We start from the raw sequence: 57,671 nt of genomic DNA, 5'->3' as shown, positions 1-57,671 counted from the left end.
AAGTCTCGCCGGCGATCGGCTGGAGTATTTCCAGACCGCACTGGTACTTGGCGCCGCCGGGCTGATCGTGCAGATGGTCGTATGGATGCGTCGTCACGGTCGCCAGATGCAGCGGGATCTGGAGCGCGATCTCACCCGAGCCGCCGCCCGCGGCCGCTGGTGGATGGTCTTCGTGCTGGCGCTGATCGCCGTGGCCCGCGAGGGCAGCGAGACCGTCGTGTTCCTTTATGGCTTGCTGGGCGCCGGTCCCGGGATCGGCCGTGTCAGCGTGCTGGCCGCCGCCGTGACCGGGCTGCTGCTGGCGCTCGCCTCCTACGCTCTCCTGCAGATCGGTCATCGCGCGCTGTCGTGGCGGGTGTTCTTTCGCATCACTGAAGTCATGTTGTTGTTGCTCGCCTGCGCGCTGCTGGTCACCGGCATCGGCAACCTCGTCGCGCTCGGTTTCCTGCCCTACACCGCGCCTGTGTGGGATACGGGCTGGCTGCTCGATGACAGCGGCCGGGTCGGCGGCAGCATTGCCTTGCTCACCGGATATCGCGCGGCACCGGATCTGGCGACCGTGGCCACCTGGGGCGGCTTCGCTCTCTTGATGGCGGTCGTCGGCTGGTGGCAGAGCCACCGGGCGGTGGCGGTGCGGGAGGGGCGGTCATGAGCGCGAAACCCGCTCCCGGCGCCGTCTATGCCACCGATATCCATCCCGGCGGCCGGTTCGAGGCCGCGGGCCATTGGCTGCGCCGGCACCAGCGGCTGATCCGTTCGCTGCAATGGGGCGTCGTTGCGGTCTATGCCACCTTGCTGGTGGTACCCTCGGTGCTGCCGCTGCCAGGTCCAACGGCGCGGATCTGGAACGATGTCACGGTGTTTGCCCAGTTCGTCTTCTGGGGGATCTGGTGGCCCGGCGTGCTGATCTCGATGCTGGTGTTCGGGCGGCTGTGGTGCGGCGTTCTCTGCCCGGAAGGCGCCTTGTCGGAATTCGCCAGCCGCAACGGGCGCGGCGGCGCCATTCCCCGATGGGTGCGCTGGCCGGGCTGGCCCTTTCTGGCGTTCGTCCTGACCACGGTCTACGGCCAGATGGTCAGCGTCTACCAGTACCCCAAGCCGGCACTGTTGATTCTCGGCGGATCGACCCTCGCGGCAATGGCGATCGGCTATCTCTATGGACGCGAAAAGCGGGTGTGGTGCCGGTACCTGTGCCCGGTGAACGGCGTCTTCGGGCTTCTGGCAAAGCTTGCGCCCATGCACTATGCGGTCGACCGGACCGCCTGGGAGGGCAATGCAAGACGCGCCGATCTGCTGCAAGGCTATACCTGCGCCCCGCTGGTTCCGGTGAAGAACATGCAGAGCGTGTCGCCCTGCCACATGTGCGGGCGCTGCAGCGGCTTTCGCGCGGCGGTCCGGCTGGCGCCGCGTGCCCCCAATCACGAGGTGGTAGAGGTGTCCGGGCGCACGGCGACCCGTTGGGACAGCCTGCTGATCATCGTCGGGCTGATCGGGGTCGCCGGTGGTGCGTTCCAATGGGCATCGAGCCCGTGGTTCGTCGCCCTCAAGCAGGCGGCGGCCACCTGGCTGGTCGAGCTTGGCATCTTCTGGCCCCTCGATACGAGCCTTCCCTGGTGGATGCTCACCAATTATGCCGCCCAGAGCGACGTGATGACGCTGCTCGATGGGGCGATGCTGCTCGCCTATATCGGCGTGGTCACCGTCGTTCTGAGCGTGGCCGTCAGCCTGCCGCTGGCACTGGCGACACGCCTATGCGGTCCCTGGCACTGGCAGAGGTTCCATCACCTGGCCCATGCGCTGATCCCGGTCGCCGCCTGCGGCGTCATCCTCGGGCTGTCGGCGCAGACAGTGACCTTGCTGCATCAAAGCGGCATCGACCTTGCCTGGAGCCAGTCGGCTCGCGCGCTCGCTCTCGCTGGTGCGTCGCTTTGGTCCGTATGGCTTGCCGGCCGGATCATCATGCACACCTGTCGCGGTGGTCGGGCGATTGGGGCGACCGCCGGCTTCCTGCTGTCGCTGGGGACGCCGGTCTATAGCTGGGTGCTGCTGTTCTGGCTGTGGTAGGCAGGCCTCTTCCCGGCGGAGCGCCTGCCGCGCCGCCGGGAAAACGTCTCGACAATCAGCCGTCGAGTCCGCCGAGGCAGACGTATTTGATGTTGAGGTAATCCTCGACACCGTATTTCGAGCCCTCGTTGCCGACGCCCGAATCCTTGACCCCGCCGAAAGGGGCGACCTCGGTGGTGATCAGCCCTTCGTTGACGCCGACGAGGCCGTATTCCAGCGCGTCCATCACCCGGAACACCCGGCCAAGGTCCTGCGAGTAGAAGTAGCAGGCAAGGCCGTATTCGGTGTCATTGGCGCGGGCGATGGCCTCATCCTCGCTGTCGAAGCGGAACACCGGCGCCAGCGGGCCGAAGGTCTCCTCCCGCGCCACCTTCATGTCCGCCGTGACGTCGGCGACGAGCGTCGGCTCGAAGAAGCTGCCACCATTGGCGTGGCGGCGACCGCCCGTCACCAGCCGGGCGCCCTTGCCGATGGCGTCCTGAATGTGTTCCTCGACCTTTTCCACCGCCCGTGCATCGATCAGCGGTCCCTGGGTGGTGCCCGGCTCCAGGCCGTTGCCGACCTTGAGCCCTTTCACGGCGGCGGCGAGCTTCTCGGTGAAGGCGTCATAGATGCCGGCCTGGGCGTAGATCCGGTTGGCGCAAACGCAGGTCTGTCCGGAGTTGCGGAACTTGGAGATCATCGCTCCCTCGACGGCCGCGTCGAGATCGGCATCGTCGAAAACGATGAACGGCGCATTGCCGCCCAGTTCCATGGAGATCTTCTTCATGTTGGCGCTGGCCGCGCTGGCGAGTTTCTTGCCCACCTCGGTGGAGCCGGTAAAGGTGATCTTGCGCAGGTTGGGGTTCTCGCACATCTCCGCGGCAATCTCGGAGGCCGAGCCGGTCAGGACGTTGACGACCCCGCGCGGGAAGCCGACCTGTTCGGCCAGCGCACCGATGGCCAGCGCCGAATAAGGGGTCTGGCTTGCCGGTTTGATCACCATGGTGCAACCGGCGGCCAGCGCCGCGCCCAGCTTGCGCGAGATCATCGAGTGGGGAAAGTTCCATGGGGTGATCGCGCCGGTGACGCCGACCGGTTCCTTGGAGACGAGGATCTTCTTGCCGCGCCAGGGGGAGGGGATGATGTCGCCGTCGATCCGCTTGGCCTGCTCGGCGAAGAAGCGCACGTATTTGACGCCGAGCGCAATCTCGCCCTTGGCCTCGGCCAGCGGCTTGCCCATTTCCGTGGTCAGGATTTCCGCCAGCGCATCGTGGTTGTCCATGATCGCGTCGCACAGCGCATGCATCAAGGTGGCGCGCTCCTCGGCGGTGGTCTGCTTCCAGTCCTGAAACGCCAGATAGGCGGATTCGATCGCCCGGGTGGTTTCCGCTCGGCCGCATTTGGGTACGGTGCCGATGATCTCGCCGGTCGCCGGATTGGCGACCTCGATCACCGCGCCGTCATCGGCATGGCTCCACAGCCCGCCGATGTAACAGGCCTGCTTGAAAAAGGGGTGCTCGTTGATCATGGCTGCCTCCCGCGCTGTGGCCGCTTTGCCGCATCGGCTGAAAGCCCGACACGGGCAAAGCGTGCGATCCGCGCGGATCGCGCGAATCTCATGATGGGGAAAACAATAGGGCCGGCTGTCGCCGGGTGAAATAGGCCGTCGGCCCGCCGCTCACAAAAACGATTGGTCTTGCCGCCGGTCAGTCGCCGAATTCCCGCTCGTAGAAGATGCCGGCCTTGGATTCGCCGTCGGCTCCCATTTCGCCGCGAAGCTTCAGCGATTTGGTCACGTCGATGTCGACGGTCACCCGGCTGGAGTTGCTTTCCGTGCCTTGCTTGACGCCCAAGTATATGTTTTCATTCAGGTACTTGCCGACGGACACCGACGGTCCGCCTTCGCCGCCGGCATCAATGTCGATGGCGTCGAGGCCAAGCGAATTGCGCAGGGAGCCAAGCGGACCCTCGCCGCTGCCGCCGGTCAGGGTCAGCACCGAGGCGCCGAGCTGGGCGATCTGCAGCGGCGACAATTCGCTCATGCTGCGGCCGAACAGCAGCCGGGCGAGAATCTCGTCCTGCGGCAGGTCAGGCGCGGAGGTCAGGGCAATCACCGGCGCATCGGCTTCGCCCTTGACGGTGATGGTGATGCTGGTGCCGTCCGCCTGGGTGGTCGCCGCGAAATCGAGGCTCGGGGTCAGCGATCCGGTGAAGGAGACATTGCCCTTGTCGAAGGTCAGCCGGCGGCGCAACAGATCCATCCGCCCGCGCCGCATGGAAAAGCCGCCAACCGCATTGGGCTCCGCGACAGTTCCGGCAATGCGCAGGGTTCCGCCCATTTCCGCGTCGAGGCCGCGTCCGCGCACGAACATCTGGCCCGGCGAGGTAACGGTGAGATCGAGGGCAATCGGCGCGCTCCCGCCGCCACCGCCGGAGCCGCCACCCTCGTCGCGGCGCAGCGCGCTGTCCTGGGCCCGCACGGCGGCAGGTGGATGGCGATGCACGACTGCCACCGGATCGATGGCGCCGGGGAAGGTGCTGGGAATGGTGATTTCCGCGCGCGGGATGGTGACCGTGCCCGAAAGCCGGGCGGCGCGGCCGGCATCGGCGAGCGGGCCGTTCAGCGCCAGCGCGGCGTTGAGGGTGGCGGTGACGATCCGGCCGTCGGAATAGCGCCCGTTCTGCACGGCCACATCGATATCGGCCGGAATGCCGGCGTCGAAGCCGACCCGTCCGCCGACGGTGACCGTTCCGCCGCCGGCGATATTGGCGCGGATGCCGTTCAGCGTCGCACCGGCGTTGGAGACGTCCACCTGTCCGGCCAGCCCATTGAGGGTGAAGCCGCTGGAAAGCTGGGTGAGCGTGACGCCGCGCGGGCGGATCGTGGCGCTGTAGCGCGGCCCGGTGAGCGGACCGCTGACCTTGCCCGCGATGTCGAAGGTGCCAGCGCCGGAAAAGCCGGAAAGAATCAGCTTCTGCCGCGCCAGGGCCAGCGGTGCAGACCCGGAAATGTCGATGTCCATGCGCGTCGGGGCGGCCAGCGTGACCGGTCCCTTGACCGTGATGGCAAGGCCCTCCGGTCCGGTGATCCGGGTTGTCTGGGTGACCGTGTCATTGGCGAAGGCGCCTTCGGAGGCGATGGCCAGCGGCGGAAGACCGTTGCTGCGCAGCGGCTCGGCGGAGAGTGACGCCAGCGCAATAGACCAGTTGGCCAGGGGGGAGGCCGGCGTGCCGGTGACCTTGGCGGTGCCGCTTGCCGTGCCGGAGATGCCGAGCCCGGAGGTGAAGGCATTGGCCAGCGCCAGCGGAATGGAATTCAAGCTTGCATCAAGCGCCAGCGTTTCCCCGGCGCTGCCGGTGACGGCAAGGCTGCCACTGCCAAGGCCGAGGGTCAGCGCCTCGATCCGGGTCACGCCATCACTGCCGTGCAGGATGCGCGCTGGGGAGGCAAGGCGCGTGTCGATCCCCATGTAGCGGCCGTCGAGCCGGGCAAGGGAGAGGACCAGACCAGTGTCGTTCGGCTCCAACGCACCTTCCAGCGCCACCCCGTCGGCTGTCGGTGTGTCGCTCAGCCGCGCATCCACGGTGAAGGCGGTGCCGGCGCCCTCGGTCCGGGCGGTGGCCTCGATGCGGGCGACCGGCGTGCCGGAAAGGTCGAGGGCGGAAAGGCTCACCGTGCCTTGCGCCTGCGGAGTGCCAACCGGATCGCGCAAGGTGGCGTTCGCGTTCAAGCTGCCGATGCGCACAGGCCCGGCGGCGATGTCACTGCCGGTCAGGGCCACCACCGCCTGGGGCGCGCCGTTCTCGGGAGCAATGGAAATCTCGCCGGAAAGAGCGCCGGCCAGCTCGGTCAGGGCCAGGGTGGAGAAGGGGGCAAGGTCGGGCGCCTCGATCCGGGCCTTGCCGGCCAGCCCGTCGAGCGGGGCGGCAAGATCGGCCAGGGAGAACTCGCCGGTGATCGCATTGCGTCCAAGACGCAGCGACAGGGTCTCCGCCACAAGGCCGGCGCCTTGCGGTTTTGCCGCCAACTGCCCTTCAAGTCGGGCACCGTCGACCAGCGCGGAGACCTCGATATCGGCGGCAAGAGCGGTCTGGTCGGTGGAGATGTCGGCATCGAGTGCCAGGTCGCCGACCGGCTTTCCGGCAAGCGTCAAGGTCGGCGCGCGCAAGGTGGCAGTGACCTTCGGACCGGCAAGCGGGCCGGAGAGCTTGGCTTTCAGCGTGAGATCGCCCTCAACGCGCGGGTCGATCCGGTCGAGGCCGCTGGCGTCGATGCGCAGATCGGCGGTCACGGTCTGAAGGTCGCTCGTTCCGCTGGCGGTAGCCTTCACACCGCTCGCTTCAAGCGACAGGGCCGAAAGCGTGAGCTGCCCGTCGCTGTCGCCTTCTGCCGTCATGGTCAGGCGCAGCGGCTCGGAGAGGAACGCATCGGCCTGGGCAATGCCGGTGGACAGATCGCGCGCCGTCACTGCGGCGTTGAGTTCGCCGGCCAGCGTTTCCGGATCGAGACTTGCCGTCACCGTACCCTCGGCGGTGCCGGCAAGCTGCTGACCGGAGAGGGCGGCAAAGGCGGAAAGGTCCGGCAGGCGGAAGGTGAGGTCACCGGCAACCTCGGTCGGCGAGAGGCCCGCTTTGGTCAGCGCCAGAGCTGCGGCCGGATGGTCGAGGGTCAGGCGGTCGAGCGCGATGCGGCTTTCGGCGGAAAAGGCCCGGCCGGTGGCCCCCAGCTTGAGCGGACCGGCAAGGCTTTCCAGGCCAGCCAGGCGCGGTGTCAGGGAGCCAATGGTCGCATTGAGGGTGAACGGCAGCTCCGGCTCTTCGGCGGCAAGGTCGGCGGCGCTGCCGGCAAGGCGCAGGTCGAGCCCGTCGAGCCGGGCTTCCTGTGTGTCGAGGCTCTGGCTGGTCAGGGACGCCGACCAGTCGAGAGCCGACAGGGTGCCGGAGGCGCTGAGCGTGACGTCGCTCTCGCCAAGGGCGATCCGCCGATCGGGAAGCTCAAGCGCGATCATCGCGCCGGCGCCGGCCGACAGAGCCACCTGCGTGGTGAGGTCGATGCTGCCGGTGCCGGGCGCATAGCGCGCGGTGGAGGCCGCGCGCAGGGTTCCGGTCGAAAGATCCGCATCAAGGACAAGCGGGGTGAAATCCTCGCCAAGGCGTGCCTTGGCCGACAGCGCGGTCTGGCCGAGCAGGAAGGCTTCGGCCACCGGCGGGGCGAGCGGCGCAAGCGCGCCGCCAAGCGTGAGGGTAACGTCCCGCTCAGCGCCGTCGCGGGTCAGACGGGCAGTGCCGGCAACTTCCGTGGCGCCGTCCAGCTTGACCTGAAGGTCGGCGCGCCAGTCATCCAGCGGCCCGTCGCCCTCAAGCGACAGCGACAGGGCGGGCAGGCCCGGAACCTCCAGAAGCCGAGCCGCCAATCCGCCGCGCGGCTCGTCCACGGCAACGGAAAAGGTCAGGGTATCCTCTTCGGGCGCGAAGCGCGCCGAGGCAAGAACCGTCCCTTGGGTTCCGTCCGTGCGGGCGACCGACAGGGTGCCGGCCAGGGTGGTCGGGCCGGTTGCCAGCCAGGCGTCGCCGCTGGCGGTCAGGGTCATCGCCGCGCCGGCGACGTCTTGTCCCAGACGGATATCCTCGATGGCGAAATGCTTCAGCGCCAGCGGAATGCCGGGTAGGCCGCCGCCTTCGCTGGCATCGCTGGCCTCGGCGGCGCCTTCCGCCGGCTCGGGCAGGCGGGCAAGGTCGACTTGCGCGACGGTTGCCTGTTCGATGTCGAGTGCGCCGACCAGAAGGGCCGTGGGACGCCAGTTCACCGCAAGATCGGCGATCGTCAGATAGGGGCCACGGGCATCGGACAGTTCGATCCGCGAGATCGCCGCATCGAGCCCCCAGCTCAGCCGGATATCGGAAATGACGATTTCCGCACCCGGTGCCGAGGCGAGCGCACTCACCAGCCGCCCGGCCAGCGCCTGACCATTCCTGGTTTGCAGGGCGGCAAGGGTCAGCACCCCCAGCACGATGACCAGCGCCACCAGGGCAAGAAGGAGTTTCGGCAACAGAAACAGAAGGCGGGAGGTCCGCCGCCAGGAGAACGACAAGGCTATCTATCCCTTCAGGCGCCAAAGCGATTCGCGCGCAGTATCTTGCTCAATCTTGTTAAAGCACAATCATGGGGGCACCGCGAAGACCGGGTTTGAGGCCGCTCGGTTCGCACGCGGGGCGCCGCTCCGGAATCAGATTATCCGCATCCTGCCGCAGAGCATTGAAGCGGAACGTATATTTCTCCATTGCGCCAGATAGGACCGTGCTTTGCCTAGAAGGCCTGGCTGAGCCCCAGATAGATGGCGAATTTCGGATCGTCCTTGTCCGGAGACAGCGGCACCGCCACATCGAGCCGAAGCGGGCCAACGGGCGTGAAGTAACGCAGGCCCGCACCAACGCCGACCTTCAGGGCCTGGGAGAAATCCGGGTACATGGCGTCGAAGGCGTTACCAGCGTCGACGAAGCCGACCAGGCCGATGGTTTCGGTGACGCGCATGCGGACCTCCGCGGAGGCTTCGACAAAGCTGCGTCCACCGGTCACCTCTCCGTTGAGGCGCGGGCCGATGTTGCGATAGGCGTAGCCGCGCACCGACCCGCCGCCGCCGACGAAATAGCGCCGCGCCGCCGGCACGTCACGCACCGAGGGCGCAATGATGCTGCCGGCGCCGACCCGGCCGGCGAGGACGAAGCGCTTCGCCTCATCGAGGGCCTGATAGGTCGAGGCATAGCCGCGCACGAACAGCATGCCGTTGCCCCCGCGCATGTCATAGGCCGGCTCGGCGAACAGCAGTGCGTTGATGCCCTTCGTCGGATTGAGCGGATCGTCGCGGGTGTCGTAGGACACCTCGCCGATGACCCCGGCCATCATGTAGGTGTTGTCGCCGAAGACGTCCCGTTCATCGGCATAGAAGAACTCGCCGCCCACCCTGGCGGACAGGCTGTCGCTGAACTGGCGCACCAGAAAGGCATCGGCGGTGATGCTGCGGCTGCGATAGGCATCCGGCACTTCCTGTTTCGCGCCGAGACTGGTGGTGAATTTGGTCAAGGGGCCGAATGCGCCCGGCTTTTCGAAGGCGATGCGGGCGGCGTACTCCAGGTCCGACAGGGAGTTCTGGCCGAGCCGACCGACCGAGCCTTCAAGGCTCAAGAGCTCGCCCTTGCCGAACAGGTTGCGCCGGCGCCAGTAGGATTCGACGCCGAATCCTTCCGAACTCGACCAGTTGGCGCCAAGGCCGATGACATTGCGCTTGCGCTCCGACACCTCGATGGTGATCGGCAACAGGCCATCCGGTCCAGGCGCCTTGCCCTCGACGATCCGGACGCTTGAGAAGATTCCCAGATCGTTCAGGCGCTTGTTGGCGTCTTTGATCGCCTTGGGGTCATAGACCGCTCTGGTCGGGATCATCGCCTGTTCGATGACGAACTGCGGGTCGGTCCGCTTCGTGCCGGACACGGAGACCTCGCCGAAACGCGCTTCCGGTCCGACCGTCACCGAAAGCCGCACATCGAGCTGATTGTTGTCGTGATCGGCGACGATCTCGCGCTGGCCGATCCGGGCAAAGGCATAGCCGCCCGCCTTTAGGTCGCGGACGATCTGCGCTTCCGCCCGCAGGATCGCATCGGATTTGGCAACTTCGCCGCGCACCAGGCCATAGTCTGACGGGGCGTCGATCAGCGTCCGGCCTGCCGCGGAGACATCCCGTGCGTCGATGGAAATGGTTCCGAAGGTAAAGCGCGGACCGGGAGTGACGGAAATCGTTACCGGCACCGGGCGCGGGCCGGGCAGGGAGGGGGCGGCAAGCGCCTGCTGAAGCTCCAGCCCGGCCACCCGGATCGACACGGTTCCGGCGTAGTAGCCCTCCACGTAGAGCTGGCCGACCAGCCGTTCGAAGTCGGAAATGGCTCGGGCCACCAGTCCGGCTTCGCCCGAGGGCGGCATGCCCTGTTCGCTGACAAGCTCGGAGGCGCCGTTCAGCGTCTTTTCAAGGTCGCTGTCCTCACCGGCCATGGTGAGCGTGACTTCATAGGGAAACGGGTTGGGAACGCCGTTTTGCTCGGAATCCCGCGTTTTGGAAAACGGATTCCAGCCAAACAGGTCGAAGGCCTGCGCCGGGGCGGCGCTCAAGGAGAGGGACACAAGGAGCGTCGATAGCAGCAGGGCCGCACGCATGCGCGCGCCGGCCGCACCAAAGGGTGCAGCGCGCGAAAGGGGGGCTGCTGTTGGCGTACTCCCGTTGATACGCACGAGATCGTCCTGATGTCTGGTCCCGGATTGTGTGCCCGGGATCGTTCCCGGTCCTGCCCACTTGAAACGGGTTATGGCACGTTTGCTGTCCGATTTCGATTCCGTTTCCCGCCACGGGACACGTTCGGACAGCGTTCAGGATGGGGTTGCAGGGTTAAGTTTGTCTCACCTTTGGACCGGGACAAGCTAGGAGGGGCGCGCCCCGGGGCCGTGAACCGGCCGGTTTCGGTGCGTTGTGGAGTGAATGAAAAACCTCGAATTGGTTTCAGTTGGTTAATGTTTTGTTGAAATGATGTTGCCGTTCGAACACAGCCGCTCAGGGAGCGCCGGGCGCCCTGTATCGTTCTTGGACTCGCGTCCTTGCCGGTGGTAACAGGAAAGTAACCGCGCCGGAGCCGCGGACAACGTGCGAATGGGATCTGGATGCGCTTTTTTCTTGTTGCGATCATTGCATCTTTCCTGACGGGCTGCGGGGCGCTGCCGGGGCAGGGGCCGACCGCGATTACCATCACCTCCGAGGATATCGAGGGGGACGCGATCCGTTCGCAATATGCGCTGATCAATGTTGACCGGACGGCCGTTAACGCGATCCACGCCTATCGCCCGGAGCTGTTTTCCAAGAGCTTCCGCAAGGTGCCCGGTGGGGGGCGGTCCAGCCGTCTGGGCATTGGTGACCGGCTGGTGGTGACCATCTGGGAGGCGGCGCCCGAAGGGCTGTTCTCCACCCCCGATGGCAAGCAGGTCTCGGTGCCGGTCGTCGTTGACGAGAACGGATACATCTTCATTCCCTATGCCGGGCGGATCCGCGTTGCCGGCCTTTCGGTCGAGGGCGTGCGCGCCGGCATTCAGGAGCGGCTGAAGGGCAAGGCGATCGAACCGCAGGTGCTGGTGGTCGTCGAGGGCAACGAAAGCAGCGGCGTGGTGGTCGTCGGCGATGTGAACAAGCCGGGCCAATACACCATGTCGGTGCGCGGTATGCGCCTTCTGGAAGCGGTCGCCCGGGCGGGCGGATCGCGCCAGGCCACCTATGAGACCGTGGTCACCGTCAAGCGGGGACGCGGGGCGGGGACCGCGCGGCTCGTCGATCTGATCGAATATCCGGAAAACAACATCTGGCTGGTGCCGGGCGACAACATCCTGCTGACGCACAAGCCGCGCACCTTCTCTGCCTTCGGCGCGGTGAAGAGCACGCAGCTCGTGCCGTTCAAGACCGAGTCGGTGACGCTGGCCGAGGGCCTTGCGCAGGTTGGCGGGCTGAAGGACTTCTTCGCCGATGCCGCCGGTATCTTCCTGTTCCGCTACGAGGACCGGGCCCTTGTGCGTAAGCTCAAGGGACCGATTGCCGACAAGTTCACCAGCAACCGCGTTCCGGTCGTCTACAAGCTGAATCTGCGTCAGGCCGAAGCATTTTTCCTCGCCAGATCGCTGGAGATGCGCGACAAGGACATCATCTACGTCGCCAACCATCCGACCGCTGAATTCGGCAAGTTCCTGCAGATCATCGGCCCGCTTCTGTCGAACGTGAACACGGCCAATGCGCTGATCACCGACTAATCCGCGCGGTCGTTGTCCTTGCGGCAGACGGCGCGGTTGATCGAATGGGGCTGGCAAGGGAGCCAAAGGCACATGGGAACCGCTGTGGCGTCCTGCGCCTGGCGGATGTCGGGTCGTTAGACGGGACAGGCAAGACAGATGTCCAACGATCTATCGGTGCGTACCGTTCTCTTTCTGCAGGGGCCGCCGTCGAATTTTCCGCGCATCGTCGCCGATGAACTGGAAAAGCTTGGACACACGACGTTTCGCATCAATCTTTCCCTGTCCGACTGGTTGTTGTGGCATGACCGGCGGGCGGTGAGCTTTCGCGGCAGGCTCTCGGCCTGGCCGGCGTTTCTGAAGGCGTTTCTGCTCCGTCACCAGGTGACGGATATCGTCTATTACCAGGACCGGTTTCCCTACCATTCGGCGGCGATCGAGGTGGCCCGGGAGCTCGGCCTGCGGGTAATCGCCTATGAAAATGGCTATCTGCGTCCCGACTGGATCACGGCGGAGCGGGTGGGCATGTCGGTTCGCTCCCAGTTCCCGGCCAATCCCGGTACGATCCTTGCCGCCGCGCGCGACTTGCCGCCAATTGATCGTACGATACGCTACCGGCATCCGTTCCCGCTGGAGGCGGCCCATGAGGTTGCATTCCACCTGATCAATTTCTTCATGCGTGCCGTCTATCCCCGGTTCGAGGCGGACAAGTATTACAGCCCGTTGTTCGAATATCTGTCGATGCTGCCGCGGCTCCTGTTTTCCCGGCGCCGGGATCGGATCGCCAAGATCCTGATCGACGACCTGATCGAATCCGAAGCGCCCTATTTCGTCTTTCCGCTCCAGCTTCAGAGCGACTACCAGCTTCGCTACAATGCGCCGTTCCCGCATCTGGCCGATGCCCTTGAAAAGACCATTGCCTCTTTCGCGCAGCATGCGCACCCGGTGGCGCAGCTCGTCGTCAAGGTTCACCCGATGGATCAGGGTATCGAGCCCTGGGGGAGCATCGTCCGGCAGTTGGCGCGCAAGTATCGGGTCAAGCGGCGGGTGCATCTGGTCGATGGTGGACATCTGGTGACCCTGTTGCGGCATGCCAGCGGCGCGTTGATGGTCAACAGCACCACCGGTTTGCACGCTATCGATCTCGGCTGTCCGGTGAAGATCCTTGGCGTGGCGATCTATGACCTGCCCGGCCTGACCTGCCAGTTGCCGCTCGATCAGTTCTGGCGCAATCCGCAGGCGCCGGACAAGGAGGTTCTGGAGGCCACGCAGCGGCTGCTTGGACATACCATCCAGATTCAGGGCAGTTTCTATTCCCGTGCCGGCAAGCAGGCGGCGGCCAGGGAGTTTGCCGCCCGGCTCGGGGCTGGCCGCATCAATGGTCCCGGAGGCTGGGTGGAGCCGCCGCCACGGGAGGAAAAAGCCCGGGCCATGGGCTTGCCGCTGACCTACAGCGAGGAAATGGCCGTGCGCGGCAAGGTCGGACGGTGGCGTCGTGCCTGGCGCGGGTGAGGGCCAGTCCCCTGGCGGTGCGGCGCGGCAGCCGGTCCGTCGGTTCCTGTTTTTGCAAGGGCCGTTGTCGCCGCTTTTTCGGCGGATCGGAGCCCGGCTCGCCGAAGCCGGGCATGAGGTGCGCCGGATCAATTTCTGTCCTGGCGACTGGCTGCACTGGCATGGGCGGGGCACCGGCAGCTATCGTGGGACGTCCGCACAGTGGCCGACCTTTATCGCCGGCTATCTGGCAGAGCATCGCATCACCGATCTGGTGGTTCACGGCGACACGCGGCCCTATCACCGGGCGGCGGTGCGGGCGACTGAGGAGCTCGGCATTTCGGTGGTCTGCACCGAACTGGGGTATTTGCGACCCGGCTGGATGACCATTGAGCGCGGTGGCCTTTCCACCCTCAGCCGCTTTCCAGATTCCGCCGACGCAATCCGTGCCGCCGCACGGGCCGTCGGGACCATCGACCTCGCGCCGCGCTACCCCGGCTCCTTCGTGCTGGAAGCGTGGCAGGATGTCTCCTACCATCTGCCGAATGTGTTCCTGGGATTTCTCTACCCGGGCTACCGGCGCCACACGCCGCTGCATCCGGTCGTCGACTACAGCCGCTGGCTGCTGCGGCTTGCGGGCGCGCGGCGGCGAAAGGCGCGCGCGGTGCAGCGCCAGAAAGCGCTGGCGGAGGGGAACGGGCCGCTGTTCCTGCTGCCTTTGCAGGTGGAGGGGGACTATCAGATCCTTGCCCATTCGCCCTTCGCCACCATGGCGGAGGCGCTGGAGCGGATCATGATTTCCTTCGCCGCCCACGCCCCGGCGGATGCCCGGCTCGTCGTCAAATCGCACCCGCTGGACAACGGGCACCGCGACTGGCAGCGCTGTGTGACAAGCCTGGCTACCCGGCTGGGCCGACCGGACGCGGTGACGTTTCTCGATGGTGGTACGCTGCCGGACCTGCTTCGCCGGGCTGCGGGGCTGGTCACCGTGAATTCCTCCGCCGGGCTGGAGGCCTTGCGGGCCGGGGTGCCGGTGAAAACGATGACCCCGGCACTCTATGATGTCGCCGGACTGACCCATCAGGGGGAGTTGGACGGGTTCTGGTCGGCGCCCGAGCCGCCCGACAGCGCGCTGGTCGCCGATGTCGTCACCGCAATCGCCGCATGCCTTCAGGTGCGCGGCTCGATCCACAATAGCGCCGGCCTCGATGCGGCGGTGGATGGCATGGCCGCGCGCATCCTGTCGCACACGCTCAACGCCCCGGCCGATCCGGTGGAACCGCCGCCGCGTCTGGCGCGGGCCCGTGCCCTCGGGGTGGGGCTATGAGCGCGCCGGTCTGGCTGGCGGATCCGGTGCTGCGGCCGATGCGCAAGGCGCTTGCCGCCTGCCTTGGCGCGCCGGTCGACGCCGGCCGCCACCCGCCCGTACGTTGCGGCGGCATTCTTGTCGCCTTTGCCAGCCCGGCCTTCGAACGTTGGCGGTCGATGGCGCTGGAGCGGAGCCTTTCGCTCATTCTGGCCGACACCGCACCGATGGTGGCCGGACGTACCTTGCCCGCCTCCGCCTTCCCGCTGAAGGGCATGGTCAGACTCTGTCTGATCGAGGTGCCAAGATCCGTTCTGACGGAGACAATGGGCGCCGATGCGGCGTTGATCTCCGCCTTGCGCGCGGCCGGCGGAGGGCTGCGGCCGGTGATGCCCGAAACCCTTGCCGAGACGGATGTCTGGCGTTTCGATGCGCTGGAACGGGCGTTGCAGCGGCTTGGCGGGGAATCGGAGAGCGAGCCACAGCAGGCCGGGCTGCATGGCGCGCTCATGGCCGCGTCTTTCGTTTATCCCAGCCCTTATGACCGCAAGACGTGCTTGTCTGCCGTTCACATGCAGCACGCTCTGAACGCCGCGCTGCGCCGTGACCGGCTGGCCGACCGGCGCGGCCATTGCTTTGGCGTGAAATCCTGGAACCAGGCCGCCGTGCGCGCGGCTTTCGGAGCACCGGGGCTCGAAGTCGTGATGGAACGCTCTGCGGCGGAGGCGGTGGACGGCGCCCGCCGCGACGGCGGACGGCTGCTCGCCTGGGCCGGGCAGGTGGACGCGGATCTGATCGACCGCGCCCGGGCCGAGGAAATCGAACTCTGGCGCATCGAGGATGGCTTCCTGCGCTCCGTCGGTCTCGGCGCCGGCCTCGCCCGAGGCGCGTCCTTCGCCTATGACGATGCGGGTGTCTATTTCGATGCGCGCGGTCCGAGTCGCATGGAGCGCCTGCTGCAGGAGCGGAGCCTTCAACCGCATGAGGTGGCCCGCGCCCGTGCGCTTCTGCGGCGCATCGTCGAGGCGGGCCTGTCGAAGTACAATATTGCCGGGCGCCGGCCGCTGCCGGCCCTGCCTTCGGACAGGGAAGTGATTCTCGTTCCGGGGCAGGTCGCCGACGATGCCGGCGTGCGCCGCTCATTGTCCGACGTGATCGACTGCGAGCGCGTTGCCAATATCAATCTGGAGCTGCTTGCCAACGTGCGAGACCGCAACCCGCAGGCGCATATCCTCTACAAGCCGCATCCGGATGTGGACGCGCGGCTCCGGGCCGGGCGGCTTTCGGCGGCGGAGTTGTCGGGTCTGGCCGATCATGTGGTTGCCGGTTGCGATCTGGGGGCGTTGCTGCGCGTTTGCACTCGGGTCGAGACGTTTTCCTCCCTGACCGGCTTCGAGGCACTGTTGCGCGGCAAGCCGGTGACGGTCTACGGCATGCCGTTCTACGCTGGCTGGGGGCTGACGCGGGATCTCAGCCGATGCGCCCGGCGGACCCGGCGCCTCGACCTGGAGACCCTGGTGCATGTGGCCTTCATCGACTATCCGCTGAGCGTCGATCCGGTGACCCTGAAGCCTTGCGGTCCGGAATTCCTGATCGAGCGGCTGGAGCAGCAGCGCGGCGATGCCCGCTTTCGCCTGCGCCAGCGCGTGCGGCAGGAGCTTTCCTGGCTAGGGCGCAAGCTCGGGTTCTGAGACGTGGTGAAAAGGGCGCGCGTGCGGTAGCGGTCAGGGGGAGGCGAGGTCAGTCCCGGGCGCTTTTGACCAGCGAAGCGAAGCCGACATTTTGCTCGCGCAGGAGCGCCAGTTCCTCGGCCGTGGCCGCAACCGCCCGGTCGATCTGCGCATCGCTGTGTTCGCTGGTAATGAAGAAGCGAAGCCGCGCCGATTTCTCCGCCACTGCCGGGAAGACGATCGGCAGCGCGTTGATTCTCCGTTTCAGCAAGCGGTTGGAAAGCGTTGCCGCGCCGATGGAATCGCCGACAATGACCGGAATGACGCTGTAGCCGGCGCTGTTGCCGGTATCGAGACCGGCCGCACGGGCGCGGGTCAGAAACCGCTGGCCATTGGCGGCAAGCCGGGCCACCCGCTCCGGTTCTTGCGCCAGGATTTCCGCCGAGGCGAGGGCGGCGGCGGCCAGCGGCGGTGCCAGCCCGACGGAAAAGACAAAGCCCGGCGCGGTGGCCCTCAGATAATCGCACAGCGCCTTAGAGCCGGCGATATAGCCGCCACACGCCGACAGCGTCTTCGACAGGGTGCCCATCCACATCTCGACCGTGTTCGGGTCGATGCCGAAATGTTCGGCGATCCCCTTGCCGGTCTTGCCGAGAACACCGAGGGAATGGGCCTCATCGACCAGCAGCCAGGCGCCGAACTCCTGTTTCAGGCGGATCAGCCGAGGCAGGTCGGGGAAATCCCCGTCCATGCTGTAGATGCCTTCAACGGCGATCAGCACGTTGTCATAGCGGTGCCGGTTGTCGATCAGCAGCTTTTCCAGAGCGTCGAGATCGTCATGGGGAAAGTTCTTGCGCGCGGCGCCGGACAGGCGCGCGCCCTCGCTGATCGAGTTGTGCACCAGCGCATCGGTCAGGATCAGGTCGCCGTCCCCGAGCAGATGGCCGATGGTCGTCACATTGGTGGCATGGCCGCTGACCATGGCCACCGCATCCTCGACACCGTGCAACCGGGCAAGGGCTGCCTCCAGCGCGCCATGCACCGGGCGCTCGCCCGCCACCACCCGGCTGGCCGAAGAACTGGTGCCATAGGTGCGGATCGCCGCTTCCGCCGCCGCGTTCACGCGCGGGTCGCCGGTCAGGCCGAGGTAGTTGTAGGAGGAGAAATTGTCGTGCTCGGTGCCGTGCAGGACGCTGGTTGCCCCAGCGACCCCCTCATGGGGCTGAAAGAATGGATTGTCGAGGCCGATCATGTCCGCAGCGGCGCGGTGCATGCGAAGTTGCCGCACCGGCGCCAGCTCCGAGAAGTCGAAGGCACCGGGCTTGCTTGCCGTGACCTCCGGGGACGGCGAAGCTGCGGCAGGGGCGGCGCTGCGCTGGCGCGCGGATTTGTGCCCGGCACGCAAATTCGCCATCAGCTTGTCGCGCTTGGTGCCGGGCGTTCTGGGCGCGTCGGTCACAGCAACGACCTCACGTCCTTGCTCCGCGCTTCCACCTTCGCCGCCACATCGGCCAGCGCCTCCTTGTCCGCGAGGGCCTCCTCGCCAAGATGCTGCTGCGAGGTTGCCCGGGCATCGGCGGAAAGTCCAGCGTTCGCGTCCCCGTCGCCGGACATCGCCTGATCGGCGATCCGTCCGGCCATGTCATGGAGCGTGGCCCCATTGGCCAGGGACATCAGCGGAATGTCGATGCCGAACTGGCGCTCTGCCGCCATCCGCAGCTCCAGCGCCATCAGCGAATCCATGCCCACCTCCGCCAGAGGCCGCGTGGCATCGATGTCCTCCCGGCCGATGCGCAGGATTCGGGCGATCTCCACAGCGAGCAGGTCGCTGATCCTGGCAATCGCCTGCGGCCGGTCGAGGCCGGACAGAAGCTCTGCAAGGTCTATCGCCGCACCTTCGCCGGAACGGTCATCGGCGTCGCCAAGACCAAGCCTTTCGGCGAAGGGCGTCGCCAACAGGGCAAGGTCGCGCCGCGCCGCTGCCCAGTCGATGCGGGCAAAGCCGGGGGCGGCTTCGTCCTGACGCTCCGGCGGCAGAGCCATCAGCAGAACCAGCGCATCGAGCGCCTCGCGCGCGGTCAGGGCATGGCGCCCCAGCTTGCGCGCCAGCTTGTCGCCGACCTCGTCGTTGTTCGCAAGATAGCCCGCATCGGAAATTGCGCCCCAGGCAATGGCGAGCCCCGGGCGACCTTCGGCGCGGCGACGGCGCGCCAGCCCTTCCAGGTAGCCGTTGGCGGCGACGTAGTTCGCCTGCCCCGGATTGCCGACCAGGGTGGTCGCCGAGGAAAACAGCGCGAAATGGGCGAGCGGATCGTCCCGGGTCAGCCGGTCCAGCAGCTCCGCGCCGCGCACCTTCGGTGCCAGAACCGCATCGAGTGCCGCACGGTCGAGATTGGCCAGCAGCGTGTCCTTGAGCACCATCGCCGTGTGGAAGACGCCGCCAATCGCGCCGAGAGTGCCGCGCACGTCAGCCAGGGCCGCGGACAGCGCCGTCTCGTCGGTGGCGTCGCAGGCAAGGCCGGCAAGCGTGACGCCGCGCCCGGCCATTTCGGCTATCAGCGCCTCGGCGCCGGGGGTCTCTGCTCCACGCCGCGACAGCACCGCGACCTTGCGGGCGCCAACGTCGGCCAGGCGGCGAATCAGTTCCGCGCCAAAGCCGCCGAAGCCGCCGACCACCACCTGTACCGTCTCCGGCGACAGGGCAACGGGCGCCGCCGGTTCCACCGGCGCGCTCACTTGCGGCGGTTGCAGCACCAGCTTGCCGATGTGGCCGGCCTGCTGCATCAGCCGGAAGGCGCCCACCGCGTCATCGGCCGGGAAGGTGCGATAGGGCAGCGGGGCAAGCGCGCCAGCGGCGAACAGCGCCATCAGCTCCTGCATCACCTTTTGTGCCAGCACCGGCTGGTGGATCAGCAACTGGTCGGCGTCGATGCCGAAATAGCTGAGGTTCTGGCGGAAGGGCCTCAGGCCGATATGGGTGTTGGCGTAATAGTCCCGCTTGCCCAGTTCGAGGAACCGTCCGAACGGCTTCAGAACGTCGATGCTGCGTTCCATCGCCTCGCCGGAAAGCGAGTTCAGAACCACCTCCACGCCGGCCCCACCGGAGATCTCCATCACCGCATCGGCGAAGTCGAGCGAGCGGGAATCGAGTACATGATCGACGCCGAGATGTGTCAGGAAGCTGCGCTTCTCGTCGTTTCCGGCAGTGGCGATCACCGTCGCGCCGATATGCCGGGCGATCTGGAAGGCAGCCAGCCCGACGCCGCCGGCGCCGCCATGGATGAGAATGGTCTCGCCCGGTTGCAACTGGGCAAGACGGGTGAGGGCGTAATAGGTGGTCAGGAACGCCACCGGAATGGTCGCGGCGGCCTCGGCGGCGAGGCCCTCCGGCGCTGCGGCGCAGCCGGTTTCCGCGACCTGCACATGGCTGGCGAAACAGGCGGGAGCAAAGGCGATCACACGATCCCCGACCGCAAACCGGGTGGCCTTCGGGCCGCAGGCGACGATCCGGCCGCAGCATTCCATGCCCAGCGTCGCGCCGGCGAAGCCGTCTTCCAGCGCTTCTTCCGGAAGAAGGCCGAGCGCCCACATGACATCGCGGAAGTTCAGGCCGCTGGCCTCCACCGCGATTTCCACATCGGCGCCGCGCGGCGGGGTGCGGGGCGTCTCGCGCCATTCCAGCCGGTCGAGCGAGCCCTGGCGGGCGATGTCGAGGCGCATGGCCGGTGCACCGGCTGGCGTGTCGCCCGCGCGCGGCGGCAGGGCGAGGCCGGCGTCAAGGCGCAGACCGCTGCGGTTGTCACCGTCGAGGATGATTTCGCGCTCATCGTCCTCCTGCAGCACCTCACGTGCCAGGCGCAGTGCAGCGCTGCTGGCCTCCAGATGCGCGTCGATGTCGATCAGCTTGAGGTTCAGCGACGGGTATTCGTTGAGCGCCACCCGGGCGTAGGTCCAGATCGCCGCCTGCACCGGATCGGCGTTGCGCCGCGCGCCATGGGGGGCGACTATGGTGAGCGGGAGGTTGCGAGCCGAAAGCTGGCGCAGCAAGAGGGTCAGCGCCCAGCTTCGTGCGCTGACGGCTGCCGCATCCTCGCCGCTTCGCGGATAGGCCCCCTGCAGATGCACGACCCCGGCCTGTGCGGCGCCGGAGAGATCGTCATCTCCAGCCAGCGCTTGCGGGTCCGACGGGTCGAGCTCCCATTCGCCGGACGCAAGGCGCCGGGTACTGGAGCCGGGGACAGCCAGCGCGGCCTCGACACCGTGGTGCGTCAGGGCCTCATGCAAGGCACTGGCCACGGCTCGGCTCTGTCCGTCGGCGTCGCACAACAGCAGCATCCGCCGGCGCGGCGCATCCTCTGGAACTGCGGTATCGGGTTCGGCGGTGGGCGCCGTGCGGGCGGTTTCGTCGGCATGGGCGATGATCAGGTTCGCCTCGACCAACTCGGTTGTCAGCGGTGCACTTTCCACCGCGCGCCAGCCGCAGGCCGTAAGGTGCTCCATCCAGGCCGGACCGTCGCGCAGCGGCGACCGCGCCGCCACCGTGTCGGTTTCACCGGACCACCAGCCACTGCCAATGCCATTGATGAGGTCGATGCCGGCCGCCGGCGCCCGTTCCATGGCGATCAGCCGGCCATCGGCGGCCATCCGCTTGCCGAAAAAGGAAAGGGCGCTCGGTGCCGTCTCCGACAGAGCATCGCAGGCAAGCACCAGATCGAATGGGCCGAAGGGAGCAAGTGCTTCCGCATCGAGCGGCACGAAACGGGTCGTCGGATTGCCGGTCCACTGCCGCCCCAACCGTTCGACACTGGAGGCGATCCGGTCGGTGACCACCAGCCTCATGCGGTTGTCATCGAGCACGCCGGCCAGTCGGCGTGCGAGCACCGGGTCGCGCGCGCCCAGCAAGAGCACCGTCAGAGGCCGGTCTTCCGGCCAGTCGCCCGTGAGACGCGCGGCGAGCGCCAGCAGGGCACCGCGCAGCGCCTCCGCCGCCGGGCTGGCACTGCGATAGGCTTCAAGGAGCGCCGGGGAGAGCAGGGTTTGCGCCGTTTCGCTCAAGCCATCGCGCAGCAAGGCCGGAAGGTCATCGGCGAGGCGGGCAAGAAGCGCTGTCTCCGGACCGTGGGCGCTGGCTTCCAGGAACAGGGTCTGCACCAGATCAGTGATGCCGAATTCTTCATCCGGCGGCGCGATTTCCCAGCCGGCATCGGTGCGCCAGGCCAACTCATGGGTTGCCAGCAGGTCGAGGCAACGGGTGGCCAGCGGCCTTGCGCTGTCATGCAAGGTCCCGCGCGCAATCATCGCGGAGAGATCCAGCGGCCCGGCGGCCTCGATTGCGAGCCCGTGGAAGGCACGGTGAATGAGCGTGCGCGCCAGAGCATCAAGCAGCAGCGCCGCATCGTCGGGATCGAAATCCTCACCATCGGGCCGCAGAAGACCGATTTCATCCGCCAGAGCGGCGATGCGCGCGGCACCGGGAGCCGGTGCGTCGTCTTTGCTCCAGAGCAGGCGCCGGGAAACCCGGTAGAGCATCCCGTCGTCGCGCGGTCCGCTGTCGAACTGCACCGCCTTGAAACGAGCGCCGGCAAGGCGCGCCACCAGCTCTCCGGCGGCATCGAGATAGTCGAAATCGGCAAGAAGCGAACGTGGCCCCGCCTTGGTGACGGCGATGCGTACCGAGGCGGGAGCGCGCTCCGGCTGGTAGAGCTTCACCGCACCGATGCGAATGGGCAGGAAGCCGGTCTTGCCGTCCTTCGCCGCGTGCTCTGCCATCAGTGCGAACAGGCCATGGAAACCGGCATCGGCGAGAGCCGGGTGCAGGGCGAATTGCGCGGCCTCCGGCGCCAGGGCGGCTGGTTTCAAGGTGGCGATCGCCAGGCGCGGACCTGCCAGCTCGACAGCTTCGACGAGTTGGAAAGAGGCACCGTAGTCAAGGCCGTGCGCCCGCGTGATGGTGTAGAGGGTTTCCGCATCCAGGCGCCTGGCATCGGCCACGGATCGGGTGGCAAGTGCCCGTGCCGTCCCGGCAAGGCTGCGGAAGCTGGCACGGGCGTTCAGCGACCAGTCCGCGTCCTGAAGCCGGTGGCGGCTGAGAATCTCGATCACCCGATCGTCCGGAGACAGGCGGACGAGGGTTTCCTGCAAGCTGCGCTCATCGAACACCAGGGGGCGCAGGATCTCCAGATCGCAGATCTCGATGTCGCTCGAACCGGTCCATTCCAGTGCCGCGCGCAAGGCCATCTCGACGAAGCCGGTGGCCGGAAAAACCGTCGCCTCCTCAACCTTGTGGTCGGCAAGGAAGGGCAGGATGTCCGGATCGAGGGTGTTGAACCATTCACCGGTTTCCGGGCGCAGTCGTGCGCCGGCCAGCGGCCAGAAGTCGCCATATGTGCCGCCGACCCGCTCATCCGTGTGCTCGATGAGATGCGGGCTGTTCTGCCATGGGTAACGGGGCAGGTCGGGCAGATCGCAGCCGCTGGGGCCGATATAGCCATCGAGATCGGGGCGGGCGCCATGGGCGACCAGCCGGGCGGCGATCATGTCGATGGTGACGTCGCCGCCATCGCGCTTGGGGGCGTCGAGCGAGGCCAGAACGGTGGCGCTGCTCGTCTCTTCGCGCAGCACGTCGCGAATGTAGGTGGTCAGGATCGGCCGGGGACCGATTTCGACGACAATGTCGATGTCACCCTCGATCAGCCGCGTGATGCCCTCCTGGAAGCGCACTGGCAGGCGGACATTCTGCCACCAGTAGGTGGCATCGGGCGTAATGCTGTCTTGCTCCGGGAAGACCGTCGAGATGAAAGGGGTGGCGGGAGCGCGGTGGTCGATTTCGCCGAGCGCTGCGCGCAAGGGCTCTTCGATCGGATCGACGAGGGCACAGTGGAACGGGTAGGCGAGGCCGAGCTTGCGCAATGCCCAGCGGCGCTTGCGGGCAAGGGTCGCGAAGGCGTCGATGCTTTCCACAGGACCGGAAAGGGTCACGCTGCGCGGGCTGTTCACCGCCGACAGTTCAATGCCGGGCAGGTTCGCTTCCGCGATTGCCGCGCGGGCCTCTTCCTCGGGTAGCAGCAGGGCTGCCATGGTACCAAGGTGGCGCACCACCTCTTGCTGGGTGGAGCGGGCGTGGATGATCCGGGCAGCGGTGGCCAGATCGACCATGCCGGCACACCAGGCGGCGGCGACCTCGCCAACGCTATGGCCGATCACCGCATCGGGGCCAAGGCCGCGCGCCTGGAGTGCGCGCACCAGGGCGACCTGAAGGCCAAAAAGCAGCGGTTGGGCGATTTCCGTCCGCTCGATTTCCGCGTCGAGATCCTTGGAAAACAGCATGGTGACGAGCGACCAGCCGGAGACCGCCATGAAAAGCCGGTCGGTCTCTTCCAGCGCCTTGCGGAAGGCGGTGTCGTCCCGATAGGCGGATTGGCCCATGCCGGCCCATTGCGAGCCATTGCCGGAAAAGGCGTAGGCAAGCCCCCGGGCCCGGGGATTGGCCTTGCCCTCGATCAGCCCAGAGGCGCTGTCGCCGCGGGCATGCGCTGCCAAGGCCGCGCGTTTGTCGGCGGCGGTCTTGCCAAGCACCACCAGCCGGTGGTCGAGCATGTCGCGGCGCCGGGCAGCCGCGTCGAGAAGCGGGCCGACGGTTCCGGTCTCCTCCGCCGCGTCGAGCGCATCGGCGTAGCGGCCAGCCAGGTCACGCAGGGCGGCCTGACTGCGCGCGGAAATCACCAGCGGCGCGCTGTCGGGAACCTCGCTTTGCGGCGGACGGACCGGGTCGCCCTCGGCGATCACCGTATGGGCATTGGTGCCGCCGAAGCCGAAGGAGTTGATCCCGGCAAGGCGGCCTGTACCGGGCGTATCGAGGGAAAGAGGCGCCCCCGCGACCGACAGGTTGAGTGCCTCGAAGTCGATATTCGGATTTGGCGTGTCGAAATGGAGGGAGCGCGGCAGCTGCCGGTGTTGCAGGGCAAGGACCGACTTGAGGACACCGGCAAGGCCCGAGACCGGCTCCAGGTGGCCGATGTTGGTCTTGACCGACCCGATCGGAACTGGTGTCTGGCGGCGCTGGCCGATGGCGACGCCCAGTGCGCTGGCCTCGGCCGGATCGCCCACCGGCGTTCCGGTGCCGTGCGCCTCGATGAAGGCGAGGTCTTCGGGAGAAATGTCGAGGTCGCGGTAGATGGAGTGCAACAGGGCGGCTTGAGCCTGCGAGCAGGGCAGGGAAAGACCGGTGGTGCGGCCATCCGCGTTGATGCCGCTGGCAACGATGCGGGCATGACGCTTCAGAATGGCGGCGTCATCCCGCTGCAGCACCAGCGCGACCGCCCCTTCGGACCGCACGTAGCCGTCGCCGTTTGCGTCGAAGGCCCGGCACAGGCCGCTTTGCGACAGCATGGTCGCGCGGGCGAAGCCGATGAAGGAAAACGGGCTGAGCAGCAGATTGACGCCGGCGACGATGGCGGTCTCGATCTGCCCGCTTTCAAGGGCGCTGACCGCCTGATGCAGAGCCACCAGCGAGGAGGAGCAGGCCGTGTCGAGGGTGAAGCTCGGTCCGCGCAGATCGAAAATATAGGAAATGCGATTGGAGATGATCGACAGGGTGTTGCCAGTCATCGTCTGGACATCGACGATCGGCAGATCGAACAGCAGCCGATGATGATAGTCGAGGGCGGAGGCGCCCACATAGACGCCAGTGTTGGTCCCGGCCAGCTCCGAAGGCTTCAGACCCGCATGTTCGATGGCTTCCCAGACGACCTGAAGCAGCAGGCGTTGCTGCGGGTCGATCTGCGCCGCTTCGCGCGGGGAAATCCCAAAGAAACCGGGATCGAACCCCCAGACATCGTCAATCTGGCCGGCAGCGAAGGTGAAGCTCCGGCCGGCGGTATTCGGCCGGGGATGAAAGAACCGACGCCTGTCAAAGCGGTCTTCGGAGATTTCGCTGACCGAACAGCGCCCTTCGGTCAGTAGCGACCAGAATTCTTCAGGTGTGGAGGCGCCGGGCAAGCGCGCGGCAAACCCGGTAATCGCAGTGTTCTGGGCACGTAGCGACATAAAATGTTCTTCCAACTCAACACCTGTGACTTACGTCAAGTAGTCGGTGAATGATACCGTTTTGCAAAAAAATGCAGCGCGTTTTCCACGGGGTTGGCTTGATGTAGTCTTTTATGCTCGGTAAATTTTACAGGGCTACGTTGAGTGATGTGAGTTTTTCTGCCTCTACGTCAGTATCTTGGTCGTTCGCTGCGGTGGCGTGATTGTGGGGGGGCTTTTTACTCGCGTTGGTGACGAGTTTCTGTCCTGCGCGTGCGAAGGGTTGCATGCCCCCCTTCTTTTTGCTGAGGGACTTCAGGAAACTCCTTCCTGGGCACCCATGTTGCGTTGGGCGAGATGTTTTTCCCAGTCGAGCGCATGCCGGACGATCAGATCGAGATCGGCGTACTGCGGCTGCCAGTCGAGTTTTTCAAGGATGGCGGTATTGTCGGCGATGACACGCGGGGAATCGCCCACTCTGCGTTGTCCCAGCTGGATCGGGAAGTCGTTGCCGGACAGCCGCTTTACGGCGTCAATCACTTCATACACGGAGTAGCCGTGGCCATAGCCGCAATTGAGCGTGAAGCTTTCCGACTTGGCGCGCAGGTGCTGCAACGCCAGATAATGAGCGTTCACGAGATCCGACACATGGATGTAGTCGCGCAGGGCAGTGCCGTCGGCTGTGTCGTAATCGGTGCCGAAGACGCTCATGCCCGGGCGTTTTCCGGTCGCCGCCTCGCAAGCCACCTTGATCAGGTGGGTCGCACCATCGGTCGATTGTCCGGTGCGTTGGTGGGGGTCGGCGCCCGCCACGTTGAAGTAGCGCAGTGCTGCGTAGTGCAGCGCGCCGGTCGCGGCGATGTCACGCAGCATCTGCTCGATCATCAGCTTTGACGTGCCATAGGGGGAGAGGGGGGCAAGAGGGGTATCCTCGGCCACCGGAGCCTCTTCCGGAGCGCCATAGAGGGCGGCGGTGGAGGAGAAGATCAGGCGGTTGATCCCGGCCTTGAGGCAGTGGTCGACAAGCGCGAGCGTGGCGCAGGTGTTGTTGCGATAGTATTTGATCGGGTCGGCGACGGATTCAGGGACCACCACCGATCCGGCGAAATGGATCACGGCCTCGATGTCATGCGCGTTGGTGATCCGTTCGATGATGGCCGGATCATCGATGTCGCCGCGCACGAAATGCGCTTGCCCGGCGATCGCCCATTCATGTCCGGTGCACAGGTTGTCGAGGACCACGACATCTTCGCCAGCGTCGAGCAATGTCCAGACCATATGGCTGCCGATATAGCCGGCGCCGCCGGTGACCAAGATCGCCATGGGGTGTCCTCCTGCCTGTTTTGGGGTGCTGCGCGATGAGTGAAGTCTAGCACAACCTGTATGGGTAGGCGTCAATGCCTTGTGGTTTGTGACAATTCAATAGTCGCTCCCCTACTTTCGGATGATCTGCGGTCATCTTCCGTGGAAAGCTTGTGAAACCGAATCCCGGGTTGACAAACCGTCCGACGCGGAACACCAAGACGAAGATTTCGCAATGGGTGATACCGGCAGGGGCGGGATACCGTGGAGCGTGTCTCCAACCAGAACTGGCCAGGCGTGAACGCTGTCCCTGTATGGACCCAGACGGAGTCGGGAAACCCTCGGCAAACCGCCAGGGCGCGTCCTTGCACCGCGACTATCCGCAACACATCGTCACGCCCCGATGAGCGGGGTCATGTCTGGACACAGGAGTTGTCATGCGTATTGCCATGATCGGAACGGGGTATGTCGGGCTCGTTTCCGGTGTTTGTTTCTCCGAGTTCGGGTTCGATGTGACCTGTGTGGATATCGATGCGGACAAGATCGCCAGGCTGAATAACAAGGAAATTCCGATCTACGAGCCGGGACTGGATGCGCTGGTGGAGCGGAACCTGGAGGCGGGGCGGCTTGGTTTCACCACCGATCTGGATGGCGCGGTGGCGGCCGCCAATGTGGTGTTCATCGCCGTGGGAACCCCCTCCCGGCGCGGCGATGGCGAAGCAGACCTGACCTATGTCTTTGATGCCGCCCGGCAGGTTGCCCGAGTGTTGACGCCGGGCACCGTCGTGGTGATCAAGTCGACCGTCGTGGTCGGCACCTGCCGCAAGGTGGCCCAGATCATTCGCGAGGAGCGCCCGGACGCGGAGTTCTCGATTGCCTCCAATCCGGAGTTCCTGCGCGAAGGCTCGGCGATCGAGGACTTCATGCGGCCGGACCGGGTGGTGGTCGGCGCGGAGGACGCGCGTGCGGAAGAGGCGTTGCGCCGGCTCTATCGGCCCTTGTACCTGCGCGAAACGCCGATTCTCGTCTCGACGCTGGAAAACGCGGAACTGACCAAATACGCGGCCAATGCCTTCCTGGCGCTGAAGATCACCTTCATCAATGAGATCGCCAACCTGTGCGAGCGGGTCGGTGCAGATGTTCAGAAGGTGGCCAGCGGCATCGGCCTCGACAACCGCATCGGCGGCAAGTTCCTGCACGCGGGGCCGGGCTTCGGCGGGTCCTGCTTTCCCAAGGATACCTCCGCGTTGGCCGCGACCGGGGCCCGGCACGGTGCGCCCTTGCGGCTGGTGGAAACCACCATTGAGGTCAATGAGGCGCGCAAGCGCGACATGGCGACCCGCATTCTGGCGGCGCTGGGGCCTGAGACCGCTGGCAAGCGGGTCGGTATCCTCGGCATCGCCTTCAAGCCCAATACCGACGATGTGCGCGACGCGCCGTCGCTGGTGATCGTCCCGGCCCTGCAGGCGGCGGGGGTCGAGGTCATCGCCCATGATCCGGAAGCCCGCGAGCAGGCCGAGCCGCTGTTGCCAGGTGTTGTCTGGTGCGAAAACCCCTATGACGTGGCAAACGATGTGGACGTTCTGGCGGTGGTGACCGAATGGAACCTCTACCGCGGTCTGGCGCCTGAAGAACTGGCAACGCGGATGCGTGGCCGGTCGGTGATCGACATGCGCAACATCTGGGCTGCCCCGGATGTCGAGGCGGCGGGGCTCCGTTACCAGGGGATCGGCAAGCCGGCGGCGAAGGGCTGACCTTCGCATTGCCGCAGGGCGTGTTTCAAGGAAGGAAAGAGCGGTGATCATGTCCGGCGAATTGGACTGTCTGCGGCGGATCGGCGAGGATGCGGGGGCTCTGATCCTCACCTACTACCGGGGCGGGGTCGAGGTTGAGCGCAAGAGCGACGACAGCCCGGTGACCGAGGCGGACCGGCGGGCGGAGGCCTTGATCCTGTCGCGCCTGGCGCAGGAATTCCCCGGTATTCCTATGATTGCCGAGGAGGCCGCCGCCGCCGGCAAGCTGCCGCACATCGGCGAGCGCTTCTTCCTGATCGATCCGCTGGATGGGACCCGCGAATTCATTGGCGGACGTGGGGATTTCACCGTGAATATCGCGCTCATCGACAATGGGCGCCCGGTTCTGGGGCTGGTGCATGCCCCGGCTCATGAGGAAACCTTTGTGGGCAGCGTCGAAGACGGCGCCTTCCTGTCGCGTACCGGGAGCGGTGAGGTGCGCCGGATCCGCACCCGCGTGGCGGATCCCGAGGCCCTGACGGCGGTGGCAAGCCGCTCCCATCGCTCTGAACGCACCGATCTGTTGCTGGACGCACTTGGCGTGGCCCAGCGCGTCAATGTCGGCTCGTCCCTGAAATTCTGTCAGGTCGCCCGGGGCGAAGCCGACTTCTATCCCCGCTTCAGCCGCACCATGGAATGGGACACGGCGGCTGGTCATGCGGTTCTGGTGGCCGCTGGTGGTCGCGTCACCGGTCTCGATGGCGGTGTCTTCTCCTATGGCAAGCGCAATCAGGCCGATGATGCGGATTTCGCCAATCCGGGCTTTCTCGCCGCCGGCGATCCGAGCATCATCGACCAGGCCACGCCTCACATCGGTGCCGGTCTCTGACCACTTGAGCTGAATGACAGAGATTTTTTAATCTCCGGCATTTGTCGGCAATCCTGTTCCTCGCACATCTCCCTCCTTGCGCCTTAAGTCAGGACAGAAGGGGCGGCGCCGCGCCGTCCTGAAAAGGTTCCTGTCGGGTTCGGGCGTTTCCGCATGTCGCGGATGGTCCGCATGGCGACAGCCACACGCGAAAAGCGCGCGTGGAGAGCGAGGGTCAGATCGTGTCAAACAGACGAAGCCATCTTCAGCGTCTGGAAGCTGAATCCATCCGTATCCTGCGCGAGGTCGTGGCCGAGATGAAAAATCCGGTCATGCTCTATTCGATCGGCAAGGATTCCAGCGTCATGCTGCATCTGGCGCGCAAGGCCTTCTATCCGGCGCCGCCGCCGTTCCCGCTGCTGCATGTGGACACCACCTGGAAATTCCGGGAGATGATCGCGTTCCGTGATCGGATGGCCGCAGAGGCCGGGATGCGGCTGTTGACCCACACCAATGCCCAAGGGGTGGCGGAAGGGGTCAATCCGTTCGATCATGGCTCGTCCTATTACACCCAGGTCATGAAGACCGATGCGCTGAAACAGGCGCTCGACCGGTTCGGCTTCGACGCGGCCTTCGGCGGCGCCCGGCGCGATGAGGAGAAGTCCCGGTCGAAGGAGCGGGTCTTTTCGTTCCGCTCCGCCGCCCACGGCTGGGACCCGAAGAACCAGCGGCCGGAGCTCTGGTCTATCTTCAACACCCGGGTGAAGCCGGGCGAGTCCATGCGCGTCTTCCCCTTGTCCAACTGGACCGAGCTGGACATCTGGCAATACATCCGCACCGAGAACATCCCGATCGTGCCGCTTTACTTCGCCAAGGAGCGGCCGGTGGTCGAGCGCAACGGTGCGCTGGTGATGGTCGATGACGACCGTCTGCCGCTGCATCCCGGCGAGGTGTCGCAGATGCGCCGGATCCGGTTCCGCACCCTTGGCTGCTATCCGCTGACGGCGGCGGTGGAATCCGATGCCGATACGCTCGATGACATCGTCACCGAAATGCTGATCGCCCGCACCTCCGAACGTTCGGGGCGGCTGATCGACCATGACGAAGCCGCTTCGATGGAAAAGAAGAAGCGCGAAGGCTATTTCTGAGGACCATGACATGAACCAGTTGCCTTCGATTTCCGCGCCGGTCGTCGATTATCTGGAAAACCACGAGCAGAAGGGACTGCTTCGGTTCCTGACCTGCGGCAGTGTCGATGACGGCAAGTCGACGTTGATCGGCCGCCTGCTGCATGACAGCAAGCGGGTGTTCGAGGATCAACTCGCCGCCCTTCGTTCCGACTCGCGCAAGCACGGCACGCAAGGGAAGGCGATCGACTTCGCCCTTCTGGTCGACGGGCTGGAGGCGGAGCGCGAGCAGGGCATCACCATCGACGTTGCCTACCGGTTCTTCGCCACCGATCACCGCAAGTTCATCGTTGCCGATACGCCGGGCCACGAGCAGTACACCCGCAACATGGCGACCGGCGCCTCGACCTCCGATCTCGCCGTGATCCTTGTGGATGCGCGCAAGGGCATTCTGCAGCAGACCCGGCGCCATTCTTTCATCGTGTCGCTGCTTGGCATCCGCCATGTGGTGGTGGCGGTCAACAAGATGGATCTGATCGATTTCGATGCGGACCGGTTTGCCGAGATCGAAGCGGGCTATCGTGCCTTTGCCGAAAGCTTCGGCTTTGACACGCTGCAGGTGATCCCGATTTCGGCGCTTCAGGGCGCCAATATCGTCGAGCGGTCGCCGCAGATGCCCTGGTACGCGGGGCCGACGCTGATCGGGCATCTCAATGAGATCGACGTATCGAGCGATGATGCGGGCCGGCCGTTCCGCATGCCGGTGCAGTGGATCAATCGGCCGGATCTGGATTTTCGCGGCTATTGCGGCACCATCGTCAGCGGCCGCATCCGCCCCGGTGATCCGGTTGCGGTGGCCGCCTCTGGCCAGCACACCCGTATTGCCCGGATCGTCACCATGGATGGCGACGTGGAGGAAGCCCAGTGCGGCGATGCGGTGACCCTCACCCTGACCGATGAAGTCGATGCCTCGCGTGGCGATGTGATCTGCGATCCGAAGGCGCGGCCGGAAATCGCCGACCGGTTTTCCGCCCATCTCATCTGGATGGGAGACCAGAAGCTGGTGCCGGGGCGCACCTATGCGGTCAAGGCGGGCAAGCAGTCGGCCACCGGTGTCGTCTCGCGGATCGGCCACCGGATCGACGTCAACAGCTTCGCTCAGGACGAGGTCGACAGCCTGTCGCTCAATGAGATCGGGTTTTGCGATCTGGCCCTGTCGGCGCCGATTGCCTTCGATCCGTATGAGGTCAACCGGGAGATGGGGTCGTTCATCCTGATCGACCGGATGACCAATCAGACCGTGGCGGCGGGCGTGATCTGGCGCAGCTTGCGCTCGGCGGACAACATTCACCGCCAGGCGGTCGACGTGGACAAGCAGTCGCGGGCGATCGTGACCGGGCAGAAGCCGGTGGCGCTGTGGTTCACCGGCCTGTCGGGCGCGGGCAAGTCGACCATCGCCAATCTGGTGGAACGCAAGCTTCACGCCAGGGGGCGGCTGACCTATCTGCTCGATGGTGACAACGTGCGCCACGGCCTCAATCAGGATCTCGGCTTCTCCGATGAGGACCGGGTGGAGAATATCCGCCGGGTCGGGGAAGTGGCGAAACTGTTCGTCGATGCCGGCTTGATTTCGCTGGTCTCCTTCATCTCGCCGTTCCGCTCTGATCGTCAGATGGCACGCACCCTGTTCGAGGAGGGGGAGTTCGTGGAGATCCACGTCGCGGCGCCGCTTGAGGTTGCCGAGGCGCGGGATCCGAAGGGGCTTTATCAGAAGGCGCGGGAAGGAAAGATCCGGAACTTCACCGGGATCGACAGCCCGTATGAGCCGCCGCAAGCCCCGGAACTGGTGCTTGATACCGTCGCCCTGGATGCCGAAGCGCTGGCAGATCAGGTCATCCGCTATCTGGGGCTCGACTGACCGCCAGTCCCTTTGCGTGCCCCCTCCCGTTTCGCCGTCCAGATGGCCGGAACGGGAGGGGGCGCCGCGGCGCCGAACGGATGACCCTGCCGGGGTGCGTCGTTTCGACTATCCTATGAAGGTGTAGCGGAAGGTCATTGCGCCGCCATGGCGGTTCTCCAGCTTCAGCGCACCTTCGATCCGTCCCAGCGTCACGCCGGGCGCCGTTCCGGTTGTCCCGGTCACATCGGCGTTCATCGTGTAGAAGGTTGCGCCCCCGAAGATGCGGGTGATCTCGGGAGTGAGGCCCGTGTCGAACAGCGCCATGCCGCTGCGGGCGGACTGCGGATAGGCGCTGTCCGGCTGGTTGGTGATGATCACGATCCCGCTGGTCGACGGGGTCGGGATCGTCGCCGCGCTGTTGTCGGGGATGAGAACATCGCCGGAATAGAACGACCGCGCTCGCATGTTGTTGGTGGCAAGGATGCTACCTGCAACTTCCAGGGCCTCCGTCGGCGCGGTGCCAAGGCCCACATGGCCGGTGCCGCGGTCGATTTGCAGCGCGGAGGTCCAGTCCGCGCCATTGGCGCTGACCTTGATGGTGAGGGCGTCATTGCCGGTAAGGCCGATTTCCGCCCGGCCTGAATGGTTGGTCTGCAGAAGCAGGCTGGCGGTATCTCCGGGTGCCTGCTTGTTGATCTTGAGCCGATGATCGTTGCCTTCGTGGTTGAAGAGAACCGTATCGGAGCAGACGATCAGCCGGTTGCCCGGATCGGCGGCGGCATTGATGCCAAGCCGTGAGGTGGATACTACCTCCTCGGTCGCGGCGCTCAGCGGTTCCCAGCCGCCGCCGCTGCGAACGAAGAAACGCCCGCTGTCGGCAACCCAGCAAAGCCAGCCCTCTCGCGGCAACAGAAACCGCCAGATGCCATCCTGCCAGAGGGCGATCTGGCCATCCTTGCCGGTGAAATCGCCGGTGGCGCCAGCGGCGACGATATGGCGCTCACCATCGGCCGGTGTCGGCGGCGGCTCGGTCAGCGCCGCGCTTGCGACCGACAGTTGCACCACCGCATCGAGCTGCAGCAGGGCCTCGTTGTGGGTCACATGTTTCTGCGCCTGGCTGGGAAGAATCAACGGAAGGAGATGGTGAGTGGTGGTCTGCATCATTGCCCCATCGGTCGGGAGAGTGTCCTTCGATGATAAGCGGGGCTGGCGGGGCGGGGAATTTACGCCGGTACCCGGGGGCAAAACGGCGGCGGACGCCCGCTTTCGCCTGAGACGGGGTGGGGATTGGAAAGGGGAGCGGTTGACGGCGGACGTGACAGGCGCGGGTGGGAAGCTCTCCTCCTCGTCTGGGGCTCGTACCCTAGGCAAGGCCGGGTGATTTGCACTAAGGAGATATGCGCGACGGAAATTGTCGGTCAGGATCTGACCGTCGGCGCCTGACGGAGTTCTCCATGTCGGCTCTTTACGAAATGAAGCGGCGCTTTCAGCGGAAGTTGCCGAAGGCGTGGCAGCACCGGTTTCAGGAAGCAATCTATGTGCTGCTCTATCGCGTCTCACCGGCGCGCAAGCAGAATTTCTTCAACAGTGGCTATGCACCAGCGCTGAGCGAGCTTGAGAAGCTTCCGCCGTTCGACCGCGAGCCGCTTCAGGCAACGCTCTATGACCTGGTGCTGCGTCAACTGGTCGAGGATATCCCCGGCGAACGCGGCGCGATTCTCGATATCGGCTGCGGACTTGGCGGTGGCATCCGGCTTGCCTCCCTGCGCTATCCAGGGAGCAAGGTCACCGGGGTCGACATCAATGCGACTGCGGTCAAGGTCTGCCGCAAGCGGATGAAGGATCTGACGAGCGCCACAGTGATCCTTGGCAATGGCCGGGCCTTGCCGCTGCCCGATGCCGCTTTCGATTTCATCTTCAGTGTCGGCGCGGCGAGCTACATCTCTTTGCCGGAATTTCTGCAGGAGGCCGCTCGCGTGCTGAAGCCGGGCGGAACGCTGTCCTTCTCGGTTGGTTACACGGATGCGAGTTTCGAGCGGCACCGACAGATCGTCGAAGCCCACGCCCGCAAGGTCGGGCTCTCCGTGCGCAACACCGTCGACATCACCGAGAACGTATTCGCCGCAATTGCCGAGGATACGCCCCGTCGCCAGGCCCTGATCAATCGGGTGCCCTGGCCGTTCCGCGGCTACGCCCTGAACTGGGCCGACATGCCCGGCACGCCGCGCTATCAGGAATATGCCGATGGCCGCCGGCTCGACTACGCTGTGGTCTGCACCAAGGACGCCTAAATGGGGCCGCACTGATCCCGCATGAGGTCGGCCGCGCATCGCCTTTGTGGGATAGGCTCCCGAGGGAAACCGCGTTAACGTCCTTGCAGGACCGTGCGGGTTATATCCATGGTCAGGCGCATCCTGAGGCTGTGGCTTCAGCCGCTTTGCGCAATGTGCAGCAAGACAACTCGGCATGAGGGTGCCCGTGATCATACCCTGTATTTTGTCCGGCGGGGCCGGATCCCGCCTTTGGCCCCTGTCGCGGTCCTTGCGCCCGAAACAGTTCCTGCCGATCTTCGATGGCGAAAGCCTGTTCCAGAAGACCTTGCGGCGGTTCCCGGCCGGCGACTTTGCGGCGCCGATCGTCATCGCCAACGCCAATCACCGCTTCCTTGTCGGCGAGCAGATGGAGGAGGTGTCCGCAGCCGATGGCGAAGGAGCCATCGTTCTTGAGCCGGTCGGGCGCAATACGGCCGCTCCGGTGGCCATCGCCGCCTTGCGCGCGGCGAAAACCGACCCGGATGCGCTGGTGCTGATCGCCCCGTCCGACCACCTGGTGCGCGATGGCGACCGGTTCCGCGAGGCGGTTCGTGCGGCGGAGCCTGCGGCGCAGGCTGGAAAGATCGTCACCTTCGGCATTCAGCCGTCGGAACCGCATACCGGATATGGCTATATCCGGCTGGCCGGGGCGATGGGCCGGGTGCGGCCGGTTGAGGCCTTTGTCGAGAAGCCGGATCTTGCGCGGGCGGAAGCCTTCCTCAAGGACGGCAACTATGTCTGGAATGCCGGCATCTTCCTGTTCAGTGCCCGCACCATGATCGAGGAATTCGAACGGCTCAGCCCGGAGATCCTTGCCAGCGTGCGCCGTGCCCTTGATGCGGCGACCACCGATCTCGATTTCCTGCGGCTCGATGCCGAACTCTTCCGCGCCGTGCCGGATATTTCCATCGACTACGCCATCATGGAAAAGACCGATCGGGTCGCCTGTGTGCCGATGGATCCGGGCTGGAACGACCTTGGCTCCTGGTCGGCGGTCTGGGAAACCCTCGACAAGAGCGCGGAAGGAAACAGCTCTCTCGGCGAAGCGATCTACGTCGAAAGCCGTGACAATCTGGTGGTCAGCGATGCCGCGCTGGTGTCGGTGGTCGGCCTCGACAATGTGATGGTGGTGGCCACCAAGGATGCGGTGCTGGTCGCCGCCAAGGACCGGGCGCAGGACGTCAAGGAGGTGGTGGAGCGCCTGAAGGCGAACGACCGGCGCGAGGTGCGCGAGCACCGGCGGGTCTACCGCCCCTGGGGATGGCGCGAGGAGATCGCCACCGGCGACAGGTTCCATGTTCAGGAGATCGAGATTCAGCCCGGCGGCGCCATGTCGGAGCAAAGCCATGTCAATCGCGCCGAGCATTGGGTCGTGGTGTCCGGCACGCTGGAGATCACCCTTGACGGGGAGGCACGCCTGATGACGGAAAACCAGTCCGCCTATGCTCCGGTGGGGACCCGGCATCGGCTGGCCAATCCGGGGCGCGTGCCCGCCCGCGTCATTGAAATACAATCCGGCTCCTATATCGGAGACGATGATATCGTCCGCTATGGCGATGCCGAAGCGGCTGGCGCCGAGGGCGACTGCGGGTGGGACTGACACCGCCGCCCGCCAACCGGTCGCCGCACACAAGAGATATCCGTTTCCGCCAGTCGGGAGCGAACCAGAACCATTGCGCACGCAGCCGTGGCTGCACACAGAACACTTGAGGGTCTTCGATGTTTCCGCTGCCTGTCGCCCAGCTTCTTCCCAACACGCCCGAGTTCGAATCGCACCCGATGGTCAAGCCGACCGGCTTCCGCGAATATGACGCCAGGTGGCTGTTCGAGAAGGAAATCAACCTGATGGGCATTCAGGCCCTCGGGATGGGAATTGCCACCTTGATGCATGAGCGGGGAACCCGGCCGGATATCGTCGTCGGTCATGATTTCCGCAGCTATTCCGCCGCGATCAAGATGGCGCTGATCACCGGGTTGATGGCAGGCGGCGTGCGCGTGCATGACATCGGGCTGGCCTTGTCGCCGATGGCCTATTTCGCCCAGTTCGCGCTCGACGTGCCGGCGGTGGCCATGGTCACCGCCTCGCACAACGACAACGGCTGGACCGGGGTCAAGATGGGCATCGACCGGCCGCTGACTTTCGGGCCGGATGAGATGACGCGGCTGAAGGAACTGGTGCTGACCGCCACGTTCAAGCCCGCCGAGGGCGGCTCCTACCGCTTCGTGGAGAATTTCGCCGAGGTCTATATCAAGGACCTGACCGATCGCGCGAAGCTGTCGCGGCCGATCAAGGTGGTCGCCGCCTGTGGCAATGGCACGGCGGGAGCTTTTGCGCCGAAGGTGCTGGAGGCGCTGGGCGCGGAGGTGGTGCCGCTCGACTGCGAGCTGGACCACAGCTTCCCGCGCTACAACCCCAACCCCGAAGACATGAAGATGCTGCATGCCCTGCGCGACAAGGTGCTGGAGGTCGGCGCGGAAGTCGGCCTCGGCTTCGATGGCGATGGCGACCGCTGCGGCGTGGTCGACAACGAGGGTGAGGAGATCTTCGCCGACAAGGTCGGGGTGATGCTGGCGCGCGATCTGTCGGCGCTGCACCCCGAAAGCCGCTTTGTCGTCGATGTGAAATCCACCGGCCTGTTCGCGACTGATCCGGTGTTGCAGGCCAATGGCGCGGTGACCGAATACTGGAAGACCGGCCATTCCTACATGAAGCGTCGGGTGAACGAACTGGGCGCGCTGGTCGGTTTCGAAAAGTCCGGCCACTACTTCTTCAACGGGCCGATCGGCCGGGGCTATGACGACGGTCTGGTGTCGGCGATTGCCATCCTCGACATGCTGGACCGCAACCCGGATCGCAGCATGGCGGACCTCCGCCGCGCCCTGCCGAAGACTTGGGGCTCGCCGACCATGTCGCCCCATTGCGACGACGAGATCAAATACCAGGTGGTGGACCGGGTGATCGCGCGCTTCCAGGCGATGCAAGGGAAGGGCGAGCGGCTTGCCGGCCAGGCGATCAGCGATCTGGTGACTGTCAATGGTGTGCGGGTCGTCAGCGAGGACGGCACCTGGGGTCTCGTGCGGGCGTCCTCGAACAAGCCGGAGCTGGTGGTCGTGGTGGAAAGCCCGGTCTCCGAAGCGCGGCTGAAGGAGATGTTCCACGCGGTCGACGCGGTGCTTCGGGAGAACCCGGAAGTCGGTGCCTACAACCAGACCATCTGAGGGTTTGGACCTGGCGTTTTTCTGGGGTGAGGGGAGACAGACCATGAGCGCACAGGATGCAAAGGCACTCGCGGCGTCCCGGGACCGGCTGGTCGCCTGGTTGCGGGATGCGGCATTACCGGTCTGGGCGGTGGCCGGCTTCGACCCGCAAACCGGGTGCTTCGCCGAAAAGCTCGACCTTGCCACCGCGACCGATACCGGCGCCGTGTCCCGTCCGCGTGTGCCGCCGCGCCAGATCTATGCCTTCCTCGTTGGCCGCGATCTGGGGTGGAGCGGACCGGCGGGCGAGATCGCCTGTAAGGGGCTTATCGGGTTCCTGCGCGATTTCGAAGCGTCGGACGGGACGATCCGCCTTCGCACTGCATCCGGGGGCGACGGAGAGGGGAGCTTCGATCTCTACGACCAGAGCTTCGCCCTTCTGGCCTATGCCCACCTCGCGGCAGCACTGCCCGAATTGCGCGGCGAGATGGAACAGCGCGCCGGCTGGCTGGCCGCTGAGCTGTGCGAGCGCTATGCCCATGCGGAGGCCGGTTTCGAAGAGGATGTGCCGCGTCGCCTGCCGCTGCGGGCCAATCCGCATATGCATCTGTTCGAGGCGGCCCGCGCCTGGGAAGCGGTCAGCGACAATCCGGCCTGGGAGGAGATGGCCGATGAAATCGCGGAGCTGGCGCTTTCTCGGTTCATTTCCCCGGTGACCGGGGCCTTGCGCGAATTCTTCGATGGCGACTGGCAGCCGATGCCCGGCGCCGAGGGGCGGGTGGTGGAGCCCGGCCATCAGTTCGAATGGGCGTGGCTCCTGACCGGCTGGGCCCGGGCGCGCGGGCGGACGGACGCGCTCGCGGCGGCGCGGGCGCTTTATGTGATTGGCCGCGATCATGGCATCTGTCCGCAGCGACAGGTGGCGTTTTTCTCATTGACCAACGATCTTCAGCCGCTGGAAACCCACGCCCGCCTGTGGTCGCAGACCGAATGGCTGAAGGCGGCGTTGATCCAGGCCGAGGAAGCCGCTTCGGCGCCGGAGCGGGCGGCCTGTCTCGCCGATGCGCTGCGTGCCATCGCCGCACTGGAACGGTTTCTCGCCGTTGAGACGGATGGGCTCTGGTTCGACCGGATCCTGCCGGATGGCGAGATTGTCGCCGAGCCGGCGCCGGCGTCCTCGCTCTATCATATTGTCGGTGCGATCGCTGAGCTGGACCGGGTGGTGCGGGCGCTCGGCAAGGCGAACGGCTGACCGACGCGCCGGCAAGCGCTTGCCCGAACCGGTGAAAAATGCCGCAACGGGCGGCAAGCACTCGCTCGCTCTCTTGCCCCGGCCGGGTCCCCGTGCCAAACGGATGGCTCCAGCACTTCGAAGGCGCCGCCGGTGAGACGCAGGTCGATCCCCTCCCTGCACCGGCGCTGCGATAGTTTGACGGAACACGACATGAATGCGGACATGACAGGAAACGCCGCGCTGGCCGGTCTGACGGCGCGCATGGCCGACCGGACCGCGCGGATCGGCATCATCGGCCTTGGCTACGTCGGTTTGCCGCTGGCGCTGCGCTTCAGCGAGATCGGCTATTCGGTCGTCGGCTTCGACGTCGATCCGGGCAAGGTGGCCGATCTCAATGCGCGGCAGGGCTACACCCGCTATGTCGGAAGCCGCACCGAGGAGGTGCGCTTCGCCAGTCCCTTCGTCGCCACCGACGATTTCGCCCTTGCCGCCGAGTGCGATGCGCTGATCCTGTGCGTGCCGACCCCGCTGGGCAAATATCACGATCCGGATATCGGCTATATCCTCGACGCCGCCCGCAGCATTCGGCCGCATCTGCGCTCAGGGCAGGTGGTGGCGCTGGAAAGCACCACCTATCCGGGCACCACCGAGGAAGACATGCTGCCGGAGTTGATGCGCTCGGATCTGGAAGTCGGCCGCGATGTGTTCGTCGTCTATTCGCCGGAGCGCGAGGACCCGGGTAACGCCCAGTTCGACATTCGCCGCATCCCGAAGGTGGTGAGCGGCGTCACGCCGGCCTGTCTGGCGGCGGCTCAGGCGCTCTACGGTCCGGCGGTCGATACGCTGGTGCCGGTGGCCTCCACTCGGGTCGCGGAGATGACCAAGCTGCTGGAGAACATCCACCGGGCGGTCAACATCGGCCTTGTCAACGAGATGAAGACCCTGGCCGACCGCATGGGCATCGACATTTTCGACGTCATCCGCGCGGCGGCGACCAAGCCCTTCGGCTTCACCGCCTTCTATCCCGGTCCCGGCGTTGGCGGGCACTGCATTCCGGTCGATCCCTTCTACCTGACCTGGAAGGCGCGCGAATACGGTCTGCACACCCGGTTCATCGAGCTGGCAGGCGAGATCAACCGCTACATGCCCGACTTCATCGTTGAAAAGCTGATGGATGCGCTGAACGGCGCACGCAAGTCGCTGAACGGCTCGCGGGTGCTGGTGCTCGGTGCGTCTTTCAAGAAAAACATCGACGATGTGCGGGAATCGCCCAGCCTTCTGGTGATCGAGCGCATCCTGGCCAAGGGGGGCGAGGTGATCTTTGCCGATCCTTATGTTGCCGAACTGACGCTGGAGGGAGGCCGGGTGCTGACGCCGGTCGCCGCCGATGCGGCCACCGTTGCCGGCTGCGATGCGGTGGTGGTCGCCACCGACCACGACGCCTTCGACTACGAGATGATCGGCCGCGAAGCGGCGCTGATCGTCGACACGCGCGGCCGGTTCCCGGCCAGCGATCCGAAGGTGACGCGCGCCTGATGCCTGCCTGCCGTTCCAGCGGCGGATTTGACAGGTGACGATTGTTTTTTTGCCGCCGGTCGGCTAACCCACCGGTTCGGCCGTTTGCGGTCGAAATCAGCGCCCCGGCGGGGGGCGAACAACAAGACGGGACGTTCCTGATGTACGAGGCCATCGATCCAACCCCCAATTTTCCGAAGCTGGAGGAAGACATCCTCAAGTTCTGGGAAGAAAACCGGATTTTCGAGGCTTCGGTGGAGCAGCGCCGCAAAGAGGGCGCCGGCGAGTACATCTTCTACGATGGACCTCCCTTCGCCAACGGCCTGCCGCACTACGGGCATCTGGCCACCGGTTTCGTCAAGGATCTGGTCCCGCGCTACCGCACCATGCGCGGCGATTGCGTCGAGCGCCGCTTCGGCTGGGATTGCCACGGCCTGCCGGCTGAGCTGACCTCGGAAAAGGAACTGGGCATCTCGGGCCGCAACGAGATCCTCGAATACGGCATCGGCAAGTTCAACGCCCATTGCTCCGTCTCGGTGATGCGCTTCACCAATGAGTGGGAGTATTACGTCAACCGGCAGGGGCGCTGGGTCGACTTCGAGAACGATTACAAGACGATGAACCTTTCCTTCATGGAAAGCGTCATCTGGGGCTTCAAGCAGCTCTGGGACAAGGGGCTCGTTTATCGCGGCTATCGCGTGGTGCCCTATTCCTGGGCGGTGCAGACGCCGCTGTCGAATTTCGAGACCCGTCTCGACAACTCCTATCGCGAGCGCCAGGACCCGGCGCTGACCGTCGGCTTCCTCTTGACCGACGAGCGTTTCGCCGCTGTCCCGACCCGGCTGCTGGCCTGGACGACGACCCCCTGGACCCTGCCGTCGAACCTGGCACTCGCCGTGTCGCCCGACCTTGCCTACGCCGTGCTGGAATCGGATGGCGAACGGGTGATCCTCGCCGAGGCGGCGCTGGAGCGCTACGAGCGCGAGTTCGCCGAGTGGACTCGCGTTGGCACCTTTACCGGCGCCGAGCTGGCCGGTGCGCCCTACGAGCCGCTGTTCCCGTATTTCGCCGGCACGGAAAACGCCTTCCAGGTGCTGGCCGCCGAGTTCGTCGAGGCGGGCGACGGCACGGGCTGCGTGCATATCGCGCCGGGCTTCGGTGAGGACGACTTCGAGCTCGCCCGCGACCGGAACATCCCGCTGGTGGTGCCGGTGGACGAGGCGGGCAAGTTCACCGCCGAGGTGAAGGATTACGTCGGGCAGAACGTGATCGAGGCCAACAAGGACATCATTCGCGACCTGAAGGCGCGTAAGGTGGTCTATCGGCATGAGACCTACCTGCACGACTATCCCCATTGCTGGCGCACGGACACGCCACTGATCTACAAGGCGATCGACGCCTGGTATGTGGCAGTCTCCACCTTCAAGGACCGTATGGTCGAGCTCAACCGCGAGATCGACTGGGTGCCGGAGCACGTGCGCGACGGCCAGTTCGGCAAGTGGCTGGAGAACGCCCGCGACTGGAACATCTCCCGCAACCGCTTCTGGGGCTGCCCGATCCCGGTCTGGGTCAGCGACAATCCCGATTTCCCGCGCATGGATGTCTACGGCTCGCTGGACGAGATCGAGGCTGACTTCGGCGTGCGGCCGGACGATCTGCACCGGCCGATGATCGACGAGCTGGTGCGGCCGAACCCGGATGATCCGAGCGGCAAGTCGATGATGCGCCGGGTGCCGGAAGTGCTCGACGTGTGGTTCGATTCCGGCTCCATGCCCTTCGCCCAGGTGCATTACCCGTTCGAGAACAAGGAGCGGTTCGAGCAGAACTTCCCCGCCGACTTCATCGTCGAATACGTCGCCCAGACCCGTGGCTGGTTCTACACCCTGATGGTGCTGTCCACCGCGATCTTCGATCAGGCGCCGTTCCGCAACGCGGTCTGTCATGGCGTCGTTCTGGACGAGGACAAGCAGAAGCTTTCCAAGCGGCTGCAGAACTATCCGGACCCGGTCGGGGTGTTCAACACCTACGGCGCCGACGCGCTGCGCTGGTACATGCTGTCCTCGCCGCTGCTGGTGGGCGGCGATCTTGCGGTGGCCAAGGACGGGCGCGGCATTGCCCAGTCCCTGCGCCAGGCGATCATTCCGATCTGGAGCGCCTATTACTTCTTCACGCTCTACGCCAATGCCGATGGCTACAAGGCCGAGGTTCGCTTCGACCAGAAGGGGCTGCTTGATCGCTACATCCTCGCCAAGACGCGGGAGCTGATCGAGAAGATCGAGGGCGCGCTCGACGCTTATGACATTCCGGCCGCCTATGCGGTGGTGCCGGGCTACATCGACGCGCTCAACAACTGGTACATCCGGCGCGGCCGTGCCCGGTTCTGGACCGAGACGACCGATGAGGACAAGCGCGACGCGCTCGATACGCTCTACACCGTGCTGACCCATCTGACGCGCACCCTGGCGCCGATGATGCCGTTCGTCAGTGAGCGGATCTACAAGGGGCTGACCGGGGAGCTGTCCGTGCATCTGGCCGACTGGCCGGAGGCGGCAGCCCTGCCACACGATCCGGTGCTGGTGCGCCGCATGGACCTGATCCGCGAGATCTGCGCCAGCGTCATGTCCCTGCGCGAAGCCAAGCGCCTGCGTGCGCGTTTGCCGCTGAAGACCCTGACCATCGCCCATGCGGACATCGAGGAGCTGCGGCCCTACGCTTCGCTGATCGCCGATGAGGTCAACGTCAAGGAAGTGGTGCTGGAAAGCGACCCGCTTTCGGTCGGCGAGCACAGCCTTGTGGTCAAGCCGCAGATCGGCAAGCGTCTCGGCAAGAAGATGAAGGAGGTGATGATCGCCTCCAAGTCCGGCAACTGGACCCTGCGTCCCGACGGCATCGTCGAGCTTGCCGGCATCGAGCTGCCGCCGGAAGACTACACCATGCGGGTGATGGCGACTGAAGGGGCCGATACGGGCCTGTTCGACGCCAGCCGCGGTGTGGTGGTGATGGACACGCGCCTTTATCCGGAGCTGGAGCGCGAGGGGCTTGCCCGCGATCTGGTGCGCCTGATCCAGCAGACCCGCAAGGATGGCGATTTCAACGTCACCGACCGGATCCGCCTCAATCTCACCGTGCCGGACAGCCTGTTGCAGGCGGTCGAGGAGCACCGGGAGCGGATCGCTGGCGACACGCTGGCACTGGAACTGACCGTCGGTGAGCCCTTCGAGGGCGGCTATCGGGCGAGCCACGCCCTGTCCGGCGCCGATGTGGTCATCGAGATGGCGCGGATCGACGGCGCGAACTGACGAAAACGCCCCGGTCCGACAGGATCGGGGCGCTTGACCTTCCCGTAGCTGGATGGTTCACCTTGGCCTCGGAGTAACCCGACGAGGCGGACCATGAACATCGGTGCTGCGGCGGAACGGTCGAACCTTCCCGCAAAAACCATTCGCTACTATGAAGAGATCGCGCTGGTCACTCCGACCCGCGCGGCCAATGGCTATCGCGACTACAGCGACAAGGACGTGCACCGGCTGCGGTTTCTGCAGCGGTCCCGCAGCCTTGGCTTTACCATCGACGAATGCCGGGCGCTGTTGTCGCTCTACGACAACGAGCAGCGCGCCAGCGCCGATGTGAAGGCGGTGGCGCTGGAAAAGATCGGCGAAGTCGAGCGCAAGATCGCCGAACTGCAGGCCATGAAGAAGGTGCTGAAGCGGCTTGCCGAAAGCTGCCACGGCGATGCACGGCCCGACTGCCCGATCCTCGACGATCTGGCCGGCGCGGATCCTCTGGCATGACGGGGGCGGCATGAGCGGAAAAGGCAAGGTCCTGGCGCTGCTTGTGGTGATCGCTGCCGGCGTTGCCGGTGCGCTGCTCCTGCGCGGCGGCGAGGCCCCGCCGTCCGCGCCCGGCGCTGGTGGCGCGGCGCTTGCGAGCGTGAAGGTCCCGGCGCGTCTGTCCGAGACGGAGCGGGCCGGGGCGGCGCTGTTTGCGGCCAATTGTGCCACCTGCCACGGGGGCAACGCCGCCGGGCGGGGCGGGCAGGGGCCGCCGCTGGTGCACAAGATCTACGAGCCTAGCCACCATGCCGATGGCGCGTTCTTCCTCGCCGCCACGCGCGGCGTGCGCCAGCATCACTGGACCTTCGGCGACATGGCGCCGGTGCCGGAGGTGAGTGAAGCGGATGTGGCGGCGATTGTCGCCTATGTCCGCGCCTTGCAGCGGGAAAACGGCATCTTCTGAGGGGGGATTTGCTCCGCGCGGACGAGACGCAATTCCGCCGGGCAGGCGGAAAATGAAAACGCCGGCGCGAGAGGCGCCGGCGTTTTCGTGTCGGTATTGGCCCAAAAGGCCGATGTGGTCGTTAGCCGGTATGCGCCGAATCGAACCGGCGCTGCCGGCCGCGATAGCCGCCTTCGGAGCCGGAGGGACGATCCTCGCGGGGGCCGCGCTTGGCTCCCTGCGGCTTGCCACGGAAGCCGCGCGGCTTGCCATTGGCACCGGCGTCACCCTCGGCCCGGGGCTTGAACGGCCGCCGGGAGGGCTTGCGCCCCTTGGAGGGCATCGGGCCATCGTCCTCGCGCTCGACCAGCGTCTTGCCGATCAGCTTCTCGATGTCGCGCAGGAACGGCCGTTCGCTGCGGTCGCAGAAGGAGACGGCAAAGCCGCTCTTGCCCGCGCGCGCCGTCCGGCCAATGCGGTGGACGTAGGATTCCGGCACGTTCGGCAGTTCGAAATTCACCACATGCGAGACGCCATCCACGTCGATGCCGCGCGCGGCGATATCGGTGGCGACGAGCACCGGGGTGCGGCCGGAGCGGAAGGCGTCGAGCGCACGCTGGCGCTGGCCCTGGCTCTTGTTGCCGTGGATCGCGGCGGAGGAGAAGCCGGCCCGCTCAAGATGCTGCGCCACCTTGTCGGCGCCATGCTTGGTGCGGGTGAAGACGATCGCCCGTTCCATGTTTTCGGTGTTGAGCACGTCGACCAGCGCCTGGCGCTTGGCGTCACGCTCGATCAGCAGCACCTTCTGCTCGATCCGGTCGATCGGCTTGGAAGCCGGGGCGACGGCAATTTCCTGCGGATTGCGCAGGAAGTCGTCGGCAAGCGCACGGATCGGCTTGGGCATCGTTGCGGACAGGAGCACGGTCTGGCGCTCTGCCGGCAGGGCGGCGAGAATCTTGCGGATCGCCGGCAGAAAGCCAAGATCCAGCATGTGGTCGGCCTCGTCGAGGACGATGGTCGTGGTCTGGTCGAGACGCACGGCACCGGTCGACATGTGGTCGAGCAGGCGGCCCGGCGTGGCGACGACGATGTCGATGCCACGGGCAAGGTTGCGGATCTGCGGCATCGGCCGGGCGCCGCCGACCACGACGGTCGACGAATGGCGCACCTTCTGGCCATAGGCGCGGATGCTGTCGGCGATCTGCGCCGCCAGTTCGCGGGTTGGAGCGAGAATCAGCGAGCTGCAGGTCTTGGGCTGCGGACGGCCCTTCTGCTGGCACACGCGATGAAGCAGCGGCAGCACGAAAGAAGCGGTCTTGCCGGTGCCGGTCTGGGCGAGGCCCAGAACGTCGCTGCCGGACAGAATTGCGGGGATGCCCTGTGCCTGGATCGGCGTCGGCGAAGTATAGCCTTCGGCCGCAACGGCTTTCAGGATCGGCTCGGCGAGGCCGAGATCAGAAAAAGTGGTCAAGTCGAATCCTTGCTATGTCGCCGCGCGCCAGGCAAGTGCCGGCGCAGGGCGAGTGCGAGCGTTGTCGATAAAGGGAGCTTGCGCAGATCAGCTGCCTTGGTCATGCGCTTCCCGGAGGAGGCGGCTTTCTCGGGCAACGATCGGATCAGGAAAGTTGCTGGGCCTGAAGGCGCCGTGAACGGTCGGACCGTCTCTCCACGCAGCGCTGGCACAAGCCGTAGACCACATAACCGTGTGCGGTGCAACGAAAATCGTGTGCGCCGCATATCAGCTCCGCCCTGGCCGGAGGACTGCCGGAGGGTGGCCGGCGGCGCGGACGGTCGGCCCCGCGGCGCCATTAATGGAATGAATATTCCAAAATCTGGCGAGGAGGTCGGGTTCGGAGCGGTCTCGCCGGTTGGGGTGGGAGCACGGCGCCATGCGGGTCTGCCTGTCGTCAACCGGCGCTCTCGGTGTAAGGTCCGTTATGCCTTGATTTTGCGTAAGAAAAATTACACTCCCAACTCTCATTTGGCGAATTCCGGAGGGAATAACGGCGCGTTCTTGCCTGGTCCTCTGGCCAAGTGGAAGGGCGGAGGCCGGCCCGGCTTCGTGGTAAGGGGCTTCGGGGGTATTCCGAGTGGCAGACCGGGAGAAAGGTGAAAATCCGGTTGCGGGGCGGGAAAATGGAATTTATGTTCCGTTTTGAGCCTGCGTGATGGCCTGCGGACGGCTGCCGGATGGTGTCGGGCGATGTGGGTCGGTTTCAGGGATTGATAGGACGGGGAGCCCGATTGTCATGGTGGGAAACTTGTGAAGACGCTGGATGTGATCACCATCGGCCGCGCCTCCGTTGATCTTTACGGGGCGCAGGTGGGCGGGCGGCTGGAGGATATGCGCTCCTTCGGCAAGTATATCGGCGGGTCGCCGACCAACATGGCCGCCGGCACCGCGCGGCTCGGTCTGAAATCGGCGCTGATCACCCGGGTCGGCGATGAGCACATGGGCCGGTTCATTCGCGAGCAGTTGCAGCGCGAAGGGGTCGATGTCTCCGGCGTCGTCACCGATCCGGAGCGGTTGACCGCGCTGGTGCTGCTCGGCATTCGCGATCAGGAACAGTTTCCGCTGATCTTCTATCGCGACAATTGCGCCGACATGGCGCTGTGTGAAGACGACATTGACGCGGACTTCATCGCCTCGGCCCGCGCGGTGGTCGCCACTGGCACCCATCTGTCCCATCCCCGGACGGAAGCGGCGGTGCTGAAGGCGCTGCGCCTTGCCCGCGACAGCGGCGCGCGCACGGCACTCGACATCGACTACCGGCCGAATCTCTGGGGGCTTGCCGGCCATGATGCCGGGGAAAGCCGGTTCATCGCCTCGCCGGAAGTCACCGCCAAGCTGCAATCGACCCTGCCGCTGTTCGACCTGATCGTCGGCACGGAGGAGGAATTCCACATCGCCGGCGGCAGCACCGATACGCTCGCGGCCTTGCGCGCGGTACGCGCCGTGACGGCGGCGACGCTGGTGTGCAAGCGCGGCCCCATGGGCGCTGTCGCCTTCACTGGACCGATTCCGGACGATCTCGACGCAGGGATCTCCGGTCCGGGCTTTCCCATTGAGGTGTTCAATGTGCTCGGTGCCGGCGATGGCTTCATGTCCGGCCTGCTCAAGGGCTGGCTTGACGACAGGGACTGGAAGACCGCGCTCACCTATGCCAATGCCTGCGGTGCGCTGGCCGTGTCGCGCCATGGCTGTGCGCCGTCCTATCCGAGCTGGGAGGAGTTGCGCTTCTTTCTGGAGCGCGGTGTGCGCGTGCCCGCGCTGCGCCACGACGCGGCGCTGGAACAGGTGCACTGGTCGACCAATCGGCGCGGCGACTGGCCCGAGATGCGGGTGTTTGCCTTCGATCACCGCAAGCAGCTTGAGGATATGGCCGAGGAACTGGGCGCGGATCCGAAGCGGATCGGCGCTTTCAAGCGGCTGTGTCTTGCTGCGGCGCTGGCGGTGAAGGGGGACCTGGACGGGTACGGCATTCTTTGCGATGGCCGGCTCGGGCCGCAGGCGCTTTATGATGCCGCCGGCACGGGTCTGTGGATTGGCCGGCCGGTGGAGCGGCCCGGTTCGCGCCCGCTTGAGCTGGAAATCGGCCCGGACTATGGCTCCGATCTCGCCGAATGGCCGACGGAGCATGTGGTCAAGGTGCTGTGCTTCTATCATCCGGACGATGAGCCGGAGATGAAGCGTCAGCAGGAGGAGCGTGTCGTGCGGCTCGCCCGGGCGGCGCGCGCCAATGGGCTGGAGCTGTTGCTGGAAGTGATTCCGTCCAAGGTCGGGCCGGTCGGCGACGACACCACCGCCGCCGTCATTCAGCGGTTCTACGATCTCGGCGTCTATCCGGACTGGTGGAAGCTGGAGCCGATGACGAGCGCCGCCGGCTGGGAGAAAACCTGCGCGGCGATCTCCCGCAACGATCCGCATGTGCGCGGTATTGTCGTTCTCGGGCTCGATGCGCCGGCGGATCGCCTGCGGGCCAGTTTCGAGGTTGCGGCCGGGTTCGATCTGGTGAAGGGCTTTGCCGTCGGCCGGACGATCTTCGGGCCGAGTGCGCGCAAGTGGCTGGCCGGCGAGATTGACGACGCGGCGGCGGTGCGGGCCATGCGCGAGGCCTTCGTCGGGCTGTGCGCGGCCTGGGACGCGGCGCGAGAGACCGCCGCCGGTGCAAAGACGATGGGAGCCAAGGCATGACGACGATCCGGCTGACCGCCGCGCAGGCGATGGTACGCTATCTCATCGCCCAGAAGAACGAGGAGGGCGAGCCGCTGATCCCCGGATGCTGGGCGATCTTCGGCCATGGCAATGTCGCTGGTCTCGGCGAGGCGTTGCAGGCGGCGGGGGATGAATTCCCGACCTGGCGCGGCCACAACGAGCAGGGCATGGCCCATGCGGCGATTGCCTATGCCAAGGCGCGAAACCGGCGTCAGGCCATGGCGGTGACCACCTCCATCGGCCCGGGCGCCGCCAACATGGTGACGGCCGCCGCCCTTGCCCATGTCAACCGCCTGCCGGTGCTGCTGGTGCCGGGGGATGTGTTTGCCAACCGCGCCCCGGACCCGGTGTTGCAGCAGGTGGAGGATTTCGAGGACGGCACGGTTTCGGTCAATGACTGTTTTCGCCCGGTCAGCCGCTATTTCGACCGGATCACCCGGCCCGAGCATCTCCTGACCGCGCTGCCCCGCGCCATGGCCACCCTGACCGATCCGGTCGCTTGCGGGCCGGTGACCCTGGCCTTCTGTCAGGATGTGCAGGCCGAGGCCTTCGACTGGCCGGAGAATTTCTTTGCGCAAAAGACCTGGCGCCGTCGCCGTCCACGGGCGGATCGCATGGAGGTGCAGGCCGCCGCCGAGGCGATCCTGGCCGCGAAAACCCCGCTGATCATTGCCGGGGGCGGGGTGCATTACGCCGGCGCCTGTGCCAGCCTCGCCGCCTTTGCCGAGGCTCATGGCATCCCGGTGGCCGAGACCCAGGCGGGCAAGTCGGCGCTGCCGGCGGATCATCCGCTGAACCTCGGCGCCATTGGCGTTACCGGTTCCTCTGCCGCCAACGCGGTCGCGGCAAAAGCGGATCTGGTGATCGGCGTCGGTACCCGCTTTCAGGACTTCACCACCGGCTCCTGGGCGCTGTTTCGCAACCCGGACCGGCGCATCCTGTCGATCAATGTCGCCGCCTATGACGCGATGAAGCACGACGCCCTGTCGCTGGTCGCCGATGCCGATGGCGCGCTGAACGAGTTGTCGGCGCTTCTCGGCGATCATGCGGCAACGCCGCCGGCGCCCGCCTTGCGCGCCGAGTGGCTCGATGCTGTGGCTAAGGTGACCGCGCCGCCCGCCGGCAATGCCCTGCCGAGCGATGCCCAGGTGATCGGCGCGGTGCAGCGCGCCAGTGACGAGAACGCCATCGTTCTGGGGGCTGCCGGCGGCCTGCCGGGCGAGCTGCACAAGCTGTGGCAGGCGGGGCGGCCAAACGGCTACCACATGGAATACGGCTTTTCCTGCATGGGCTACGAGATCGCCGGCGGTGTCGGCGCGAAGATGGCCCATCCGGACCGGGACGTGATCGTCATGGTCGGCGACGGCTCCTACATGATGATGAACTCGGAGCTGGCCACCTCGGTGATGCTCGGGGTCAAGCTGATCGTCGTGCTGCTCGACAATCGCGGGTTTGGCTGCATCGACCGTCTGCAGCGGGCCACCGGCGGGGAGAGCTTCAACAACCTGCTCGATACGGCCCGCCATGTGCAGCCGAGCGCCATCGACTTCACCGCCCATGCCGCGTCGATGAACGCGATCGCGGAAAAGGTCGATGACATCGCCGGGCTGGAGGCGGCGCTGCAGCGGGCGCGCGCCTCCGACCGCAGTCATGTGATCGTCATCGACACCGACCCGCGCATCTCCACCGATGCGGGCGGTCACTGGTGGGACGTGGCCGTGCCGGAAGTCTCCGGCCGGACCGAGGTGCGGGCGGCGCGCCAGTCCTACGAACAGGCTCTCACACATCAACGGCCGGCCGACTGACGGCGGCGAGCGGAAAGCGACTGCGATGATCCTCTATGGCACCAACCCGATTGCCTGGTCGAACGACGATGACCAGACCCTCGGCGCCCATATCCCGCTGGAAACCTGCCTGCGTCAGGCGGGCGAGATCGGCTTCGACGGCATCGAGAACGGCCACAAGTTCCCGGTCGACCCGGAAGAACTGCGCGCCGTGCTGGAGCCCCATGGCCTGCGGTTCGTCTCCGCCTGGTATTCGCTCAACCTCCTGACCCGCTCGGTCGAGGAGGAAATCCGCGCGATCCAGCCGCATCTTGATCGGTTGAAGGCGATGGGCTCGCCGGTTTGCATCGCCTGCGAGACCTCCAACGCGGTGCATGGCGCCGATGACACACCGGTCAATGACCGGCCCCGGCTCGATCCGGAGCGGTTCGCCGCCTTCTGCAAGGATGTGGAGGCGGTCGCCGCCCATTGCGCGGCCGAGGGCGTGCCGCTGGTCTATCATCACCACATGGGCACGGTGGTGGAGAGCGAAGCGGAGATCGACCGGTTCATGGCCGAGACCGGCCCGGCGACCCGGTTGCTGCTCGACACCGGCCACGCCTTTTTCGGCGGTGGCGACCCGGAGGCGCTGGCCCGCCGGCACATGGGGCGGGTGAGCCACTTGCACGCCAAGAACGTGCGGCCCGATGTCATGGCCGAGGTGCGCGAACAGGGCTTGAGCTTCCTGGAAGGCGTGCGGCGCGGCGTCTTCACCGTACCGGGCGATCCGGACGGGGGCGTGGCCTTCGAACCGGTGCTGCGCATCGCCGCCGAGCATGGTTATTCCGGCTGGTTGGTGATCGAAGCGGAGCAGGACCCGGATCAGCGCGATCCGGTCCACTATCAGTCGATGGGGCTTCAGGCCCTGCGGCGCATGGCGCGGGACTGCGGGCTCGACAAGGCCCCGGCAAGGGAGACGAACTGATGGCGGATCTTCTGGTCAGGCCAAACGGCAAGAGCGGCAAGGTGCATGACATCACGCCGGAAAGCGCCGGCTGGGGCTATGTCGGCTTCGGGCTCTATCACCTGGCGCCGGGCGAAAGCGCCGCCGAGGCGACCGGTGACCGGGAGGCGATCCTGGTGCTGGTCGAGGGGCGGGCGGAGATCGACGCCGGCGGCCAATCCTTCGGCGAACTCGGCACCCGCATGAGCGTGTTCGAGCGCAAGGTGCCCGATTGCGTCTATGTGCCGAACGGCAGCAACTGGAGCGCCCGGGCGACCACCGCATGCACCCTGGCGGTCTGCACCGCCCCGGGCAAGGGCAACCATCCGGTGCGCCGGATCGAGAATATTGGCTTCGAGGAGCGCGGGCGCGGCGCCAACACCCGCTACATCCATCCCATCGCCATGGAGGACAAGGACATCGCCGACAGCCTGCTGGTGACCGAGGTGTTCACCCCCCAGGGCAACTGGTCGTCCTACCCGCCGCACCGTCATGACGAGGATGCCTTCCCGGAGATGACCTATCTGGAGGAAACCTACTATCACCGGCTCAATCCGGCGCAGGGCTTCGGCTTCCAGCGGGTCTTCACCGAGGATGGCGCGCTGGACGAGACCATGGCGGTCTCCGATGGCGATGTGGTGCTGGTGCCCAAGGGGCATCACCCCTGCGGCGCGCCCTATGGCTATGAGATGTACTATCTCAACGTGATGGCCGGCCCCTTGCGCAAGTGGCGTTTCCAGAACCATCCCGATCACGACTGGATCACCCGGGCGGAGTTTTAGGCCCGAGGCGGGGAGGCCGCCGCGCCGGACAGGACGCGGCGGCGCTTCCCTCTGGTCAGATTTCCATCACGATCCGTCCATCGATCGTGCCGGCCCGCATCCGGTCGAAGATGGCGTTGATGTTGTCGAGACGGTCGGTGGTGTAATGGGCGGCGACCTTGCCTTCGGCGGCGAATTGCATCGCCTCGGCCAGATCGTTGCGCGTGCCGACGATGGAGCCGCGAATGGTCTTGCGGTTCAGCACCGTGTCGAAGATCGGCAGCGGGAAATCGCCCGGCGGCAGGCCGACAAGGCTCATGGTGCCGCCGCGTGCCAGCATGTGAAAGCCCTGGCTGAACGACTTCGGCGAAACGGCGGTGACCAGTACCCCTTCCGCCCCGCCGCCTTTCTGCACCTCTTCTGCCGGATCGGCTTCGAGCGCATTGATCGTCAGGTCGGCGCCGAGATCGCGTGCCAGCGCCAGCTTGTCCTCGGCGATATCGACGGCGATGACGTGAAAGCCCATCGCCTTGGCGTATTGCACCGCCATGTGGCCAAGCCCGCCAATGCCGGTGATGACCACGGTCTGGCCGGGCCGGGCCTCGGTTTCCTTCAGGCCCTTGTAGACGGTGACCCCGGCGCACAACACCGGCGCGGCCGGGTTGAACTCCAGCCCATCGGGCAGATGGCCCACATAATCGGGATCGGCGAGAACGTAGTCGGCAAAGCCGCCATTGACGCTGTAGCCGGTGTTCTGCTGGTCGCCGCAGAGGGTTTCCCAGCCGCCGACGCAGTGCTTGCAGTGGCCGCAGGCCGTGTGCAGCCACGGCACACCGACCCGGTCGCCTTCCCTCACGGAGGTGACACCGGCGCCGACGGCAGCCACATGGCCAACGCCTTCATGTCCGGGAATGAACGGCGGCTGCGGCTTGACCGGCCAGTCGCCCTCGGCGGCATGAAGGTCCGTGTGGCACACGCCGCTGGCGGCGATCTTGACGATGATCTTGCCGGGCGCGACCTCCGGCTTGGCGACTTCGGAAATCTGGAGCGGGGCTCCGAATTCCCGGACGACGGCCGCTTTCATGGTGCTTGGCATGCTGTCTCCTTCCCGCGGTCTGCGATGGACGAGAGAGGCCGGGCGGGCCGCATCGGCCCGTCCGGCTGGAGTTCAGCATAGCCCAGTATCAGCTACCGGGCGTTGCGGAAGATCAACCGCAGCTGTCGATGTGCGCGCTGGCTCAGGCCCAGATCAGCGCGGCGCCGGCCAGCGCGGTCAGGCCGCCAAGCACCCGGGTGACGGTGAGGCCGGACAGGCCGGACCGTCCGAACAGCGCGCCCGCGCCATAGCCGATGGCAAGGCCGGCGCCGTGCAGCAGGGCGGTCGCCAGGGCAAAGCCGGCGCCATAGGCGACCTGCGTTGCCGCGCCGATCTCGCCGCCATGGGCATGGCCATGGAACAGGGCGAAGGCGGCGACGATCACCGCGCAAGGTCCGACCGGCAGACGGACGGCGAGGGCAGCGAGCAGGCCGATGGCGATCACCGAGGCGAGAATCGCCGGCTCAACGAATGGGAGCGGCACGCCGGCGATGGCGAGCACGAAGCCGGCGAGCATTGCGCCGACGAAGGCGGCAGGCACGCCAAGCAGCGCCTTGCCGCCGATCTGCCAGGCCCAGAGGCCGACAGCGACCATCGCCAGGATGTGATCGGCCCCGAACATCGGATGGGAAAAGCCGGCGGCGAACGAGCCGTGCTCGCCGGGGTTGAGATGGGCGAGCGCCGGGGTGGCGCCAGTGGCGAGGGCCGCGCTCGCGGCGGTCAGGGCAAGCGCGGGGCGCGTGAATCTGGTCATTCGGTGATCCTTGTCCAAAAGTCGATCGAGCGCCCCGAAGTGGGTCGCGCCTTGAAACGCCGGGTCGCGCCGCTGGGGCCAATGGTCGCGAAGGGAGCGGATCCGACGGCGGCGATGCTATGGTCGGTGAGCGCGCGTCGACAAGCTCAAATATTGATCTTTACCGATCTTTCGGTGCCTTTTCGCGAAATTGCGCGCCTGGCGAGTGACCTTTCCGGTGATCCCTTGCCCTGGGGAGATCGTCATGCCCTTGATATTTTTTGCGTTGCACAATGAAAGGGCGACGGCAATACTCGGCACACGTGTTGCGGTCATCGCCCGGGGGCGCATACCCTGGGGTCGGTAACGAGAACGAGGGATAAATCATGCTGGTGTCCCATACACGCATTGTCGATATCGTTGGCGACATCATCCGAATTCGCGCTGGCGCCGGCGCTGGAAAGAGCGAGGGGCAACCCTGTCTCGGCGATCTTGCCCGGGTGACCAGCGACAACGGCTTTGCCTCGCTGGCGCAGGTCATCGGCATTGACGGCGAGATGGTTTCCCTTCAGGTCAACTTCGGTACCAAGGGGCTGCCCAACAACGCCGAGGTGCGTTTCCTCGGCGAAGCGATGCAGGTCACCTTCTCCGGCAGCATTCTTGGCCGGGTGTTCGACGGTGCGGGCGTGCCGATCGACCGGGGGCCGGATCTGTCGCATGACCCGGCCATTCCCATCGGCGGCCCCTCGGCCAATCCGATGAAGCGGGTGCTGGCCTCGCGCATGATCCGCACCGATGTGCCGATGATCGACGTGTTCAACTGCCTGGTGGAAAGCCAGAAGATCCCGATCTTTTCCGTCTCCGGTGAGCCGTACAATCCGTTTCTGGCGCGCATCGGCATCCAGGCGGATGCGGATGTGGTGGTGTTCGGCGGGCTTGGGTTGATCTTCGACGATTACGCCTTCTTTCGGAAGCAGTTCGAAGATGCCGGCGTCTTCCCGCGCACGGTGATGTTCGTCAACCAGGCATCCGATCCGGTGGTGGAGCGGCTGCTGGTGCCGGACATGGCGCTGGCGGTGGCGGAGAAATTCGCCGTCGAGGAGGGCAAGCGCGTCCTGGTGCTCCTGACCGACATGACCGCCTTCGCCGACGCGCTGAAGGAAGTGTCGATTGCCATGGAGCGGGTGCCGGCCAACCGGGGCTACCCGGGCGACCTCTATTCGCAATTGGCGCGGCGCTACGAAAAGGCCTGCGATTTCCGTGGTTCCGGCTCGGTGACCATCCTGTCGGTGACGACGATGCCCGGCAATGACGTCACCCATCCGGTGCCGGACAACACCGGTTACATCACCGAGGGACAGTTCTACCTGCACAGCGGTGTGCTCGACCCGTTCGGCTCCCTGTCGCGGCTCAAGCAACATGTGATCGGCAAGGTCACGCGCGAGGATCACGGCCAGATCATGAACACCATGATCCGGTTTTATTCCGGCGCGCGCGAGGCGGAGCAGAAACAGTCGATGGCCTTTGAGCTCTCCGACTATGACCTGCAGCTCTTGCGCTTCGGCACGCTGTTCCGCGAGCGGTTCATGAACATCGAGGTGTCCATGTCGCTGGAGACCGCACTGGATCTGTGCTGGCAGACCTTGGCGGAATGCTTCCGGCCCGAGCAACTCCTGATGAAGCAGGATCTCATCGATCGGTATTTCCCGCATCAGAACGGCGAGGCCGATCAGGCGAAGGTCGAGGCGGTGGGATGAGCCGGGTCGCGCTCAACAAGTCCTCGCTGGCCCGCGAAATAGGGCATCTTGCCGAATACCGGCGCTTTCTGCCCTCGCTGGAGCTGAAACGGCTGCAGATCGTCTCCGAGCGGGCGCGGGCGAAGACCGAGGCTGCCCGGCTCGACGAGGAGGTGAAGACGCTGGTGGCGAAGACCGGCGCCGCCTTGCCGATGCTGGCCAATGAAGACGTTCCGCTCGATGGGCTTGTGACCCTGGAGCACGTGGAGGTGAGCGCGCGCAACCTCTCCGGAACCTTGCTGCCGGTGCTGGGCGATGTAAGTATCACCGTGCGCGACTATCCGCGCCTCGGGCGGCCGCATTGGGTCGACGCGGTTGTCACGGCCTTGCGCGAGCTGATCCGCTTGCAGCTGGAGCGGGATATCGCTCATGCGCGGCTGGAAACGCTGATCGAGGCGGAGCGGGTGATTTCCCGCAGGGTCAATCTGTTCGAGAAGGTGCTGATCCCCCGCGCGGAGGGCAACATCCGCCGGATCCGCATGGCGCTCGCCGATGCGGATCGGGAGGCGGTGATCCGCGCCAAGCTGGCAAAGCGCAAGACCGCCGCGCGGGCGGCAGGCGCAAGGATGGCCGAGCTATGACCATCGTCCCCCTGCGCAAGGTCAGCCTGCTGGGCATGCTGGAAGACAAGGAGGCGGTGCTCGATGCGGCGCAGGCCTTCGGCGGCTTGCATCTGATCCCCTTGCGCAATGCGCAAAAGGAGCTGGAAGCGGTGCCCAGCGGCACCGGGCGCGAGGCGATGAACGCCCTGCGCTGGTTGATGGACTGTCCAGCGCCGCGCCGGGTGATCACGCGCGACGGGGGTTTCGACGTGCAGGCGGTGATCACGGCTGCGGGCGAGAACCGGCGTGCCCTGCGCCAGGCGGAGGACGAGAAGGCGGCGCTGCTCAAGCGCATTGCCGATGTCGGCCGCTGGGGCGAGTTCGCTTTTCCCGATGTGGAGGAGCTCGGCGGCTATCGCCTCTGGTTCTATGAGGTGCCGTTAGGGCAGGAAAGCCGGCTGAAGCCGGCCGGCCTGACCGTCGAGACGGTCTATCGCGACCGGCGGACGGCCTTCATGGTGGTGTTGTCGCCGCAGGAGCCGCCGGCCTCGGCCATGCCGGTGCCACGGGTGCATATTGGTGCCCATGCGCTGTCGGCGCTGGAGACCCAGCTTGAGGCGGTGGAAATCCGGCTCGACGATCTGTGGATGCAGCGCCGCGACCTGAGCAAGTGGCGGATGCTGCTCGCCGGCAATCTTGCCCGGGCCCGGGACAGCGCGGCGCGGCGGCGGGCGGCGCTGGAGACAGCCGAGGTCGGGCGCATCTTCGTCATGCAGGCCTGGGCTCGCGCCGATCAGGTCGAGGAAATCGAGCGGTTGGCCGCCCGCCTCGGCATTGCCGCTCACGTGGAAAAGCCGGGCGGAGATGACGCACCGCCGACCCTTCTGGAAAACGCGCCCGGGCTGGCCGCCGGCGAGAATCTGGTCGAGTTCTACCAGACCCCGGGCTATCGCGGCTGGGATCCGTCGGCCATCGTCTACGTGTCCTTCATCGTCTTCTTCGGCAT

The 57,671-nt window shown here is 65.9% G+C and carries 36 protein-coding genes (2 of these 36 cut by a window edge); 26 read left to right on the top strand and 10 right to left on the bottom strand.

From position 1 onward, the window contains the following. On the top strand, positions 1 to 652 hold the 3' portion of the coding sequence (locus LC062_RS03480) for an FTR1 family iron permease (RefSeq protein ID WP_224909615.1). The gene continues 188 nt to the left of window position 1, outside the view; the window shows 652 of its 840 coding nt (coding positions 189–840); the start codon falls outside the window, past its left edge; it ends in the stop codon at positions 650 to 652. Continuing rightward, a complete protein-coding gene (locus LC062_RS03475) occupies positions 649 to 2,064 on the top strand; it encodes a 4Fe-4S binding protein (RefSeq protein WP_224909614.1) in 1,416 nt (471 codons plus the stop codon). The genes LC062_RS03480 and LC062_RS03475 overlap by 4 nt, the downstream gene beginning before the upstream one ends. 55 nt (positions 2,065 to 2,119) lie before the next feature. On the opposite strand, the gene LC062_RS03470 is transcribed toward LC062_RS03475, so the two are convergent. The 3 genes from LC062_RS03470 to LC062_RS03460 all read right to left on the bottom strand — a co-directional run bounded on the left by LC062_RS03470 (position 2,120) and on the right by LC062_RS03460 (position 10,252). After that, the gene (locus LC062_RS03470) at positions 2,120 to 3,574 is read right to left on the bottom strand and encodes an NAD-dependent succinate-semialdehyde dehydrogenase (protein WP_224909613.1); all 1,455 of its coding nucleotides are present in this window, start codon (positions 3,572 to 3,574) and stop codon (positions 2,120 to 2,122) included. A 178-nt stretch (positions 3,575 to 3,752) separates the two neighbouring features. After that, entirely contained in the window at positions 3,753 to 8,138 is a 4,386-nt protein-coding gene (locus LC062_RS03465; protein ID WP_224909612.1) for a translocation/assembly module TamB domain-containing protein, read from the bottom strand. Positions 8,139 to 8,353: 215 nt separating this feature from the next. Next, positions 8,354 to 10,252 carry an autotransporter assembly complex protein TamA gene (locus tag LC062_RS03460; protein ID WP_224909611.1) on the bottom strand — a complete coding sequence of 633 codons (1,899 nt, stop codon included), beginning with the start codon at positions 10,250 to 10,252 and terminating at the stop codon, positions 8,354 to 8,356. 498 nt (positions 10,253 to 10,750) lie between these two features. Here LC062_RS03460 and LC062_RS03455 point away from each other — a divergent pair, with 498 nt between their 5' ends. From LC062_RS03455 to LC062_RS03440, 4 genes are all read left to right on the top strand, one after another. Next, positions 10,751 to 11,881, top strand: a complete 1,131-nt coding sequence (locus LC062_RS03455) for a polysaccharide biosynthesis/export family protein (protein ID WP_224909610.1) — start codon at positions 10,751 to 10,753, stop codon at positions 11,879 to 11,881. 138 nt (positions 11,882 to 12,019) lie between these two features. Beyond that, positions 12,020 to 13,372, top strand: coding sequence for a capsule biosynthesis protein (locus LC062_RS03450; protein ID WP_224909609.1), 1,353 nt, complete (start codon positions 12,020 to 12,022; stop codon positions 13,370 to 13,372). A 64-nt stretch (positions 13,373 to 13,436) separates the two neighbouring features. Continuing rightward, positions 13,437 to 14,678, top strand: coding sequence for a capsule biosynthesis protein (locus LC062_RS03445; RefSeq protein WP_224909608.1), 1,242 nt, complete (start codon positions 13,437 to 13,439; stop codon positions 14,676 to 14,678). Next, entirely contained in the window at positions 14,675 to 16,348 is a 1,674-nt protein-coding gene (locus tag LC062_RS03440) for a capsular polysaccharide export protein, LipB/KpsS family (protein ID WP_224909607.1), read from the top strand. The genes LC062_RS03445 and LC062_RS03440 overlap by 4 nt, the downstream gene beginning before the upstream one ends. 49 nt (positions 16,349 to 16,397) lie before the next feature. Here LC062_RS03440 and LC062_RS03435 read toward each other — a convergent pair whose 3' ends face one another. The 3 genes from LC062_RS03435 to galE form a co-directional block, all read right to left on the bottom strand. Then, entirely contained in the window at positions 16,398 to 17,786 is a 1,389-nt protein-coding gene (locus LC062_RS03435) for an aminotransferase class I/II-fold pyridoxal phosphate-dependent enzyme (RefSeq protein ID WP_224909606.1), read from the bottom strand. Then, positions 17,783 to 25,372 carry a type I polyketide synthase gene (locus tag LC062_RS03430; RefSeq protein WP_224909605.1) on the bottom strand — a complete coding sequence of 2,530 codons (7,590 nt, stop codon included), beginning with the start codon at positions 25,370 to 25,372 and terminating at the stop codon, positions 17,783 to 17,785. Before LC062_RS03430 ends, LC062_RS03435 begins: the two co-directional genes overlap by 4 nt. A gap of 294 nt (positions 25,373 to 25,666) precedes the next feature. Further along, positions 25,667 to 26,674: a UDP-glucose 4-epimerase GalE gene (gene galE / locus LC062_RS03425; protein ID WP_224909604.1), complete on the bottom strand. Its 1,008-nt coding sequence runs from the start codon at positions 26,672 to 26,674 to the stop codon at positions 25,667 to 25,669. A 416-nt stretch (positions 26,675 to 27,090) separates the two neighbouring features. On the opposite strand from galE, the gene LC062_RS03420 reads away from it, so the two are divergent. The 4 genes from LC062_RS03420 to cysN all read left to right on the top strand — a co-directional run bounded on the left by LC062_RS03420 (position 27,091) and on the right by cysN (position 32,299). Then, positions 27,091 to 28,407, top strand: a complete 1,317-nt coding sequence (locus tag LC062_RS03420; protein ID WP_224909603.1) for a UDP-glucose dehydrogenase family protein — start codon at positions 27,091 to 27,093, stop codon at positions 28,405 to 28,407. 49 nt (positions 28,408 to 28,456) lie between these two features. Then, complete coding sequence (gene cysQ / locus LC062_RS03415; protein ID WP_224909602.1) at positions 28,457 to 29,275, top strand: 3'(2'),5'-bisphosphate nucleotidase CysQ; 819 nt, start codon at positions 28,457 to 28,459, stop codon at positions 29,273 to 29,275. Positions 29,276 to 29,496: 221 nt separating this feature from the next. Next, complete coding sequence (gene cysD / locus LC062_RS03410) at positions 29,497 to 30,402, top strand: sulfate adenylyltransferase subunit CysD (RefSeq protein WP_224909601.1); 906 nt, start codon at positions 29,497 to 29,499, stop codon at positions 30,400 to 30,402. 10 nt (positions 30,403 to 30,412) lie between these two features. Next, complete coding sequence (gene cysN, locus LC062_RS03405; protein ID WP_224909600.1) at positions 30,413 to 32,299, top strand: sulfate adenylyltransferase subunit CysN; 1,887 nt, start codon at positions 30,413 to 30,415, stop codon at positions 32,297 to 32,299. A gap of 108 nt (positions 32,300 to 32,407) precedes the next feature. On the opposite strand, the gene LC062_RS03400 is transcribed toward cysN, so the two are convergent. Then, the gene (locus LC062_RS03400) at positions 32,408 to 33,382 is read right to left on the bottom strand and encodes a DUF2793 domain-containing protein (RefSeq protein ID WP_224909599.1); all 975 of its coding nucleotides are present in this window, start codon (positions 33,380 to 33,382) and stop codon (positions 32,408 to 32,410) included. Between the two features lie 353 nt (positions 33,383 to 33,735). On the opposite strand from LC062_RS03400, the gene LC062_RS03395 reads away from it, so the two are divergent. From LC062_RS03395 to LC062_RS03360, 8 genes are all read left to right on the top strand, one after another. Beyond that, on the top strand, positions 33,736 to 34,572 hold the full coding sequence (locus LC062_RS03395) for a class I SAM-dependent methyltransferase (RefSeq protein ID WP_224909598.1): 837 nt from the start codon (positions 33,736 to 33,738) through the stop codon (positions 34,570 to 34,572). A 175-nt stretch (positions 34,573 to 34,747) separates the two neighbouring features. Beyond that, on the top strand, positions 34,748 to 36,193 hold the full coding sequence (locus LC062_RS03390; RefSeq protein WP_224909597.1) for a mannose-1-phosphate guanylyltransferase/mannose-6-phosphate isomerase: 1,446 nt from the start codon (positions 34,748 to 34,750) through the stop codon (positions 36,191 to 36,193). 119 nt (positions 36,194 to 36,312) lie between these two features. Then, positions 36,313 to 37,812, top strand: a complete 1,500-nt coding sequence (locus tag LC062_RS03385; protein ID WP_224909596.1) for a phosphomannomutase/phosphoglucomutase — start codon at positions 36,313 to 36,315, stop codon at positions 37,810 to 37,812. A 43-nt stretch (positions 37,813 to 37,855) separates the two neighbouring features. Further along, positions 37,856 to 39,043 carry an AGE family epimerase/isomerase gene (locus tag LC062_RS03380; RefSeq protein ID WP_224909595.1) on the top strand — a complete coding sequence of 396 codons (1,188 nt, stop codon included), beginning with the start codon at positions 37,856 to 37,858 and terminating at the stop codon, positions 39,041 to 39,043. 204 nt (positions 39,044 to 39,247) lie between these two features. After that, a complete protein-coding gene (locus LC062_RS03375) occupies positions 39,248 to 40,561 on the top strand; it encodes a nucleotide sugar dehydrogenase (protein WP_224909594.1) in 1,314 nt (437 codons plus the stop codon). Positions 40,562 to 40,701: 140 nt separating this feature from the next. Continuing rightward, positions 40,702 to 43,839 (top strand): isoleucine--tRNA ligase, encoded by a 3,138-nt coding sequence (ileS, locus tag LC062_RS03370; protein WP_224909593.1) that lies wholly within the window; start codon positions 40,702 to 40,704, stop codon positions 43,837 to 43,839. 93 nt (positions 43,840 to 43,932) lie between these two features. Then, entirely contained in the window at positions 43,933 to 44,331 is a 399-nt protein-coding gene (gene cueR, locus LC062_RS03365) for a Cu(I)-responsive transcriptional regulator (protein ID WP_224909592.1), read from the top strand. A 10-nt stretch (positions 44,332 to 44,341) separates the two neighbouring features. Continuing rightward, a complete protein-coding gene (locus tag LC062_RS03360; RefSeq protein WP_224909591.1) occupies positions 44,342 to 44,776 on the top strand; it encodes a c-type cytochrome in 435 nt (144 codons plus the stop codon). 121 nt (positions 44,777 to 44,897) lie between these two features. Here LC062_RS03360 and LC062_RS03355 read toward each other — a convergent pair whose 3' ends face one another. Continuing rightward, a complete protein-coding gene (locus LC062_RS03355) occupies positions 44,898 to 46,226 on the bottom strand; it encodes a DEAD/DEAH box helicase (RefSeq protein WP_224909590.1) in 1,329 nt (442 codons plus the stop codon). A gap of 792 nt (positions 46,227 to 47,018) precedes the next feature. Between LC062_RS03355 and LC062_RS03350 the strand changes: the two genes are divergently transcribed. From LC062_RS03350 to iolB, 4 genes are read left to right on the top strand one after another with little or no spacing between them, the layout of a single operon-like run. Continuing rightward, positions 47,019 to 48,950 carry a bifunctional 5-dehydro-2-deoxygluconokinase/5-dehydro-2-deoxyphosphogluconate aldolase gene (locus LC062_RS03350; RefSeq protein ID WP_224909589.1) on the top strand — a complete coding sequence of 644 codons (1,932 nt, stop codon included), beginning with the start codon at positions 47,019 to 47,021 and terminating at the stop codon, positions 48,948 to 48,950. After that, complete coding sequence (gene iolD, locus LC062_RS03345; RefSeq protein WP_224909588.1) at positions 48,947 to 50,776, top strand: 3D-(3,5/4)-trihydroxycyclohexane-1,2-dione acylhydrolase (decyclizing); 1,830 nt, start codon at positions 48,947 to 48,949, stop codon at positions 50,774 to 50,776. Before LC062_RS03350 ends, iolD begins: the two co-directional genes overlap by 4 nt. Before the next feature lie 25 nt (positions 50,777 to 50,801). Then, positions 50,802 to 51,719 carry a myo-inosose-2 dehydratase gene (gene iolE / locus LC062_RS03340; protein ID WP_224909587.1) on the top strand — a complete coding sequence of 306 codons (918 nt, stop codon included), beginning with the start codon at positions 50,802 to 50,804 and terminating at the stop codon, positions 51,717 to 51,719. Next, positions 51,719 to 52,519, top strand: coding sequence for a 5-deoxy-glucuronate isomerase (gene iolB / locus LC062_RS03335; protein WP_224909586.1), 801 nt, complete (start codon positions 51,719 to 51,721; stop codon positions 52,517 to 52,519). Before iolE ends, iolB begins: the two co-directional genes overlap by 1 nt. A gap of 55 nt (positions 52,520 to 52,574) precedes the next feature. On the opposite strand, the gene adhP is transcribed toward iolB, so the two are convergent. After that, on the bottom strand, positions 52,575 to 53,594 hold the full coding sequence (gene adhP, locus LC062_RS03330) for an alcohol dehydrogenase AdhP (protein ID WP_224909585.1): 1,020 nt from the start codon (positions 53,592 to 53,594) through the stop codon (positions 52,575 to 52,577). 142 nt (positions 53,595 to 53,736) lie between these two features. After that, the gene (locus LC062_RS03325; protein ID WP_224909584.1) at positions 53,737 to 54,348 is read right to left on the bottom strand and encodes a HupE/UreJ family protein; all 612 of its coding nucleotides are present in this window, start codon (positions 54,346 to 54,348) and stop codon (positions 53,737 to 53,739) included. Between the two features lie 3 nt (positions 54,349 to 54,351). Here LC062_RS03325 and LC062_RS03320 point away from each other — a divergent pair, with 3 nt between their 5' ends. From LC062_RS03320 to LC062_RS03305, 4 genes are all read left to right on the top strand, one after another. Beyond that, entirely contained in the window at positions 54,352 to 54,624 is a 273-nt protein-coding gene (locus LC062_RS03320) for a hypothetical protein (RefSeq protein WP_224909583.1), read from the top strand. Positions 54,625 to 54,713: 89 nt separating this feature from the next. Continuing rightward, positions 54,714 to 56,084, top strand: a complete 1,371-nt coding sequence (locus tag LC062_RS03315) for a V-type ATP synthase subunit B (RefSeq protein ID WP_224909582.1) — start codon at positions 54,714 to 54,716, stop codon at positions 56,082 to 56,084. Next, a complete protein-coding gene (locus LC062_RS03310; protein WP_224909581.1) occupies positions 56,081 to 56,704 on the top strand; it encodes a V-type ATP synthase subunit D in 624 nt (207 codons plus the stop codon). The genes LC062_RS03315 and LC062_RS03310 overlap by 4 nt, the downstream gene beginning before the upstream one ends. After that, positions 56,701 to 57,671: the 5' portion of a V-type ATP synthase subunit I gene (locus LC062_RS03305; RefSeq protein ID WP_224909580.1), read on the top strand. The gene runs 826 nt beyond the window's last position; 971 of the gene's 1,797 nt are visible here — the first part of the coding sequence; its start codon is at positions 56,701 to 56,703; its stop codon lies off the right edge, out of view. The genes LC062_RS03310 and LC062_RS03305 overlap by 4 nt, the downstream gene beginning before the upstream one ends.

The sequence above is a fragment of the Stappia indica genome, assembly GCF_020177335.1.
GTDB lineage: Bacteria > Pseudomonadota > Alphaproteobacteria > Rhizobiales > Stappiaceae > Stappia > Stappia indica_B.
The sequence above is the reverse complement of the archived record's forward strand: the minus strand, read 5'-3'. Positions and strand labels throughout refer to the sequence as shown.

Bases quoted from the DNA above. Each gene is read 5' to 3' on its own strand.
- LC062_RS03475 (WP_224909614.1), top strand. From the start codon at position 649: ATGAGCGCGAAACCCGCTCCCGGCGCCGTCTATGCCACCGATATCCAT.
- LC062_RS03470 (WP_224909613.1), bottom strand. From the start codon at position 3,574: ATGATCAACGAGCACCCCTTTTTCAAGCAGGCCTGTTACATCGGCGGG.
- LC062_RS03460 (WP_224909611.1), bottom strand. From the start codon at position 10,252: ATGCGTGCGGCCCTGCTGCTATCGACGCTCCTTGTGTCCCTCTCCTTG.
- LC062_RS03455 (WP_224909610.1), top strand. From the start codon at position 10,751: ATGCGCTTTTTTCTTGTTGCGATCATTGCATCTTTCCTGACGGGCTGC.
- LC062_RS03450 (WP_224909609.1), top strand. From the start codon at position 12,020: ATGTCCAACGATCTATCGGTGCGTACCGTTCTCTTTCTGCAGGGGCCG.
- LC062_RS03440 (WP_224909607.1), top strand. From the start codon at position 14,675: ATGAGCGCGCCGGTCTGGCTGGCGGATCCGGTGCTGCGGCCGATGCGC.
- LC062_RS03430 (WP_224909605.1), bottom strand. From the start codon at position 25,372: ATGTCGCTACGTGCCCAGAACACTGCGATTACCGGGTTTGCCGCGCGC.
- galE (WP_224909604.1), bottom strand. From the start codon at position 26,674: ATGGCGATCTTGGTCACCGGCGGCGCCGGCTATATCGGCAGCCATATG.
- LC062_RS03420 (WP_224909603.1), top strand. From the start codon at position 27,091: ATGCGTATTGCCATGATCGGAACGGGGTATGTCGGGCTCGTTTCCGGT.
- cysQ (WP_224909602.1), top strand. From the start codon at position 28,457: ATGTCCGGCGAATTGGACTGTCTGCGGCGGATCGGCGAGGATGCGGGG.
- cysN (WP_224909600.1), top strand. From the start codon at position 30,413: ATGAACCAGTTGCCTTCGATTTCCGCGCCGGTCGTCGATTATCTGGAA.
- LC062_RS03395 (WP_224909598.1), top strand. From the start codon at position 33,736: ATGTCGGCTCTTTACGAAATGAAGCGGCGCTTTCAGCGGAAGTTGCCG.
- LC062_RS03390 (WP_224909597.1), top strand. From the start codon at position 34,748: ATGAGGGTGCCCGTGATCATACCCTGTATTTTGTCCGGCGGGGCCGGA.
- LC062_RS03385 (WP_224909596.1), top strand. From the start codon at position 36,313: ATGTTTCCGCTGCCTGTCGCCCAGCTTCTTCCCAACACGCCCGAGTTC.
- LC062_RS03380 (WP_224909595.1), top strand. From the start codon at position 37,856: ATGAGCGCACAGGATGCAAAGGCACTCGCGGCGTCCCGGGACCGGCTG.
- LC062_RS03375 (WP_224909594.1), top strand. From the start codon at position 39,248: ATGACAGGAAACGCCGCGCTGGCCGGTCTGACGGCGCGCATGGCCGAC.
- ileS (WP_224909593.1), top strand. From the start codon at position 40,702: ATGTACGAGGCCATCGATCCAACCCCCAATTTTCCGAAGCTGGAGGAA.
- cueR (WP_224909592.1), top strand. From the start codon at position 43,933: ATGAACATCGGTGCTGCGGCGGAACGGTCGAACCTTCCCGCAAAAACC.
- LC062_RS03360 (WP_224909591.1), top strand. From the start codon at position 44,342: ATGAGCGGAAAAGGCAAGGTCCTGGCGCTGCTTGTGGTGATCGCTGCC.
- iolD (WP_224909588.1), top strand. From the start codon at position 48,947: ATGACGACGATCCGGCTGACCGCCGCGCAGGCGATGGTACGCTATCTC.
- iolE (WP_224909587.1), top strand. From the start codon at position 50,802: ATGATCCTCTATGGCACCAACCCGATTGCCTGGTCGAACGACGATGAC.
- iolB (WP_224909586.1), top strand. From the start codon at position 51,719: ATGGCGGATCTTCTGGTCAGGCCAAACGGCAAGAGCGGCAAGGTGCAT.
- adhP (WP_224909585.1), bottom strand. From the start codon at position 53,594: ATGCCAAGCACCATGAAAGCGGCCGTCGTCCGGGAATTCGGAGCCCCG.
- LC062_RS03325 (WP_224909584.1), bottom strand. From the start codon at position 54,348: ATGACCAGATTCACGCGCCCCGCGCTTGCCCTGACCGCCGCGAGCGCG.
- LC062_RS03315 (WP_224909582.1), top strand. From the start codon at position 54,714: ATGCTGGTGTCCCATACACGCATTGTCGATATCGTTGGCGACATCATC.
- LC062_RS03310 (WP_224909581.1), top strand. From the start codon at position 56,081: ATGAGCCGGGTCGCGCTCAACAAGTCCTCGCTGGCCCGCGAAATAGGG.